Raw genomic sequence first — 57,025 nt, 5'->3', positions numbered from 1 at the left:
ACTAAAAATTTTTATCTAAAATCCCAAAATTTGCAAGTGAGTTTAAGAGGATATAGTGATCCTGTTGTATATAGCATTTATAGCGGCTTTGGATACAATCAAGCGAGGAAATTTAAAACCCTTAAAATAGAATATGGACACGGCATTTATGTAGGTGGGGATTTATCTGTCGTTTTAAGTCCTAAAATTACCTTAGATTTAGGAGCGGAGCAAAGATTTCAAACCGAACAAAAAATTAATGGTTATCAAAATTCTGAGGTGCGTTCTATCCCGACTTTTAGTTTAGGTTCAACTTATAGCATTAATGCAGATACCGCTGTATCGGTTAATGCTAATTTCGGCGGTAGTTCGGCTGCTCCCGATAGCGTATTTGGCTTAAGTTTATGGAAAAAGTTTTAAAAAAATTTATTATTATATTTTTTATACCCTTAGCGTTGTGGGCGGAATTTGTAGTCAAGTCTTATCAAGAGCTTAAAAACGAAAGGGTGATAAGGCAAAATTATGAAGAATCTTGCGGAGCGGCTTCTTTAGCTACCTTGCTTAATCTCATCGATGATAAAAAATTAAGCGAATTAGAGCTTTTGCAAGTGATGAGCAAAAAAGAGCTTTATACGGATATGGTAAGCTTTGCGGATTTAAATGAAGCGGTTGAAAAGCTAGGCTATGAAAGTAAAGCATATAAAATCGATAAGCAAATTTTAGAAAAACTTGTCAATGTCCCTATGCTTGTGAAGATTGAAGATGACCCACGCTTTCCGCATTTTGTGGTGATTATCAATCATAAAGGTAATTATTTACAAGTGCTTGACCCAAGTCATGGAGAATATATAAGCTCCAAAAGAGAATTTTATAGCATTTGGGATAGGTATGATAAGGGCGGATATGCTTTGATGATTGTTCCTAAAAAGACTTTAAAAACTTTTAAGCTTAATTTGCCAAATAAAATAAATTACGAATTTGACTTCAATTTTTTTAAATGATAGAATAAGTCTAAATACATCTTAAATAAAAAGAGTTTAAAATGTTTCAAAAACTATTTAGCATTGTAGCTTTAAGTGCTTTATTAGCAAATTTTGCTTTTGCAAATGATCTTCTTGCTAAGCTAAGTAATGGTGTAGTAAGTGATAACAGCGTAGGAGTAAAAATTCTTAGCCTTGATGAGATGAAAGAGGTTAGGGGTGGTGCGTTTCAATATGTCGGTAACTGTTTAAGTGGGACAAATTCTTGCTTAAGTCTTGCCGTAAGTCAAACTATAACAGGAACTCATTATAGGGATTTTAAAGCTATTCTTACAAATGAAGAGCCTCATAGCACAAATTATCATATAGGGTTTGTCGCTCAAAAAAATTGGTCTATATCTAGCCTTGGAAAACCTTATAGTTTTCTTACATACTCTGCCATCGTTTTCGATAGAGCTTCGGGGACAATGTATAAACAAAGCAATCAAGTATTAAATAATAATGGAATTGTTAGGGAGCTTAGTTATAGATACAAAAATCAATTTGATAGCCATTTAGGCGGATTATCAAGATAAAGATACTCTTTAAAAAGCCGATTTGTAACCAAGATAAATCGGCAAGGAGCAAATTTATGATAAATGCATCTTATATAAATAATCCTTATAAAAACGGCTATTCTATCCAAAAATCAAATCAAAGTCAGGCGATGGATAAAGAGAGCTTTTTTACAAATGATTTTAATGAAGCAGCTAAAATTCCAAAAGATTATAAAATTGACGCAACACAAATGCAAACACTAGTTAAAAATCTTTCTCAAAATAAAAATTTTGACACTATCAATTTGATTAAAACACTTGAAAACACTTACAAAGTGTTTTCTAACTTAATGCAATTTTCTAAAAATGAACTTCCACTAGGTTTTGAAATGGATAAAAATAGTTTTGAAATTTTAAAAATTTATGACAATGCACAAGATTTAGAAAATAATTTTTTAAATGAAAATAATTCTTATAAAGGAAGCAAAGTGGTCATAAATTTGAAAGATTTAAACTCAAAGGATAAATCTTTTATGAATTTTGCAAATGTAGTTTTTAATCAATTTGGTGGTGGTTATCTCATTGAGGGACAAAGCAATATAGGCGGTAAGTTAATGGGATTTGATAAAAATATGGATAAAAATCAAATCCAAGATTTAAATGACTTTATAAAAAATAATTCTTTTATAGCTAACGGCTCAATGGAAAAGCTTATGGAAGCACTCGATTTGTTTAGTAGCAATTTAAGCATAGAAGAATTTAAACAAAAATGGCTAAATTTAACAACAAATTTAGAGCCAAGCAATAAAACCATAGAGCAAATTGCAAGAGAAGATCTTAAGGCTAAAGAGGAGCAAAAACCTCGCACCCCCATACAAAGCGAAAGTCAAAACAAAGAAACCTATAAAGATGACAATGCAAAAAATGAACTTTTAAAAAAATTATTAGAAAATAAATTTGGTAAAAGTGAAGAATTAGAACTTCTTTTTGGGATTAAATTTAGTGATGATAAAACAGGAGAATTTAGCAAAATTCTTTCTAAAACTAAAAAGAGTGTAGATATTAAAGCGTGAAGATAAAAAGGAGTTTAAAATGTTTCAAAAACTATTTAGCATTGTAGCTTTAAGTGCTTTATTAGCAAATTTTGCTTTTGCAAATGATCTTCTTGCTAAGCTAAGTAATGGTGTGGTGAGTGATAACAGCGTAGAAGTAAAAATTCTTAGCCTTGATGAGATGAAAGAGGTTAGGGGAGGGTATTATATATTAAACACTAAATTTAATCAAGATAAATTAAATCTTACTTCCGAATTTTATCTTGTAGCAAATTTTCATCCGGGAGAGGTTGATTATATTAAAAATTATATTTTTAAAGACCCAAATGCTAAAAAAGGTTTATGCGGACTTAATGTAGTAAGTTGCTCAAATCCTAGCGAAAGAAGACTTATAGATTATCTTGACATCACAAATCAATCTTATATTTTTTCTCCTACATTTATAGTAAAAAGACAGATTAAAAGAACTCATTTGGGACAACCCTATGTTCTTTTTTCATATCAAGTTGGCGTAATGGATACAAACGGACAATATTATAAATTTGATCCTACAACTTCTAGTAGATTACTAAAATATAATATGATTATCAAAGAAATGGCTCAAAAATATAAATCTCAAATTGAAAGTGCAATGGGAGGATATAATGCAAATGTTATGTAAATTAATTTTAATAACATTATAAAAGGATATTAGGAACAAAATAGTGATAAATTTTACAAATTCCTATTTAAGCGTTAATTTTACCAATTTAAATTCTCAAGATAGAGTTAATTTAAAAAACATAAGAACAACCGACTTACCCAGCGATAAAACTCAAGCGGTAGATAAAATTTTAGGCTATGGCGTGGATAAAGAGGGTTTTTTTACAAGTGATTTTAATGAAGCAGCTAAAATTCCAAAAGATTATAGAATTAATGCAAATTTTATAAAAGCTCTCAATGAAACTTTAACAACGGCAGAACTTACCACCGAAGCTTTGTATGATTATATCAATTGGGCAAAAGAATTTGGTAATTTTTATAAAGAAAATTTGCAAACCCTTGATAAATTTGGAGAGAATTTTGATAGGGAACAAATTGAAAAAAAATTTAATGTTTCCCTTAAGGATAATTTTACCAAAAGCGATGTTTTGCTTAGTCTTTTTATAAATATCAATACAATCAAATTTAAAGAAGGCAAAAGCACTCTTTTTGGTAAAACTTATGGATTTGATAGTGCTATAAATGAAAAAGAAATGAAAGAATTTTATGCTTTTATGCAAAAAAATCAAATCAAAGACCCAAATAAAATAGAAAAATCCTCTTTTAAAAATATACTTTCTGATGAGTGGATGGGAGTTGATAGGGAAAGAAGCAAATTGCAAACTTATGTTTCTTATGCTATAAATTTTCATTTAGATCATTCTATTGTAAATAAAGCTAAAGATTTTAAAGATGAGTTTGACAAACTCTTACGCAAAAATTTAAATTTGGAAGAATTTAAAGCTCAATATTTAGATTTTAAAAAAAGACACGATGAATTTTTAAAAGATTTTGAAATGGCTATGGGTAATCATTTATTAATTAAACCCATTGAAAAAAATAATTTCGCCCCCATACAAAGCGAAAGTCAAAACAAAGAAACCTATAAAGATGACAATGCAAAAAATGAACTTTTAAAAAAATTATTAGAAAATAAATTTGGTAAAAGTGAAGAATTAGAACTTCTTTTTGGGATTAAATTTAGTGATGATAAAACAGGAGAATTTAGCAAAATTCTTTCTAAAAACACTCCAAAAAGTGTGGATATAAAGGCGTGAGTTTAGTTTTTAATAAGCTCAAGTTCTTTTTGTTTTTTGCTTTCACAAAGAGCGATAATGGCAGCGTTTATGCCCTCATCTTGCAGAGCTTTAAGCAAAGCGTTGGCATTTTTTTCATCAAGGGCTATTAAGAGTCCGCCAGAAGTTTCAGGACTACAAAATAAAAGAGTATTTTCTTGCAAATGCGGATAGCTTTTTTTCATAAATTCATAGTTTTGATAAGCTCCAGCCGGAATCAAGCCCATTTCAAAATACTCCCTCACACCCTTTAATAAAGGCAGAGAATTTTCAAAAATGCGTATGGAAATTTGCGGATTAAGCATTTCTTTTAAGTGTCCTAAAAGCCCAAAACCCGTTACATCACTCATAGCACTAGCCTCAAATTTCACAGCCAAGCGACTCGCCTTTAGATTAAGAGTAAGCATACTTTCAAGCATAGAATTTAAATGCGTTTTTTCTAAAAGTCCTCCTTTTAAAGCCGTGCTTAAAATCCCCACACCTAAAGGCTTGGTTAAAATGATAACATCGCCTATTTGAGCTGTGTTATTAGCGATAAATTTTTTAGGATACACTTTGCCTGTTACACTTAGTCCAAAAAACAGCTCCGCACTTTCTATAGTATGCCCACCAACGATTAAACCGCCAGCTTCTTGCACCTTATCATTTGCCCCGGCTAAAATTTCACCCAAAAGCTCTAAAGTGTGATTTTTATTATCAAAACCCACGATATTTAGGGCGTTTATCACTTCTGCTCCCATAGCAAAAACATCGCTTAAGGCATTTGCCGCCGCAATCGCACCAAAATGATAAGCACTATCGACCACAGGCGTGATAAAATCAAGCGTTTGCACGAGGGCTAAATTTTCATCGATTTGATACACACTTGCATCTTCATTGTTACCGATACCGCTGAGTAAAGCGGGGCTTGTTTGCATAAAGTTTAAAATTGTTTTAAGACCGCACGGGTTTAACTTCGCTGCTCAACCTGCCGCTTTAACAAAGTGGGTTAATTTTTGGTTTTTATAATTCATTTTCTCATAAAGTGATAATTTTTGCTTTTCCAAAAAGCTCATTTAAAATGCCATAAGCATTGCCTATGCTACCGATTTTAAGTTCTTTAGTTTTGCCAAAAAATTCCAAACACGCCCCACAGCTTATAATTTCCACTCCTAATTTTTCAAGTTCAAGCATAGCTTCGTGAGCTTTGTGATTTTTATCCGTGTTGATTAAAACGCTATCATTGACACAGATGATTTTACTAGGGCGATTTTCTAAGCTCTTTAGTGTGGATAAAAAGCCAAGCAATAAATTTTCCCCAAGCTCCCCCTCGCCCACCTTATCGCTTTTTAAAAATAAAATGTTAGCGTTAATTTCCTCATTGGAATTTACCTTACAAGCACTTTTTTGCACCCTTATATAAAATTCCTCGCCCCTTTCTTCGCAAGTGGGATTTAACGCTTTTAGGAATTTTAAAACATTGTCCTTTGCTATGCTAGAATTTAAAATTATTTCTAATTCTTCTCCATTTTTAAGCTTTTCTAAAGCCTTTTTTGTCTCCACCACAGGGGCAGGGCAGTCTAAATTGCGACAATCAATTTTCAAGCTTACTCCTTTCACTTTTTATTATCATTTTCTTTGAAAAATAGCTCTTTAAAGCGTTTATTAGCATATTCTTCAATGTCTTTTTGTAAGGTTGTATAATTTTGCATTAGCTCTAAGGCTCTGGGTGTAAGTTTTGTTCCCGATTTGCTTGAGCGACCCTGTCTTGAACTTACTAGTGTTTCTTGAGAATTAAGTTGTAGAGTTTGCAAATGCGTCCAAGCTTTCTTATAATTTATCCCCATAAGCTTTGAAGCGTGAAGTAAGCTTCCCGTTTGTGCGATGAGTTCTAAAAGCTCGGTTTTTCCTTTACCAAAAAGCAAGTCTCCTTCTGCATTTTCTATCCAAGTCTTGGTTTTAACGACAAATTTTTTACCTCTTTTTTCCTTAAAACAGCCTAGTTTGCAGTATTTTACATCAATTTTATAAGCTTTAAGGCTTGAACGCACATTTTTAAGCCCAAAGCCTTGTTTTGCTACCTCTCTAGCGTCTTTGCAAAAAATGCGTTTTCTCTCGTCCAAAAAAGGCTCAAGAGCTTTTAGAGTTTGAATTTTACCCTTTTCAAAGTCTAAATGTCCAAATTGCCCAAGCTCACAGTTATCAATGCGAATTCCATTTTCATTAGCGATTTTACCGATTTCCTCGACCTCTTTATTAAATTTTTTAGCAATTTTAAAAGCGGTTCCGCAGTCTAATTTTTCATTACTATTTAAAAGTTCTTTCATATAAGCGACAATTTCACACATCGATTCTTTCTTCTCCGCTGTAAATGTTGATTTTATCTCCCCTTGCAAAGCCACAAAGTGTAAGATTAAATTTCCTCGCTATCATTACGCCAAGACAAGTAGGTGCGGTGCGTGAGATGAGGACGGGGATTTTATGCATAACGGCTTTAGCGACCATTTCAGAGCTTAATCTCCCACTAACCATTAAAAAGCAATCTTGCAAATTTACCCCCGCAAGTCTTGCTTTCCCTAGTGCTTTATCTATGGTATTATGCTGGGCGATGTCCTCACCGATGAAAAAGGTATTTTCATCGACAAAAAGCTTTGCCGTATGCACACAGCCTGTTTTTTCGTAAAGTTCGCATTGAGTGTAAAATTCACTCATCTGTTTGAGAATTTGATTTTTGTTAAATTTGATTTTGGAAGTAATTTGACTTGCTTTGATGGCTTCTGGGTCAATGTTTGCTGTGTGTGCTCTACCACAACCGCTTATCACTACGCCCTCAGCATTAAGTTTGGCTAAATTTGCCTCATCGATTTTAGCTTCTATCCTTACACTCATATCATCTTGTTCTATGCTTTTAATGTCCTTTACGCTGGCGATGATATTTTCGCTCATCAAGTAGCCCACAGCCAAAGCTTTCTCATCAATGGGAGTCGCCATTAAAGCACCGATTTTAGTTTCATTGACAAAAATTTCAAGCTTAATTTCACGCACTAAAGTATCTTCGCAAACTAAACGCTCATCGCCCTTAAATTTAACAATTTCTGTCGTAAATAAAGCTTCCATAATTTTTTCTTTCATAATAAATTAATGAGATATTATATTAGTTTTTTTTTAATCAATCTACACCTTACGACAATTTGCCGTGAGGGTAGATTAGTAAGCATAACGCAAACCTAAGCTAAAGATATGAACTTTATTTTGCTTAAGATTTTCTAAAGATAAGTCATATTGTGCGTCAAGTTTAACGCGCGGAGAAAGATGATAAATCGTGCTAAAATTTGCATAAGTTAAATGCTTATTTTGTTTCGCGCCTTTGATGTAAGCCTTAGCGCCGTTTTTCCATGCTGCATCAAAACCAAAATCGCTAGGATTTAAAGCATAGCTATGACGCAACTCGCTCTCAAGCTCTATATTGCTTAACAATAAAGAAGTCCTAAGCCCAGCAATAGCCTTATATAAATGATAATTTTTTTCCTGTGCTTCAAAGCCTAGTGCCGTTTCTTCGCTAAAATTTCCCCTTACAATATTTTCATTAGCAAACGCAACAAAAGGCGTAAAAATCGCACTATGATGAGAGAAATCCTTCCCCGCTTCTAAGTAAAAATTATAAAGTTTATCATTGTGCTGACTATGAGATGGGATATTATTGACAATTCTTTGAGTTTTATTTTTCACAAAGCCAAGTCCCAAAGCACTCGCTAAATAAAAATCATCAAATTCATAACTTCCATAAAGATTAAAATAGTGATTTTTTATCTCGCTTTCTCCTGCTATTTTGTCAAATTTTGCTGTTGTTTTCGCATCGAGGATATTAAAGCCTAGCATCAAATCATCAAAATGATGATCGTGCCCTATCAGCACGGAATTAAGTTTAGCATTACCTCCCGCATAAACATCGCTTGAAATGTCAAATTTACTATGTAAAGCAAGGGCGTAAATTCCGCTGTTATCTTGTCTTCTTAGATAATTGATTCTTTGGGCGGTTTTATAGGCTAAGAGTTCGTTTTGCTTGGCTAGGAAGTGATTATTTGTCGCGTGAATTTCACCTGTGAGCGAGTCGATAATGCGATTTAAAGAATTCACATTAGCATTAAGCACACTCAAAGATGCTTCATAAATAGGGCTTTGTTCCTTGTCATCTTCTAAACTCTTTAAAAGATTTTCAAAATTATCCGCCGTTTTTAAGGTTCTTTCATCATTGTAATTTAGGGCTTTTACCACACTAGTTGCGCTGTTTCTGGTGTAGGATACCTTGAATTCTTTATTATTGTAAAGCGCTTCTTTGATGTTGATGAAAGCATTGCTTTCTGAAGTGATTTGATAATTGCCGTTAAAATTAGCGATTTCATTGGCACTTATAAGCGTGTGATAGCTGTTTTGATATGTGGAGACTATGTTGTTTGTTTGCGTTGCGTTAGTGATGAGGATACTATCTTTCATATCTATTTTATTTGAGGCTTCTAATTTACTTGTTAAATCGATGATGATTTTAGCCTGTGAGCTTCCCTGATAGTTTTCGATTTTAGCACCTTTGCCTGTGATTTCAAAAATTCCGCCTTGATTATCAATGGTTTTTGCGTTTATCATATTGCTTGAACTAGCGGCGGTGAGTGTGCCTTGTGTTTGGATATTGATTTTATTACCTGTAATGCCCCCATTTGTGAGCTTTAAGACACCATTTTCTATTTTTGTCTCTCCTGTGTAGCTATTATTTCCGCTTAAGATAAGCGTCCCTGTGCCTTTTTTATGAAGTCCTGCATCGCCTTTGATGTCATTACTCCAAGTCAGCTTATTTTGATCAGTATAATTTCTGTAATCTAAATGAACCTCTACCATTTCTTTATTATCTAAAAGAAGTTTTTTGTCAAAACGCGCCGGTCCTTTTAAGGCTCGATTAACATTAAGCTTGCCCCAGCCTATGGTAGCGTTTGGTTCTTCGGTAGGGTCGCTTGAGTTTTCTTTATCAGCCGTGCTAAGTATGGTTTGAACGACCAAGTGATTATCCATCCACGGATATTGCTCCCACACTTTAGCCACTGCTGCTGTTACCACCGGAGCGGCAAAGGAGGTTCCAGAGCCATTTCCTTGTTGAAAAGTATGTGTTCCTTGTGCAGCTATACCCCAGTTTTTCGCTCTTTCGCCTATTTTATTTGCATAAGTGTTATCAAATTGATTATTTTGATTAAGACTTGTTACAGCTATCCAGCCTTTCTTAGCTTCATTGTGTTTTATGGGGAGGGAGCTTTGATCACTTGCCATTTCTTGCTTTTCATTTCCTGCTGCCCATACGAAGATATTATCTTGCTCTTTCACTCTTTTAACTAGATTATCATAAAATGTGTAATTAATTTGACTCAAGTTAGAAGTTGGGTTTGTGCCAAAAGAATTATTATAAATTTTTGTTCCTTGCCTTTCAAGAGTAATATAAATTAATTCGCTCACATTAAGGCTAGTGCTATCTGCTTTACCCGCATCATAGCCAAAAAGCTTTGAGGTATTATTATATTTAGCGACTACGGAAGCTACTTTTGAGCCGTGTCCCTCAGCACCTGTGGTATTTGCAATGACTTGATTAGTCATCGTCATATTTTTAGCCTCAGTTTTGTCATACGTGGCAAAAACTCCATCAGCTATACCGATGTGAGAAATTTTATTTTCATCGTTGTAATTGTCTGTTTGTGATGTTTGAACACTGCTAAATTGCGTTGGTTGATGAGCTTTTGAAAAAGCAGTTGGTGCTACTTGGGGAGGGCGAAGTGAAGGTGGCTTTAAGGCTGTGCCTACCGAGCCACCCCCCCCCCCCCCACAACCATAAAATAAAAAAATAATACTTAAAAATAGAGCTTTTATAACTTTTTTCATCGATAAATCCTAAAAATAAAATGCGTTAATTGTATAACAAATAGTATAAAATAAGTCTTAATTAATAGGCGACAGAAGCCGTTGTGAGTGTGTTCTATAATCTTATTATATTTTAAATCAAAGGAGAAAATGTTAAATAAATCTCTAAAAGTTTAAGAGGTAAGATTTAGATATTTAAGTATTAAGTAGCGTGGTGCGGATGAAAGGACTTGAACCTTCACGCATTGCTGCACCAGATCCTAAGTCTGGCGTGTCTGCCAATTTCACCACATCCGCAAAAGTGGTACGCTCAAGAGGATTCGAACCTCTGACCTACGGCTTAGAAGGCCGTTGCTCTATCCAGCTGAGCTATGAACGCATATCTAAGGTGGTGCGCCCGATAGGAATCGAACCCATAACCTACAGATCCGAAGTCTGTCGCTCTATCCAATTGAGCTACGGACGCTGATGGGGTGAGTGATGGGAATCGAACCCACGACCCTCAGGACCACAATCTGATGCTCTAACCGACTGAGCTACACTCACCATTTTTATAAATTATAAAGATGGTCGGGGTGAAAAGATTCGAACTTTCGGCCCCCTGGTCCCAAACCAGGTGCGCTAACCAGACTGCGCTACACCCCGTAAAATTAAAGTCGTTATTCTATCAAAAATTTAACACTATGTCAAGTTTTGGCGGAGGAGAGGCTATTGCACTTTATATTTTGATAATTAAACTCAAATTTATTTTAAAAAGAATATAATACGCTTTCAGTATTTTTTAAGGAGATTTTATGACTTTGGATTCTTTAAAAGATGGAGAAAGTGCTTTGATAATAGGTTTTGAAGCTCCATTAGAGCTTAAAAATAGGCTTTTAAATTTCGGTTTTTTAAAAAATAAAAAAGTCAAAAAACTCAATTCCTCCTTAAAAAAAGCGACAATTTTAGTTGAGCTTGAAAATTCCTGCGTGATATTAAGAGCTAATGAAGCTAAAGTTATAAAAATAGAAAGAATTTAAATGCAAAAAATCAATATCATCTTGGTTGGTCAGCCAAATGTTGGAAAAAGTTCTCTTATAAATGCACTTTGCAAATCAAATTTAAAGGTAGGAAATTTTCCGGGAGTTACGGTGGAGAAGGCAAGTGCGAAAATTGTTTATAAAAATTATATGCTTGAATTTGTTGATTTACCCGGGACTTATGCACTTGATGGCTATTCTGAAGAAGAGAAAATAACTCAAAATTATATCAAGACGCAAAATTACGATCTTATCATTAATATACTTGACTCCACAAATTTGGAACGCAATCTTATCTTAAGCACTCAGCTTTTAGAATGTCAAAAAAAGATGATTCTAGCACTTAATATGAGTGATGAAGCTAAAAAAGAGGGATTTAGTATCGATGTAAAGAAGCTTGAAGATTTGATTAAAACACCTAGCATTAGCGTTTCTTCTAAGACAAAAGAAAATTTAAACACTCTTTTAGACCTCATTATACAAACATATGAAGCTCCTTTCACTCCTTTCATAAGAGTTTATAGTGAGCAGTTGGAAGCGGAAATTGAACAAATTTGCCAACATATAAAACAAATAGATTTAGAAAATCCTTATGAAAATATGAAAATTTATGCCATCTCTTTACTTCAAAATAAAATTCAAAATACTGCCTGTCAAGAATCGGTAAAAAATTCGCAAAATAGGCTTTTTGAGCGTTATCAAAGTCAAAGTATTGATGAAATTTTTAAGGAGGATTTGCTCGCCTTTAGTGCAGGACTTTCTCAGCAAATTTCAAAGCAAGAGCCTACCTCAAGCAACATCACAAAAAGTCTTGATGCTCTTTTGATTAATAAATATTTTGGAGTGCCAATCTTTTTGTTTTTAATGTGGGTGCTTTTTCAGCTTACTTTTACGCTTGGTGCTATTCCTATGGATTATATAGAAATGAGCTTTGGAGCACTTGGAGATTTATGCAAAGAGCATATCTCTAATGAGCTTTTAGCCTCTGTTTTAGCTGATGGGATTATAGGCGGTGTGGGGGCTGTGATTTTATTTTTACCTAATATTTTGATTTTATTTTTCGGCATTGCTCTTTTAGAAACTACGGGCTATATGTCGCGTGTAGCGTTTTTGCTTGATGGAATTTTGTATAAATTTGGCTTACACGGAAAAAGTTTTATCCCACTTATTACCGGTTTTGGTTGCTCTGTTCCTGCTTTTATGGCGACAAGAACGCTTAAAAATAAAAGAGATAGACTTCTTACGCTTTTTGTGATTAATTTTATGAGTTGTGGAGCTAGGTTACCTGTTTATGTGCTTTTTATCGGTGCTTTTTTTGGGGGTGAGCAAGCGGGAAATTATTTATTTGGAATTTATATTTTAGGTGCTTTTTTGGGACTTTTAGCGGCTAAATTTTTAAAAATGACTGCTTTTAGGGGCATTGATGAGCCTTTTGTTATGGAAATGCCAAAATATCGTATGCCAAATTGGAATTTGGTATGGCAAATGTCTTTTAATAAAGCTAAAATGTATCTTAAAAAAGCGGGCACTTTTATATTGTTAGCCTCTATTTTAATATGGTTTGCAAGTAATTTTCCTATTCAAACAAATGCTCCAGAAGATGAGAAAAAAGCCGCAGAATTACAGGTCGAAAATAGCTATTTAGGGCAGTTTGGTAAGACTATTGAACCTATTTTTACGCCTTTGGAGCTTGATTGGAAATTAAGCGTTTCTTTGCTAAGTGGTTTAGCGGCTAAGGAAGTGATGATTTCAACGCTTGGGGTGCTTTATTCTTTGGGTGAGGATTTAGATGAAAATGATGAGAATTTAAGGCAAACTCTCGCTTCTACTATCCCTTTTAGCACAGCTGTTGCGTATATTTTGTTTGTGATGATTTATAATCCTTGCTTTGCAGCAACCATAGTTTTTACAAAAGAAAGCGGCAAACTCAAATACACGCTTTATCTTTTCTTATTTACTTGTATAAGTGCTTATATTGTGGCTTTTATAGGGCTACATCTTAGCAAAATGCTAACTTAGAATTTGATGCAAAAAGGGCTGATTTAAGCTTTCATCTACGCTTAAAATAAGCCTTTTATCTGCATAATTTTTTTGAATTTCTTTTAAACTTTTAGCTAAAGCACTAAGTAAAGAAAAGGCAATTCCCTCAAGCTCAAGCCCCCCACAAAGATAAATCAAACTCATTCTTAAAGATTTATTTAAATCAAGCTTTACGCCATCTTCTTTAACGCTTAACTTAAAATCATAAGGGCTAGCGTGCTTAAAGGCGTAATTTTGTGCCGCTTCAATAAAATGCCTTTTATCCTTTAAAAATTCCCCCTTAGCCAAAATGTAACTTAAACCAAAAAATTCCCAAATATCATTAGAGATTTTTGAATTTTCATCAAAATTTGCTTCGATGAAAGCATATTGCTTAGGAAAGCTTTTTTTGTAATTTTCAAGCAAACTAAGCCCTAGTTTATTTTTAGCCAAATTTGTCAAAGCACATTTTAAATTCGCTTCAAAATTGAAATTTAAAAGCTCTAAAGTCTCTTCTTTTTTGATTAAAATTTGTAAGCTTTCTTTAAGATAAAAAATCAACTCATCTTCATTTATTTCATCTTTTAAGGCACTTAAAGTTAAATTTTTATTTTCTAAAATCAGCTCATTTTCTCTCTTAATTTTTGCGTAGGCAAAAGCATTTGCCATAGGTTTTTCATAAAAGCCAAAATCGTCCCAAAAATTCTCCTCACTACAAGCAATGCAACCATGTCCTGCTGCCACAGGCCAAGAAGTTTTAGCATTAAATTTAACCTTAGGGCAATTATTATAAGTATAGGGTCCTTTACAGCCTACTTTAAACAAACACGCCCCATTTTTAGCTGCTACATCGTCAAAACTTTCAGCAAAAATTCCACTTTCAAATTTCGCCTTTCTCTCGCACATATCGTGCAAACACTTTCCATAAGACCATTTGGGACGATTTTTATCATCAAGTTCTGGTGCTTCACCAAAAAGCGCATAAAAAGCTAAAGTGGCGACGATATTCACATCGCTCGGCGGACAGCCTGGAATTTGAATGACTTTTTGACTTAAAACTTGTGAAATTCCACAAGTTTTTGTAGGATTAGGATAGGCAGCTTGTATCCCACCATAAGAAGAGCAAGTGCCTACGGCGAAAATGATTTGAGCTTTGTCTGCAACGCTTTGTAAAAGTTCATAGCCACTTTTACCCTCCGCACCTATGCTAAGATAAAAGGTATCTATGGGTGCGACCGCCCCCTCAACGATAAGGACAAATTCTTCTTTCATAGCTTTCTCTAGGCACTCTTCAGCCTTAGTGCCATTAGCAAGCATTAAGGTTTCGTGATAATTGAGAGAAAAAAATTCAAAAATAAATTCTGCCAAATCAGGCTTTTCACTTCTTAGCAAACTTTCGCTACAACCTGTGCATTCTGCTAAGTGAAGCCAGATGACATTAAGTTTAGGTGCTAGAGAAAAATACTCGCAAGCAAGGTTTAAAAGCTCACTAGAGATACCAAGATGCTTAAGCATAGTCGCCACACTTGCTTCGTTAATCATCCTTTTTTCTCCGCCTTTTAAATTTGCAAGGCGTTTTTCTAAACACGCTTTAAGGGCGTTATTGTCCATTTTTATCCCAGCAAAGTATGGTTTGACCCTCTTCATTTTTAGTTACATCACCCATACCCATAATGTTATATCCCGCATCGACATAATGAATTTCGCCTGTAACCCCACTTGCTAAATCGCTTAGCAAATACATCGCCGAATTTCCTACATCTTCTATGCTAACATTGCGTTTTAGTGGGGCGTTAATTTCATTATATCTTAAAATCATTCTAAAATCACCTATCCCACTTGCAGCTAGGGTTTTAATGGGACCTGCGGAGATGGCATTGACACGAATTCCACGCTCTCCTAAATCTCTAGCCAAATATCTCACAGAGCTTTCCAAAGCTGCCTTTGCAACGCCCATAACATTATAATGTGGGACATATTTCACCCCACCTAAATAACTTAGAGTCAAAATAGAGCCATTATCCCTTAGCACAGGCAAAACAGCCCTTGTGAGTGAAAGTAGAGAATAAACAGAGGTTTGCATTGCTATATCAAAAGCCTCTTTACTCGTTTGTAAAAAAGAATTTTCTAAAGCTTCTTTAGGAGCGTAAGCCACGGCATGCACGATAAAATCAAGCTCACCTAAATCTTTCTTAATTAAAGAAGTGAGATTTTCTAAATGCGTGGCGTTATTCACATCAAGTTCATAAACAAAATTTGAGTTAAATTCCGCGGCGATAGGTTCAACGCGTTTTTTCAAAGCTTCGTTTAAAAAGGTAAAAGCCAAAGTTGCCCCTTGTGCCGCACAAGCTTTAGCTATGCCGTAAGCTATGGATTTGTTATTTGCTACGCCAACTATCAAGCCTTTTTTACCCTGCATAATCATTTTGACCCCTTTATTAATGTGATGAAATTTTCCACTTTTAAAGCCGCAGAGCCTACTAAAACTCCGCCACAATGATTAATTTTTAAAATTTCCTTAATATTATTTTCATTAACACTTCCTCCATAAAGCAAAGGCGCTTTTGTGAGTGTGTGTAAAAAATCTAAAATTTCCCCTATGTCCTCATTTTTAGCACTTACGCCTGTGCCTATGGAGTAAATCGGCTCATAAGCAATGATGAGTTTTTCATAAGCTAAATCCAAATTTTCAAGCTGTTTTTTTAAAAAATCTTTTGTTTTGCTCTCTTGCTTTGTCTTTAAATCCTCTCCTATGCAAAGAAAAATTTGCCATCCTTGCTTTTTAGCAAAATCAAATTTTGCCTTTATTAACGCTTCATTTTCATAAATTCTTCTCTCGCTATGTCCTATTAAAACGCATTTAATGCCAAATTCATCTAAATGTTCCTTACCTAGCTCTCCTGTGAAAGCTCCATTAATGCAAGGGTAGAAGTTTTGCGTCCCTTGCGTAAAAAAGCTTTCTTTTTGTGAAAAGGCTACACTAGGAGGAAAGACGAAAATATTATTATTGTGTGTGCCTAAAGTCTCATTTAAAGCTTTGAGATAAAGTTCAAAAGAGGCTCTTGTGTGATTACACTTTAAATTTGCAGCAAAAATCATCACTCGCCTCGCAAAGGTTTCACACCCGGAAGTTCTTTGCCCTCGATTAGTTCTAAACTTGCCCCACCTCCTGTGGAGATGAAAGTCATCTCATCAGCCTCGCCACTTCTTGCAACAACATCAGCCGTATCGCCTCCTCCTATGATGGTCGTAGCGTGGCTATCGCCTATGAAATGTGCCATTTTTAAAGAACCTTTAGCAAATTTTTCTATCTCAAAAACGCCCATAGGTCCATTCCACCAAATCGTTTGTGCATCGGCTAAAGCTTCTCTAAAAAGCTTCCCACTAGCAGGTCCTATGTCAAGTCCCATAAAACCACTGGGAATTTCTTGCGTTGGGACATAGGACATAAAAGATTCGCTTGAACAAGTCCTTGCCACAGCTACATCGACAGGGAGGTAAATTTTCACACCTAATTCTCTACCTCTTTTCATAATTGCTCTTGCATCTTCGAGTAATTCTTCTTCTAAAAGCGAATTTCCTATATCATAGCCCAAAGCCTTTAAAAAAGTGAAAGCCATACCTCCACCTATGATGAGTTTATCGACTTTTGGTAAGAGATTGATAAGGGCTTGAAGCTTTCCGCTTACCTTTGAGCCTCCCACGACAGCGACAAAAGGACGAGCGGGGTGGCGTAAAAGATTGTCGGCAAATTTAATCTCTTTTTGAAGTAAAAAACCCGCCGCTTTGACATCAAAAAATCTTGTAATCGCCTCTACACTTGCATGCGCTCTATGACATACTCCAAAGGCATCGTTAATATAAATTTCCGCCATAGAGGCAAGTTCTTTGGCTAAATTTTCATCGTTTTTCGTTTCGCCCTTTTCAAAGCGTAAATTTTCAAGCATCAAAATTTCACTTGCTCCTAAATTTTGTGCCTTTTTTTTCGCGTCTTCACCCACGACATCTTTAGCTAAAAGCACTTCTTTACTCATAAGCCTTGAAAGTCTTTTTGCCACAGGTTCTAGGGAGTATTTTGTGCTGATTTCTTTTGGGCGTCCTAAGTGCGAAGCTAAAATCACACTGCAACCATTATCAAGGCAGTAGCGTATGGTAGGGATAGCTGATCTTATGCGTCTATCATCAGTGATATTTAAAAAATCATCTTGAGGGACATTAAAATCACATCTTATAAAAACCTTTTTTTTAGCTAAATCTATATCTTTAATGGAGATAATTTCACTCTTCATCTTAAGCCCCCATTACATAAACAGCCATATCGACAAGGCGACTAGAATAGCCCCATTCATTATCATACCAAGCGACAATTTTAACAAAATCTTCCCCAATCACTTGAGTTAAATCACTTGCCACAACAGCTCCAAAAGGCGAAGTGATGAAATCACTTGAAACCCTTTCTTCATCATCGACAGCTAAAATTCCTTTTAAATTTGTCTTGCTTGCCTTTCTAAAGGCTTCATTGAGTTCTTCTTTACTTACTTTTTTGCTTAAAAGTGCGGTTAAATCTACGCTAGAGACATCAATCACAGGCACACGCATACTTTGTCCGTGAAGTTTGCCATCAAGTTCTGGCATTACGAGCCTCATAGCCTTTGCCGCTCCTGTTGAGGTTGGGATAATGTTTTGTGCAGCAGCACGGCTACGGCGTTTATCCTTAGCCTTAGCATCAATGATGCTTTGTCCATTTGTATAAGCATGTATGGTTGTCATCAAGCCCTTTTCTATGCCAAAATTATCTTGTAAAACCCTACAAACAGGACCTAAGCAATTAGTTGTGCAAGAAGCGTTAGAGATGATAGCTTCTCCTTTGTAAAGATGAGAATTCACACCCATTACAAAGGTTGGGGTATTATCCTTTGCGGGGGCAGACATTAAGACCTTTTGAACTCCTTTATTTAGGAAGGCTTGACATTTTTCTTGTGTTAAATGTGCGCCCGTGCATTCAAAAACGAGCTCTGCACCGTATTTTGCAAAATCAAGTTCGTTAATATCACGCGTATGAAACATTTTAACTTTTTTGTTATTAATGAGTAAATCGCCATCTTCAAGCTCTACACTAGCATTAAATTCGCCATGCACCGTATCATATTTTAAAAGATATTTTGTCAGCTCAATATCCGTAGTATCATTAATCGCTACAAGCTCTAAATCATCACGCTCTGTGATGATTCTTGCTACACATCTTCCTATACGCCCAAAACCATTAATCGCAACTTTTATCGCCATTTAATTTCCTTTTGCAAAATAAAATGCTAGAATTCTACAAAAAAAAGGTTAAAAAATTTAAATGAAAATCGCACTTTTTGGAGGGAGTTTTGACCCGCCACATCAAGGACACGAAAGCGTTATAAAAGAGGCTTTAAATACACTAGAAATCGACAAACTCATCATTATGCCAGCTTTCATTAGCCCCTTTAAAGAAAGTGTGAGTGTTCCTGCACAAAAAAGGCTAGAATGGGTTAAAAAACTTTGGGGGAAATTCGAAAAAGTCGAAATTTGTGATTTTGAAATCAAGCAAAACCGCCCCGTGCCGAGCATAGAAAGCGTGAATTTTCTCTACCAGCTTTATAAGCCTAGCAAATTTTATCTTTTAGTAGGGGCTGACCACCTACAAACCCTATCTTCTTGGCATTCTTTTGATGAGCTTCAAAAAAAGGTAGAATTTATCATAGCAAAGCGTGATAAAATCGTAATTCCAAAGAATTTTAAAGATTTAAATACACACATTAATATCTCATCATCTTTTATAAGAGAGTATTTAAACTTAGATAAAGTTAGTGGCGAAATTCAAGAAGAGGTAAAAAAATACTACCAAAAATAGCTATAATTTCAAAAACAAAGGAGTAAAATGCAAGAGAGAATCGCCACAATCACACAAATTCTAGACGAAAAAAAAGCTGAAGAAATCGAAGTTTTTGATATGAGAGAGGGGGAGTATTTTGTAAGTTTTGTCATCATTGCTACGACTTTGGGTGAAAAACACGCCCTTTCTTTAATCGATGAGTTAAAAACAAAGCTTAAAGCTAAGGGCGAGGAATTTTTAAATGTAGAAAGTAGCGAAGAGTGGAGTGTGATAGACTTAGGCGACATACTCATACATTTACTTAGCCCACAATACCGCAAAATCTATCAGTTAGAGGAGCTTTTAAAGGGGCTTGTCTAATTTTAAAAGCTCACAAATTTTCTGCCTTATGCCACTAGGACCATCTTTATTAACCACGCACAAATGTGCTTTTTGCCAAAAAATGCTTTTAGGATTTTCAATCTTCCCCCAACGCCAATCAAATCTATCTCCCAAAAGCACCAAAGTAGGAATTCCCAAAGCCAAAGCTAAATGTGCTATCGCACTATCAATACTTACAAGCAAATCCACATCACGCAAAGCCTCACTTGTAGCCAACCAGTCCTTAAGCTCAAAAGATATATCATTAATATGAGTGGGAAGCTCTAATTCCCCCTTTTCATAAAGTGTAAAATTAATAAGCTCCACATCAAGCCCCTCAAAAGCCTGAAGTAAAAAATCTAAATCGATATTGCGGAAAAATATAGCTTGCCTTTCAACTGGGGTTGTAGTGCGAAAGCAAATGCCAATTTTAGCTTTTTGCGTTCGTGTCCTTTTCTCCACGCTGATGAGAGGCGATGATAAATTGGCTATGCTTTTTGGATTATAAAAGCTTAAGAAAAGATAAAGGGAGCAAATCGGCACAGCGTAGTCGCACTCATAGGAAAGGTTGGTAACTATTTTAAGATTATTTTGGATTTTATTTTGCTTTTGAAGGGTTTTAATATGCGTGTCAAAAAGTGTAAATAGGGCAGGTTGAGGACAGAAAATCACCTCCTTAGCAACCTTACAAAGCCTGCGTAAAATGCGTCCAAACATCAAGGTGTCTCCATAGCCTTGCTCACAATAAACAAGAACTTTTTTTCCGTGTAAAAAGTCCTTATCCCCATAAAAAGCCGCATAAGCAGCATCATAATGCCTTTTAGAAAAAGTAAAAGCGGCTTTTGAGCTCAAACGCGTTTCATAGTGTAAAAAGCCCTCCTCAAAACTCCCCAAACGCAAACAAAATTTAGAAAACTCAAAACAATAAAAAGGTTCTGTATGTAAGGTAATAGCTCTTTTGTAGCATTCATAAGCTTTATCATAATGACCTGTATATTCTAAAGCTAAAGCGTAAGAAATGAAAAAATACGGATTTTTCGCATTATAATTTTCTACATTTGCAAATAAATCAAGTGCATTTTCATAACGATAAAGCCTAAAATTCAAATGTGCCAACTCAACCAACACACGCATAGCGATAAAATCATCGATAGAATCTAGCCTCTTTCCCCCTTCTTCGCTTAAGTCCCCCTCATTTTCTAAAATCTCTTGCTTATATGCTGAAAAATGCTCATAAGCCCTCTCTAACAGAGCAATGGCTTTTTCATTATCGACAAACTTATACGCAAGGGCACAATCAAACCATATATTCTCATCATAGGACTTTTGTCCTAAAAGCTTTTCAATTAGAGCATCAGCTTCTTCATAAAAACCATACGACACAAGGATAAAGGCAAAATCAAAAGTAAAATCCTCATCATACTCTTGTCCTAAAAGCTTATTGATAATTTCTCGTATTTTCTCGGGGGGGGGGGGGTGGATTCAATGAAGGTGTAAGTGTAAAGTAATTGAAGTAAAACATAAGGACTTTGCTCCTTTATGCCCTCCAAAATCTCGCGTGCCTTTTCATACTCATTCTTTTCAAAAGCTAATAAAGCCTTAGCATAATTATCACTTGATAAGGCATAAATTTTTTCATAATTCTTGCGTGAGATATAAAATAATTCTTTTTGTGTCATTGATTTTCCTTTACATGGTATTTTTCACTTGTTCAAAAAGATCCATTACAGCCTTCTCAAGCTCCTTAGCTCTTAAAGATGTGTTTGCTTCAAAACGCGTGATGAGATAGGGACTAGTATTTGATGCACGAAGTAAAGCCCAGCCGTCTTCAAAGTCCATTCTCGCTCCGTCAATCTCACAAAGCTCCCTCACTTCCTTTAAAGCTCCCTTTCTAACTGCCTCCTTAAAAGCCTCTACAAGTTTAAATTTTTCCTCCTCACTCACGGGGATTTTAAGCTCCTCAGTGGTATAAAGCTTAGGCAGGGCATTGATTAAACCTTCCAAATCATAACCCTTAAAGATGAGTTCCAAAGTCCTTAAAAACGCATAAATCCCATCATCATAGCCAAAATATCTATGTTTAAAGAAAATATGCCCACTCACTTCAGCGGCTAGGTCGATATTAAGCTCTTTCATCATTTTTTTAATATGAGAATGTCCTGTTTTTCCCATAAAAATCGTCCCAAATTTCTTCACTTCATCAAAAAGATTTTTAGAGCATTTTACCTCGCCTAAAATTCTAGGATTTTCCATATCTTTAGCAAATAAATAGCAAAGCTCATCGCCACAAAAAGTGTGTGTGCTATTTAGTGCGACAACCCTATCTGCGTCCCCATCAAAGGCAAAAGCCATTTGCACATTTTGATTTTGTTTCAAAAATTTTTTAAGAGGGATTAAATTCTCACTTTCTGTGGGGTCTGGGGAGTGGTTGGGAAAAGTGCCATCAGGCTCTTTAAAAAGAAAATGCGCTTTCAAATTTAAAGCTTTCATCAAAGGCTCAAGCACTGCACCCACAGCACCATTTGCACAATCTAGTGCAAATTCATAATCAAAATTTGCCAAGTGTTTAAACTGCTTTTTTATAAATTCTACATATAAACTTAAAATGTCATATTTTTCTACCTTTAAATTTTCAGGAATTTCATCATCTAAATGTTTATAAACCTCCTTAGAAAATGCTTTAAGTTCTGCACCGAAAAAACTCTCCTTGCCTATGGTAATTTTAAAGCCGTTGTAATCTTTGGGATTATGTGAGCCTGTAATCATAATATTTGCGTCAAATTGCAAACCCTCATAAAGTGAAAAATAGCCAAGTGGAGTCGGCACAAGCCCTATATCATAGACCTTAATCCCTGTTTTGTTTAAGCCACTTATAAGATAAGCAAAAAGCTCATCGCCACTATATCTTGCATCTTTTCCTACGCTGACATTTTTACAACCCTTTTTAAGCATTACTTCACCTAAACAAAAACCAATCGCCTTAACACTTTTTTCATTGAGTTCTTTATCATAAAGCCCTCTTATATCATATTCTCTAAAAATCACATCTAGCATAAAATTTTCCTTAAAAATTTAAATTGCATTTAAAAAAAATTGCTACAATTTTACAATAAATTCATTAAAAGGAAGATTTTATGGAAGAAGAAGTAGAAAATACGGAAGAGAAAAAGAAAAAGGGGAGTTCGCTTGTCATTATCATCGTTGTTGTGCTTTTCGTTTTACTTCTTACTATTATGGGCTTTATCGCTTATCTTCTCACCTCTACTTCGAGCGATGAGGGTGCAGTAACCGAAGCACCAAAAGAAGAAGTTAAACCAGCAGCAAAAAGTTCTCAAGCACCAAGTCAAAGGGGAAGTGATTATGCAAATATTGGTCCTATGTATCCGCTTGAGCCTTTTACTTTAAATTTATTAAGCGATAGCGGTTCGCGTTATGTCAAATGCACCATAGAACTAGAGCAAAATAGTGAGCTTTTAAAAACAGAGCTTGACAAAAAGGTCGCCATTGTTCGCGATGTGATTATACGCACTTTGACGGCTAAGACTTTTGAGGAAATTAGCACGAGTAAGGGTAAAGAAAGGCTAAAAGATGAGCTTGTCGGTAAAATTAATGAAATTCTAACGGACGGCTTTATTAAAAATGTCTATTTTACGGACTTTGTCGTCTCTTAATGCGTGTGGGTTGCGATTTAGTCTCCATAGAAAGAGTGGAGAAAATTTATAATAAACACGCCCACGCTTTTTTAGATAAATTCCTAAATCTTGATGAGCAAAAACTCATCAAAAATTCAGCCACTTTAGCTGGCTTTTGGGCGGCGAAAGAAGCGGCGAGTAAGGCTCTTGGGGTTGGGATTTCTAAGCATTGTGGCTTTTTGGATATGACAATTTCAAAAAGCAAAAAAAATGCCCCTAAAATCAAATTTTGTAAAAAAACTAAACGCAAATTTCACATTAAAAAAGCAAGTTTAAGCATTAGCCACGATAAGGGCGTAGCTATGGCAGTCGTGATTATAAAATAATTATTTTCCTATGGTTTGCTCTTCAAGTTTTCTTGAAAGAATGAAATCAACCACAGGCTGTTCTCTGCGATTTGCCCTTTTACAATGATCTTTTTGAAAAAAATCGGTGATTTTGATGACGACTTTCGCCCATTTTTTGCGTTCTCTTTCTCTCCAAGCGTGAGAAGAAACACTCTCCCAAGCATAACCGTTAAATAAACTTGCATTGACGAAATGGTCTAACGCCCTTACACCCTGTCTCACTCTAGCCGTGCTAAAAAAGGTCCCCACAATCACAATAAATAAATATCCGCATACTGCTAAAGGCACGATAGCACAGAGTAAAATCGTCCCCGCTAGTTTTTCCTTAAGGCTTCCTTTGATATTTTTTCGCACTCTTGCACGAATTCTGGGTTCTAATTTTCTCATCGTTTGCTAAATTTAATCCACATTCCATTAAGAGAGCGAATCGTAAGTCGCCCAACAACATCTGGCACAAAGCCCTCTTTAAGCTCAAGCTTATAAGTTTTTAAAATATTTGCTAAAATAAGAATTGCTTCTTGCATAGCAAAGCCTTGTCCTATGCAAATCCTCTCCCCCATACCAAAGGGCAAATATGCCTCTTTTTTATATTCTCTTTCAAAACGCGAAGGGTCAAAGCCGTGAGGATTTTGCCAAAAAAGCTCGTGGCGGTGAATCAGCCAAGGTGCAATCACAACTCCAGAGCCTTGCTTGATGAGCTTGTCTCTTACCTGTGTATCTTTCTTAGCTTCCCTTGCAAAAAAGCCCACAGGTGGGTAAAGCCTTAAAGACTCTTTAAAGACATTAGTGAGGAATTTAAATTGTCTAAGGTGGGTAATTTTTATATCCTTACTATCTTGCAAAAGCTCGCAAATTTCATTATATGCTCTTTCTTGTTCCTTAGGATATAAGCTTAAAAGATAAAGAGTCCAAGTAAGAGAGCTAGCGGTCGTTTCGTGTCCTGCTAAAAACAGCATCGCTACTTGGTCTAAAATTTCTTCAAAAGAAAAACGCTCATTTGTTTTCGCATCGACAACTAAAAGCAATGATGAAAGTATATCTTCAAATTCTTCCTCTTTTACCCCATCATAACGCGGTTTTATGATGTCGCTTAAAGCCTTTCTTATCAGCTCTCCTGCTTTAGCTCTTTTTCTATCTCCTAGTAAGTAAGAAAGCCATTTTGGGAAGTAAAACATTCCTCGCATCGCTGTTCTAACGCTTTCTTCTTGAAAGGTCGCAAAGGCTTCTAAAATTTGCTTACCTTGCACCTCATCAAGTTTGGAGGACATTATCGTTCTAAAAATTACATCAGCCGTTACAAAGGTCATCATTTCATCGACTTCTATATAAGCATTGTTAGGGTATTTTTCAAAACGCTTCATTAAATCAGCCACCGCTTCGCTCATCAAATCAAAAACTTTAGAAATTCGAGTCAGTTCAAAACTAGGTTTTAAAAGCTCTCTTTGCTTATGCCATACTTCGCCATTTGTTGTAAAAATACTCTCTCCTAGCAAGGGGCTTAAAAGTCTATGTAAAAGCTCACTTTTAGGAAATTCTTTTACTTCATCAACCATCATTCTTTTAACTTCTTTTGTATCATTAATGACATAAAGGTCGAAATTTGGCATTTTGACATAGCCTGTTTGCATTTGATAACTTCTTTCATAAAGTCCGTCCAGCCAAGAGCGTCTTTTAAGCAAAAAAGTTAGCAAGGTCGAAGCCTTATTTTTATAAGGCTTCGGGTAAAAAGGACATCTACTCATTTTAATCCTTAATCTTTTCTTCTAAAAATTTGTCCAAAACGATGAAGTTGAAAAAATCATAAGCTCCGTCATTTTCTACGCTCATCAAATATAAAAAATGCGCTTTGTTTTTATCACGCTTGATTTTTTTATAATTTTGCGGCTTATAAAGGGTGTGAAAACGCGGATTTAAAAGCTTAGGTCCAAAATGCTCTTTCGCATAAACTCCGCTTGTTCTTATAAAATCTACCTGCGGAAAACACGCCCCATCAATTACCGAAGTATAATCATACCATTTTAAGTCAAACCCAGCGACAAATTCAAGCTTTTTTCTAAAATCTAGGGCTTTTTTTTGATAGCTTACAAGTGGGATACACTCACCAAGTGTGAGAATTTTAAGCCTAGAAAAATCCACTTCATTTTCTTTACAAAGTGATAAAACTCTAGCCAAAACTTCAATGCAAAGCACACAGCCCACACTATGCGTTAGTAAGATAAGCTCGTAATTTTCTTTTTGATTTTCTTTAAGAGTGTGATAAATTTTTTGAGCAAAAAGCTCCATTCTCTCTTCTAAATCTCCCACCCTTCTTTCTTGCCAGTTTGCACAAAAAGAGCAAATTCTAGCAATCCAAAAAACGGCTAATTTTTTCCCATAATCATACAAAAATTTATTACTATAATAAGTCAGTAAAATTCCAGCCAAAACAGCAAAAAACAAAGGTATATAAAAACTTAAAAAATAAAGGGCTAAAAAACCAAATCCCAAAGAAAATAATAAAGAAAAAAGCACATAAAAAAAGGGATAATATCCTGTGATGAGTTGATAAATGCTTTCCTTGCCAAATTTAATAAAAAGTCCCGTAATGGTATAAATGCGAAAAAAACTATAACAATCATAAAGTGCGTCTTTATAATTTTGCGACCAGTTTTTTTTCACAATATCATTCCACGCTAGGAAGGTGTATTGACACTCTACATCATTCGCATTTACACACCAGAAAGGAAAATCCTTACTCGCATCACTCTTAGAAAGCTCTACTTTAAGCTCAAAGCGTCTTTTATACTCCTCTAAATTTCTTTTAAATAATAAATAATAATACCGATATCCCTTAGGGTCATACCCTGCTATATAAAATACATCTCTTTTTATCATTTTAAAAACTCAAATTTAATTTTTGAAATTATAACGCAAGAAAATGATTTAACAAAAGATTAATTTTATCTCATTAAAGAGGAATTTTTGTAAAAATTGCCATTGATTTGATTAGTTTGAAGGAGATATTTTTTAAACTGCGATACAAGCAAGGAATTTGGCTTATAAGCGTGAGCCTCACGCCAGAAAAAATGAAGTTTCTTAGGATAAGTCAGCCCCTCAAAATCATAAAAAGCTTCCCCGCACACCTTAGTAGGACAGCCCTCCATAATCGCACTAAGTCCTACGGTGGAATTAATCGTAATGCAACCTAGTGCATTTTGTAGTAAAAGTGGCAAATAGCTATCATGCACATATAAAATGCGTCCTTCGACATGGTATTTCTCGCTTAATTTTTCTATCAAAGTGGCGTAATTTCTATAACCTCTATCCATAGGGTGGTGCTTGAAAACAAGATAGGATTTAGCTCTAGCGTGATTTGCAAAAGAAAGGATAGTCTCTTCGATAAAATTCTCGATGTCTTTTTTGTAGTGATGTAAAATTTGTGTATCATTATACACTTGCAAAATGGCTAAAAAATACTTTTTTTCTAAACTATAAATTTTAGCATTGAGCCTTTTTTCGCTGATTTTATACTTGTATTTTAAAAATAAAGCCCTAAACCAAGCAAACATTTCTAAAGGATTTAAAGGGCGGTGATGCAAAGCATTATTAAAAAACGGCGACAAAATAAAGGCAAAAAACCAGTATAAAAAGCTATAAAAGCCCATAAATTTAAATCCGCCCGGTATCATTTTTATCTCAGCACTTATATCTTTTAAATTTAAGTTCAAGTAGAAATTTTTATCGCGTGGCATAGCCGAGTTTGCATTAACCCCATCTTTTTCTAAAGTAATGCAATAAGGTCTTAAATATCCTTCCTCAAAAACCCACACCGCAATGCCTAGCTTTTTTGCGACTTCTAAGCCTGTGTGATTGATGAAGCGACAATCATTATACATCAAAACGACCTCAGTTTGATTTTGCGTGAAAAAGTCTTCATAAAAAGCGGCTAAATTTTCTTTGCTCCCTTTATAAATTCGTCCTTTGGGATAAAAGAAAAAGTCTCCGCCATTAAAATTAATTTTTGTAATTTTCGCGTCCATTTTTTTAAGTTTTTTCGCTAAGCGTAAGAAAAAATTCCCCACAGGACCTTGCAAAAGCACGACATTTTTACCGCTAAATTCTCTTTTTAACAAAAGGTCAAATTGCATACTTTTACCCTCATTTTTTAAAACCTTTCATTGTTTCCCAAGTGCGTCTTAGTTTTCTTAAAGCATAATTTCTAGAATCTATCCCCCATTTAATATAGAATTTTGAAAAATACGCCTTTTGCATTTGCGTGATTATCTCTAAACTTAGCTCAACCTCACATAAATTCCTCGTCTTAGGATGTAAATAAAGCGGATAAAGAATCAAAACCCCAGCTACAAGCTCCTCAATGCTTAGTTTTCTAGTGCGGCGTTTAATTTCGACCTTATCCTCACTTAGTCCCCAGCCCGCATAAAAAGGAGTGCCATAAACAACAACTTTTTTTCCTCTTAAAAGTGCATCAAAACCAGCAGTTGAGGTAATGGTATGCACTTCATCACTTGCTTCTATGGCACTATGAATACTTGAATGACGCAGCATTTCATCACAAATTCGCAAAATGGTTTTTTCATCTTTTAAGCCCTTACGATTTCCACTTAAAACATCGGGGTGAGGTTTAAAAACAAGATGGGCGTTAGGATTTTCCTCTCTTACTTTTTGGATAAATTGCAAGGTATCAAGCCCCCCACTTCCTAAAAGCATAGAGGCATCATCTTCAACTTGTGCGGGGATTAGGATAATTTTTTGCCCCTTTTTAGCCTTAAAATGCAAATTTTCGTGTTTTAAGGTGTTGTATTTTGAAATTTTATAAAGTCTTAATTTGTCGATTAAGTCTTTTGCTCTTTTTAAAAGTCCCTCATCAAAGCTATGATTTTGTAAAAGTTCCTCTAAATCACTAGGAGTTGAAGCGTCGATGTAAAGTCCCTTGCTATCCACTACTAAAGAAAAAGGACGTGTCAAGTCAGACCCTAAAGAAACAGAGCGGATAAAGCCGTCTTCTACAAAGCAAATTTTTGGTTTTAAATTTGCGTTTTGTTTCGCAATTTGTGTTTTTAAGTCTTCTTTTTCTAGGCGTTTGCCCCAGATCAAAAACACATCATCATCGCTTAATTTAAATTTCTCAAGCTCCCTTAAGGAATTTAAAAAGTGCATACTCTTAGCCTTAAAAAACGCCTTTACAAAAGAACGCTTCCATAAAGTAAAACCAAGAAAAAAAAGACGATGATTACTAAAATTCTCTCGCACCCACACCCTTTTAACAAATTCTTTGTATTATAACTTTTAAAACTATCTATTTAGTAAATTTAAGTTTTGTTATAATTTCGCCCAAAAGGAAAAGTATGAAATATAGCATTATTATCCCTGTGGATTTAAAACTCCGCCCCTTTGATATACTCAAAAAAGTAAAACTCATTTTACAAAGAGCAGATGAAAGCACGGAGCTTATTTTCGGGCATAATGATAGGGGTAGTTTGTATGATAAAAAACTTAAAAAACTCATTGCACCGCACAAAAATGCCAAACTAGCCTCTAAGCCCTTTTATAAAGAGCTTATTTGTCAAGCCTTGCTAAGAAATGAGGCTTTTAAACTTAGCTCTTGTGAATATATTTATTTAATGGATGTGGATTGTTTGCTTGATGAGGAGGTAAATTTAAGCTGCGTGAAAGAACTTGCAAATGGTCAAAGTGAATTTATGTTTTTACCCTGCCTTTATCTTTCACCTAAGGGTTCAAGAGCTGTTTTAAAAAAGAGTCGTCAGGAGCTTTTTGATGCTTTTGTGAGCTACAAAAAAGACTTATTTATAAGCCTTGCCGTGCCTAGTGCTTGCATTTTTATGAAAAGGGCTGATTATATTGCTATTAAGGGCTTTGATGAGAATTTTAGGGGGCGTGGGGGGGAGGATTTTGACTTTATGCTACGCCTTGCTTTATTTAAAAAAGCTTTGACACCAAGCAAGGATTTAATGGACAATGTCTTTTATAAAGCCCCTATGCTTTCAAGTGGTTTTCGTAAATATCTTGCACATTTTTGCTTGCCGTATTTTTTTGAAAAAAGAGTGATTTTTCACATTCATCACGGCAGAAACAGACTGCGTTCTTATTTTAGACGCTACAAACAAAACGCCCAAATTTTAGAGCAAAAATGCTATTTTAAAGACGAAAATTTAAGCCCTTATGGAAAGTCTTTGCTTGAGCTTTATGAAAGCTTATGCCACAAATATGAGATAAATCTTGACACTTACTCCATTTTATTTAACGATTATCGCCCAAAACTCTTTAGCTTAGAGCGATTTTTACTTTTTTTAAAAAGGCTTTAAATGGAAGAATTTTATATGAATTTAGCCTTAAAAGAGGCGTGGAAATATCAGTTTTTAACCTACCCTAATCCCGCAGTTGGTTGTGTTATTCTTGATAAAAATGGTAAAATTTTAAGCATAAAAGCCCACGAAAAGCAAGGACAACCTCACGCCGAATTAAACGCCATTAAAGAGGCTTTAAGGCTTTTAAAGCCTGAATTTAGCTTTCCTAAAGAGCCAAATGCCCTGCACGAATTTATTCTTAAAAATCATCAAAACTTACTTCAAAACGCCACTGCTTTTGTTACCTTAGAGCCTTGCGCACATCAGGGCAAAACCCCACCTTGTGCGAAGCTTTTTAGCACACTTAAATTTAAAAAAGTTTTTGTAAGCGTGAAAGATGAAAATAAAATCGCAAGCGGTGGGGCAGAGCTTTTAAAACAAAATGGCATTTTAGTCGAAATGGGAATTTTAGAAAAAGAGGGCAGGGAGCTTTTAAAGCCCTTTTTAAAATGGCAAAAAGGCACTTTCAAGCTTTTTAAACTTGCTTTAAGTCTTAATGGCAGTGCTTTGGGTAAATTTGTCAGTAACGAAACAAGCCACACCTATGCGCATCAAATTCGCTCAATCATCGATTTCTTAGTCGTTGGAGGAGAAACGCTAAGAAAAGATCGCCCCATTTTAGATTCAAGACTTTGTGGAGGGAAAGCGCCAAATCTTTGCATTTTAAGTCGCCAAAATTTAGAAAGCTTTGATAAAACTATCCCCGCTTTTAAGGTCGAAAATCGCCAAATTTTTACCCAAATCCCACAAAATGCGAAATTTTTAATGTATGAGGGCGGGGCGGAGTTTTTAAAAAGCCTTAAGGAGCAAATGGATATGTTTTTAATCTTTCATAATGCGAAGTTTAATAAAGAAGAAAATGTTAAGCTTGATTTGGAGCTAAAGCCCCTTTTTAGAGGAGATTTTAAGGAGGATAGTTATGGAATTTACGAACTTTTATAATTATGCAAGGAGTGATTTAAGATTTATCACGCTTAAAAGCGTTGAGATAAATCACCCCCTTTATACGCTAAATTCTAAGCAAGATACCTTAAATCCAAACGCTGAAAGCTTTAATTATACAAGCAAAAAAAGCTATCATTTTAAAGAAAATGACAAAATTTTACTTTGTAATTTAGGGAGTAAAATCACGCTTTTTCGCAATCTCACTCAAAAAGAAGATAATTTTAAAGAGGCTAAAATAAAACATTATATTTTTTTATGTTTTTTAGGAATTTTTGCCTTGCTTTTTGTCTTTTTTGCCGCTTTTAATTCCTTTGCTTTGCTTTATCTTATCTTACTCAGCGCAAATTTAATTTTACTTGTTTTAGGCTTGATTAATCTTGGCTTACTTTTTAAGCAAATTCGCATTTTAAAAACAAGTAAGCAAAATGAAATTGAGGATTTTTTAAAACAAAATTTAAGCAAAAATTCGGCATAATTTGCGTTTTTTGTGGGGCATTAGCTCAGCTGGGAGAGCACGACGCTGGCAGCGTCGGGGTCAGCGGTTCGAGCCCGCTATGCTCCACCAGTGGTTCCGTAGCTCAGTTGGTAGAGCACTACCTTGACATGGTAGTGGTCGTTGGTTCGAGTCCAATCGGAGCCACCATTTTAAAGGCTTCATTTGCAAGGCTTCATTTTACATACACAAAGGGTTAGAGACGAGGATTTGATCGTCTATATTTTAAGCTCTAAGGCACTTTTAAAGACTTATAGATTTTATGGATTAAGACACTCAAGCATACTAAATGGCTATAAAATCGACTTTGCTCTAGAAGAAAACTCCACCTTTCTTCCGCGTCTTAAAGATGTGCTTCATTTAGGTTTTTCGTGGATTTTAGATAGGGAAAAAATGCTTTTTTGGCAGGAATTTATCCGCCTTTTATATGGGCATTTAAAGGAGGTAAATGAGCTTGATAGCTTTTATTTTGACCTACTTGATGAGTGTGCTAAACGCTTTTCAAAGCAAAATCCAAAAAGAGTTATCCTTGATGCCTATGTGAGAATTTTAGAATTTGAGGGGAGGCTGCATAAAGACTTCATTTGCTTTGCGTGTGATGAAAAAATTAAAGGCAATATCACGCTTTTAAGAGCCTTTTTACCTTCGCACGATTTTTGTGCTTTTTCTTATGAATTTTCACACCAAAAACTTGAAATTTTTTATGAGAAGAAAAATTGCTCCATTTTTGATGATGAAGAAATTTCTAAAATTTATAAACTAATTAAACAGGGTTTATGAATTTTCTTCTTCTAAAAATTCCAAAAAAGGTGCTTTAAGCATTTCTATTTCATTTTCATCATATTCTATTTGACGCTTGATTTTATCTTCGCAAAAATTATAAAGCCCTGTTTGGTTAAGCTCTAAATAAAAACTTTTTGAATTTGAAACAAATTCTAAGATATTATCCACTTCTTTTGGCTGACTTTGGATATAAATTTTTGCTTCAAAGACCATATTTGAAAGACTTTTAAGCTTTCTTTTAATCTCGTGTTTTAATTTTACGAGCTGTTGATATTCTAAGGTGCTTCTTTCATATTTCTTTAAAATATCATCATAAATCGCCATAAGTTTTATTTCGATTTCTTGGGGGTCTTTTGATTTTTTGATTTTAATAATCTTAGTTTGATTTTGCACGAGATAAAGATATAAATTTTGTTTTTGTTTTATTAAATTTGTCAATTTAGTATCAAGTTTATGAAGTAAGGCTCTAAGTTCTTCCATTTCGTCCTTATATTCATTATTGATTAAGGTTTCTGGAGAAACCTTAATGCGGTTATTTGACTTCATATTTTTAAGAATAATTAAATTTTTCTTAGGATAGAGCTTACTATCTGTAAATAAATCTTCAATAAAAATATTATCCGCTTCTATTTTAGATGCGATGCAGTGTTTTACATAGACATTTTTTGCCTTGATTTTACCACGCTCTAAATTTTTAATAAAAACAACATCGCCCTCAAAAAAACCCTTGTGATTAGCTATAAAGGCACTTTGTACGTAAATTTTTGACTTTGCGTGTGTCGCACCTGAAATTTGAATTTTAGTGGCTTTTAGTTCTGTTGCTCCCACATGTCCCTCGATATTAACATTAGCGACTTTTATACTAACTATGCCCGATTTTACCGCATCATCATTGAAATTTTTATTTGAAACTTCTACATTAATCTCCTTATCTAAATCTGTTTTAATTGATCCTGTATTTTTTAAATCCACTCTTGAAACCTTTAAAGAATTACTCACACTAAAGCCCTCAATGTCCTTAGTCAAAAAACCATACTTTGCACTAAAATACTGCGTTTTATCTGGCAAATTTGTAGCATAAATGCTCTCATCTTTTAAAATAATGCTATTTGCTATCTTCTTCAAAGGCTCGAGTGTAAGAAGTTCTCCTTTTAAATTTCTTCCCTCTTTTCCTATCTTTTTATGAATAAATTCAAATAAAAGCTCATCTTTCTCCACGGGCTGAGTATAATCTCTTTCATCATAGCCTCTATCTTCGCTTGCGGTTTCTCCTACATTACGATAAAAGATGAGTTGTGCTTTTTGATGTTCGATTTTATCAACACCTTGTGCCACTACAAATTCAAAACCCTTAGCCTTGTTTTCTTTCAGCAAAGAAACGCACTGGTCTAAATGTGCTTCCAATTCTTTATCCAAGCGAAGAAGAAGAAATTGATTTTTAATCAAAATTTTATACAAAGCCTGTCTTAAATTCTCTTTTAAATCTAAAGTCGGGTCAAATTTCTCATAGTCCAAACACGCTTTTAAAAGGGTTAAATTTGCATTAGTCTTTAAGGAAAATTTGAAAGGATTTTCTTCTGCTTTAGTAAAAATTTCTATTTTAAATTTTTGATAAAATTCATCATAATTTTTTACAAAAAAATCATTAGAATAAAACACTTCAAGCTCATTTTGCGTATAACTTTTACTTCTTTCAGGGTTTCTTTTGATACAAAAAGTGTTAAAGTCTAAAATGCGAAAATCCAACTTAAAATCATAATTTTCTTGTTCAAATTTTAAAGTTTCAAAGGGGTTTGCTACTTGCAAAATTTTATTTTCAAACATTGCTTTTTCCTATCATTTCAAATTCTTGTTCTAAATCCTTAAGGCTTTTAAGCTCCTCCTCTTCTTTTTCTAAATAAACCAAAATTTGCCCACAAGTTTCGCATTTTAAAAAGCCTTTTTCTGTCATAAGTTCTTCGTGTATGCTTCTTGGCATTTGGTGAATTTTATCCTCACACGCACAAAGATATTTAAAGCATTCTTCTTGTTCTAAGGCAGGATTTCTTAAAGTGTGTAAAGTTTTGTAGGTTTCTAGGCTAAAATGCACTTCATTAAGATGAAGTGCTTTGTATTTGTAAGTATCAATCCACTTATCATCAACGCAAAAATGCTTTGCAATCCAGTCTTTTGTCAAAATGGCAAGCTCTTTTGCGAAATTTTGAGGATCTTTAGAATAATTTAAAATTTCTTTCGTTTTTTCCACTAAAAATCTATGAGAAGCCTTATGTTCCTCTAATAATGGAAAATCAATCTCTTTCATATAATTTTCTTCATCTTTAAAATGAATTTTAATATAGTCAAAAAGCTTTATAATCGTCTTTTTAAGTTCCTCTTGCAAGGAGTCATCATAATGCTCTAAAACCTCTTTAGCAAGTTCATTGGCACGAATTGTGATGTCAAATATAAGCTCGTGTTGCTTATCAAGCGTGTAATTGTTAATGCTAAATTCCTTAGTCCAATCAATCTTTTTGTTCATTATTAATCCTTTATTCAATCTAATCGATTTTATATATTATTTAATATATTTTATCAAAAAAAAAAAAAAAACAAAATTAAATTTTTAATAACTCAACGCTTTTTAAGGCAAAATCATTATAATTTGATCGCCTTTTCTCAGACCTGTGCAATGTTTTCTTTAGGCAAAGCTTCAGGGTGGGAACACAGCAGAGCACTTAAATTTAATGTGTGCCGCAGTCATCTGGGGAGAGGTTTTGATACTTTATCCTATCTTTCACACCCGCTTTTTCAAAGCCCTTTAGCCTTAATAAACAGCTATCACAAGCCCCACAAGCCTCATTTTCACTCTCATAACAAGACCAAGTCAGCTCCAAAGGCACATTTTCTTTTAAAGCAAGACTTACAATTTCAGCTTTATTTAAATGCACCAAAGGGGTTTTAATGCTTAGTTTAAATCCCCCGCTCGTTCCCTCATTGATAAAACTTTCCGCCTTTTTGATAAAATCTTCACTACAATCAGGATAACCGCTACTATCCTCCTCCACCACGCCGATATAAAGAGCCTCACAGCCCTCTTTCTCCGCTAAAGAAGCCGCTATGCTTAAAAACACCCCATTTCTAAAAGGCACATAAGTGATAGGCAAAGTGCTTTCGTGTAAGGAATTTTTAGGCACGGCAAAATTTTCATCAACCAAAGCATTTCCGCCTATGTCTTTAAGAAAACTCGCATTTAAAACATAGCGTTTTAAAACGCCTAAATGCTCACAAATTTGATGAAAACATTTTCTTTCTTTATTTTCTGTGCGTTGATGATAGTCAAAATGCAAAGCGATGATTTCATAACCCTCTTTCTTCGCCAAATACGCGCATAAAGTGCTATCCATACCTCCGCTTATTACACATAAAGCTTTTTTCATTTTTTACCTTTTCATTTTAGTGCATATCGTCAAATCATTCTAAAATTTGACATCTTGCAAAAAAAATCATAAAAATTTATAATAATGCCTTAAATTATAAGGATAAAAAATGATTGATATTAAATTAATAGAGCATATATTCAAAGCTGCTTCGATTAGCCGTTGGAATGACTATCCTAGAATGGCAAATTTAGTCGAGCTTGACAAACAAGCGCATAAATTTATTATTGCTTATTTTATCGCTAAAATGGAAAAAGATGTCGATATGAGAGTAATTATCGAGGGAGGAATTTTTGAGTTTTTAAGTCGCGTTGCGGTTACTGACATACGCCCTGATGTCTATCATCAAATCGTGCGTCAAAAAAAAGATGAGGTTAATCACTGGGTTTTTAGCGTATTAGAGCCTATGATAGAAAAGATTGAAAATGGCGAATTTCTTAAACGCTTTGAAAATTATATTAAAGGTAGTGATTATCCAAAAGAAAGATTGATTTTAAAGGCGGCATCTTATTTTGCCACGCGTTGGGAATTTAATATCATCTATCAAACTTCTTCTTTTTTAAGTGATATTGAAGAAATTAAAAATAAGGTTGAAGAGGAGTTGGAAGATTATTATGAGCTTATCGGTGCTAGGAAAATCGCCCTCAATCAAAAAATCGCAAAACTTGTAGATTTAAGTGGGCGTCTTCGCTTTCAAAAGCGGTGGGCACAAACACCTCGCATACCAGAAACTGCAGTGCTAGGACATATGCTTGTTGTGGCGATTTTGGGCTATTTTTACTCTCTTAGCATTAAAGCCTGTGATAAAAGGCTAGAAAATAATTTTTATTGTGCCTTGTTTCACGACCTACCAGAAAGCTTAACGCGTGATATTATAAGCCCTGTAAAATACGGTATAAGCGGACTTCACACTATTATAAATGATTATGAAATGCAACTCATTAATGATAAAATTCTACCCTTTGTCCCCGAACACTTAAGGGCTGAATTTGCCTATATTTTAGGCATTAGAGAGGGTAGGGGTGAAGAGGAAAAATGGGTGAAAAATGAATTTGAAAATCGCACCTTTAAAAATGGTAAAACCCAGCTTTGTAGTGGAAGTTTAAGCATTTGTAATAGTGATGAATTTGGGGCAATCGATGGCAAGGCACTTAAATATTGCGATAAATTAGCCGCTTTCATTGAGGCTGGACTTTCTATAAGTTACGGGGTGAAATCTAAAGAGCTTTTAAGTGGTTTTAATGAAATGTTTAAATTTTTCTCTCAAAATAAAAGCATAGATGGAGTGAATTTTTTCACTCTTTGCGAAGAATTAAAAGAGGAATTTAATATCATTTAAAGAGTGAAACAAGCATTAGCTTAAAACTCACAAAAAGATTAGGCTAATTTTCCTAGCCTAAAATTAATGCAAATTTTCGATATAAGATAAAGCTGAAAGTGCTGCCACAGCTCCGTCTCCAGCCGCACAAATGACTTGTTTAGGAGCGTCCTTTCTTAAATCCCCTGCGGCAAAAAGTCCTGCAATATTTGTTTGCATTTTAAGATTAACGCTTACTTGCCCCCCTGCTTCCATTTCACACAAAAATGAGCCGTCATCTTGCTTTAAAATCTCATTTCTTACATTAAGTCCTACAAAGGTAAAAATTCCCGGCACCTTTAAATCTCTCTCGCCATTTTGAAGTTTAAGTTTTACGCCCAAAACCCCACTTGCATCGCCATAAACCTCATCAACACTTGCATTTGTGATGAGTTCGATTTTCTCATTTTTCTTAACCTTTTCTACCGTGCTAGGAGCGGCTCTAAATGTATCACGGCGATGAATGAGGTAAATTTTAGAACAAATATTTGCAAGGTATAAAGCCTCTTCAAGTGCTGTATCACCCCCACCTAAAACGGCGACTTCTTTATTTTTATAAAAAAAGCCATCGCAAGTTGCACAAGTGCTAACCCCACGCCCAAAAAATTCCTCTTCACCCTTAAAACCAGCTTTCTTAGGTGCTGAACCTGTGCAAACAATCACCGCTTTTGCCATTTCACTCTTACCCCCCTCAAGCTTGATTGTAAAAGTGCCGTCTGCATTTTTACTCACTTGCTCAACGCCGACCATTTCGTGCTTTAAGCCAAAACGCATACATTGCTCACTCCAAGGTGTCATAAAAGAAATTCCGTCCATTACCTGTGCAACTCCGGGGTAATTTTCAATTTCAGAGCTTGAAGTGATTTGCCCTCCTGGCATACCCTTTTCAAACATTACAACATTTTTAAGACCGCCTCTTGTCGCATAAAGTCCCGCACTAAGTCCTGCGGGACCACCACCTATAATTGCCAAATCTAACATTATTTTTCCTTTAAATTTTATTTTTGCTTAATGATACAAAAATTTTCTTAAAGCTAGTTAATAAAAATTATTATTTAAAAAATTTATATTTTATAAAATCACTGGGCGAACTTGATTTTTTGATAGCATTTTTCACATTTTAAATTAAAGCAGAAAATGGCAATTACCCTAGCAGTAAAAAAGGGAAGTTTTATACATACCTATGATGAAAAAGGGCGACAAATATCATCAACACCGGTCTAAAAACTATGCCTTTTTTAAGGCATAAAAATCACTTCAACCAAGCTTTCATTTTCTAAAATTTCACTTTCTTTTGGCACTATCATCAAGGTGGCTTTGTGGTTAAGATTATTGATAATTGCACTAGAACCCTCTTTTTTACCCTTTAGATTAGCCACTATGCGTCCATTTTGAAATTCCACATTACAAGCGACAAATTCCAAATGGGGCGACTTTCTCTTATAAACGCCCTGTAAAAAGGCTTTACAGACATAATCTTTAGGCTGAAGTAACCAAGCGTTTAAAAGCTCTCTTGCATATAAATTAAACATCACCATAGCAGAGTATGGAAAGCCCGGTAAGGCAAGGATAAATTTCTCTTCAAATTGTGCGATTTTGATATGGCGACCGGGCTTTATATCAACCTTATCAATGATGACTTCATACTCTCTAACTGCTTTTTTTAAAAAATCAAAATCTCCCATAGAAACGCCCCCTGTTGTGATTAAAATATCGCAAGTTTTAAGGGCATTTTCTAAGGTGCTTTGTGTAAGCTTTTCTTCATCTTTTAAAAGGGGGAAGACTCTAGCCTCACAGCCTAATTTTTGTGCTAAATTTGCTAAGGCGATGTGATTTGACGAGCGAATTTGTGCAGGATTTTCCAAAATCTCGCCTAAATCTTTAATCTCACTTCCACTACTTAAAACCCCCACCACAGGACGCACAAAAACGCTAATGTGAAAAAAGCCAAGTTCAGCTAAAAGGGCGATTTCACTATAATCAAGCTTTGTTCCTTTTGCTAGTAAAAGCTCACCCTTTTGGTAACTTTCCCCCACTTTTCTCACCGCAAAACTTTTTTTAACCGCCTCTTTAATGTAAATTTGCCCCTCTTTAAGCTCGACATTTTCCACAGGCACCAAAGTATCACTACCCTCACTCATTAATGAACCTGTGAAAGTTTTCACGCAAGTGCCACTTTCGACCTTAAATTCAGGCATTTTTCCTGCTGGAGTTGTGCCTAAAACTCTCAAAGGCTTATCTTGCTCGTCAAATTTGAGTGCATAGCCGTCCATAGCAGAAATGGGGAATTCTGGCTGGTTTTGAGGTGCTTTTATATTTTGAGCTAAAATGCGTCCTAGACACTGCGTTAGGGCGATTTTCTCCACCTTTTCATAGGGCTTAATATGTGCTTTTAAAAGCTCTAAACTTGTTTCATAAGACATTAACATTGTTTATCCTTAAGCTAAAATTCCAGCGCCCTTAAGTTTATAAGAGCGTTTTTTCGCGTAAATTTTTTCACCCTTTATCACATCATATTTCCAAATGGGCGCACTTTTTTTAAAATCTTCCACAAAATCATTTAAAAGCTTTAAGCCAAGCTTTCTATTTTTACTCAAAACCCCTGCTAAATAAGAGCTTTGATGAATTTTTACCTCTCCTAAAGAATGCGCGAAAAAAAACTTCACTCCCTCATTTTTGTAATTTTCTTCCCAGCCTTTAAACCATGCCTTTAAAAGCGGCTCATAAATTTCAAAGCTAAGAGCCTCTACAATGCCTTTTTTTTCATCACTTTCCTCTTCTCTCACTATGCCGCAAAAGCTCAAAAATGCCCCGCAATTTTTGTCCTTAAGGCTTTCATACCATTTTGCATAAATGAGGCTTATCTTTAAAGCACCTTTGTGAATTTCAAACATCTAGCCTCCACAAACAGGTGGTAAAAGGGCGATTTTATCCCCTGCTTTTAAACTGACATTTTCATCAAAAACCATAACGCCATTTAAACAAACCGCACAAAGCTCAAGCCACTCTTTTAGGCTCTCATCTTGTTTTAAAATTTCCTTAAGCTCTTTTAAAGAGGAGATTTCAAGCTCTAAATTTGCTTTATTGATAGGTCCTAAAAATTCAATCGTTACCATTATCTTCAACCTCCAAATTTCCCATCATACCTAAATCCTCGTGTTCTAAAATATGACAATGATACATTCTAAGCCCCTTAAAATCTTGTTTCATTCTAAGCCTTAATTCTTCATTGGGACGGACATTAATCGTATCTCTTAAGGCTCTAAATTCGGCTTTTTTAATCTTGCCATTTAATTTTGATGAAATGAGTTCAAACTGCGTCCCGTGTATGTGAAAAGGATGATCCATATGAGATTTGTTAATAATAATCCAATCTTCAACAACCCCCACCTTAGATCTTAAATCAATGCGTTTTAAATCATAAATTTTATTATTGAGTAAAAACATCGAAGCTAAAGCCTTTTTTAAGTCCTCTTCGCCTTTTTTCATCAAGCCGTGCATTTGCGTATGATCTTCACTCATAATCACTTCTTTAAATTCCTTAGGCTCTTCTAAAGGCTTGAATTGTTTTAAAGCTTTTGGAAGTTCTATATTTTCTTTTTTTATACTAATATCAGCTAGAAAAAGTGTGCTAGGCTCTTCTTTTACCATCATTTTATCCCTATCATAATAAAGACTTTCTAGCTTAAATTCGCCACCCTCTGGCACAGAGATTAAAAATTCCGCCCTTGAAGCGGGGCCTAAAAAAAGCTCATCTTTAAAAAGTGGTTTTTCTATCAAGCCCCCATCAGTGCCGACAAGGATAAATTTAGCCCCTTGTATGCGTAAATTTAAATACCTTGCCGCGGTGGCGTTGTAAATGCGGATGCGTTCCTTTGTGCTAAGGGTAATTTTAGGCTTAAACTGCCCATTAATAAGCACAAATTCCCCCTCCCTGCCATTAAGCCAATCAACAAGGTGATTATTTGAAATTTGAGCGTTTTCATCAAGTCGTAAATCGCTTATCATCAAATCTTTTTCTTTAAGATGACTTAAAGCATCTTTTTTAGCCCTCACTACAAAAGCCCCAGCCAAACCCATAGAAACTTGCTTAGAGCTAATAAAATGCGGATGCGGATGATACCAGTAAGTCCCTGCACTGTCTTTAGGGATTGTAAAACGATATAGTCTTTCTTCTCCAGCTAAAATGGGATCGTGAGGATTTCCATCTTGCTCAGGTGGAACTAAAACTCCGTGCCAATGTATGGTTGTAGGCTCTTTGAGTTTATTTTTAACGATGATTTCAACGACATCTTCTTCAAAAACTTCTATTTTTGGAGCTGGAATTGAGCCATTGTAAGTATAAAATTTAGTTTTTTTACCTTTAATGAGTTCCATTTCGCTTTCTTCAATGTCAATTTTTGCACGGAAAAAATTTCTCTTTTTGCTTTCATTTTGAAGTAGAGGTAAGGCTTTTAGCATTTCTCCTTGCGGAAAAATATTAGGATCTAAAAGCTTTAAATTTTTGGGAGCAAAATTGATAAAAGAAGTATTTAAATTCGTATGATTAACGCTATGATGCATGTGGTGGCTTTGCATAGGATTAGCGTAGGCTATGCCTAAACTTGCCAGGCTTAGTGCGTTAAATTTTAAAAAATTTCTTCTATTCATAAATTTTCCTTATGTCTATTAATTTTTGATAATTGTAACCATTTTTTTAAAATTTTTTGTAAATGTTTATTGTGAATTATTGTGTTAATTTTGTTATGATTTGGCAATTTAATTAAGGAAAAATAATGTTTTATGAAACAATTCAAACACCAGCTTACATTTTAGAAGAAGATAAATTAAGAAGAAATTGCGAACTTTTAGCTAAAGTGAGTGAGGAAAGTGGAGCAAAGGTGCTTTTAGCCTTAAAGGGCTTTGCCTTTTCTGGAGCGATGAAAATCGTAGGGGAATACCTGCACGGCTGCACTTGTAGCGGACTTTGGGAAGCGAAATTTGCTAAAGAATTTATGGATAAAGAAATTCATACTTTTTCGCCCGCTTTTAAAGATGAGGAATTTGATGAAGTTGCAGAGCTTTCTCATCATATCGTTTTTAATTCTTTACATCAATTTCATCATTTTAAAGAAAAGGCTAAGGCTAAATCTTTAGGGCTGCGTTGTAATCCCGAGTATTCCTTAGCGCCAAAAGAGCTTTATAATCCTTGTGGGCGATATTCTAGACTTGGAATTTTAAGCAAAAATTTAGAAAATGCAGATTTAAGTGAGGTAAGTGGGCTACATTTTCACGCCTTATGTGAGGAAAGTGCGGAGGCTTTAGAGGCAGTTTTAAAAGCTTTTGAGGCTAAATTTGGTAAGTGGCTTACACAGATGAAATGGGTGAATTTTGGTGGAGGACATCACATCACAAAAAAGGGCTATGATGTGGAGAAACTCATCGCTCTTTGTAAGAAATTTAGCGATAAATTTGGGGTGCAAGTGTATTTAGAGCCGGGTGAGGCTGTGGGCTGGCAAACAGGCGTTTTGGTCGCTTCTGTTATCGACATAGTTGAAAATGAAAAGCACATAGCTATTTTAGACACTTCAAGCGAGGCACATATGCCTGATACTATCATCATGCCTTATACGAGCGAGGTTTTAAATGCTAGGATTTTAAGCACGAGGGAAGGAGAGCAAATTTCAAGTTTAAAAGAAGATGAAATGGCATATTTGTTAGCGGGAAATACTTGTTTAGCAGGTGATGTAATGGGGGAATATGCCTTTAAAAGTCCGCTTAAAAGGGGCGATAAAATCGTCTTTTTGGATCAAATTCATTATTCTATCGTCAAAAACACGACTTTTAATGGCGTTATTTTGCCAAATTTAATGCTTTATACCAAGGAAAAAAAGCTTGAGATGATTAGAAAATTTTCTTATGAAGATTATGCAAAAAGAAATTGATTTATTATGTCAATAAAACATAAAATAATTTTCACATCTTTGTCAAATTTTCTTTAAAAAATGTAAAAATTTTATATTCAAATAATTTTTCAAAAATGATTTAAAATACTAAATTTTGGTATTTTTAATATCATTTATCATATAATGAAAGTGTAAAAATTTTTATAAATTTCAGTTTTTTTTAAATCAAATAGTATTATGATACAAGCAAGTTTTAAAGAGGCTTAGAGTGCGTAATAGGCAATTTTTGCATAATATTATCTGCCCTAAAAACAAGTCTTAAAAAAGTTGGGGAAAAGTGTGAATTTAGAGAATTTAAGATCTGCTAGGAGTCTTTATTATCAATGCTTTGGTGAGGTTTTTTCTTTTTCTTTTTCTAAAAATAGATTAGCAAATTTGACTCAGTATCTCAATGCGATGAATGAGTGCATTTTTGATGATACTTTAAAGACAAATTTTGCTTTTTTGCTTGAAAATTTGAAAACTCCACAAGATATGCAAAAGCTCATTAAAGAGTATGACCTTTTATTTTTAGCTTTAAAAAGTGCTATTCCTACGACTTTTTCTTACATAGAAGAGGGATTTGAAAATTCAAATGCCTTGCTTTTAGTGCGTCAAATTCTTATCAAAAGTAAGCTAAGAAGAAATGAAGCTTTTTTTAAAGAAGGCGAAGATAGTGTCGGCTTTTGTTTTCTTTTAATGAGTGAATTTTTAAGAGAAAAAAATGATGATTTAGCAAAAGAGCTTTTTGAAAGGCTTATTAATCCTAACATCGATGAATTTTTTAATCTTATCTTGGTCAATGAGGCTGCTTTATTATTTAAAGAAGTGGCTTTAATAGGTGTGGCTTTTATGGAATTTGAAAGATTTTGTTTTGAGCTTGAAAAGCCTATAAAAACACAAAGTAAAAAGGTGCAAAATGACCTTTCTAGATCTGAATTTTTAAGGAGAGAAACTAACAAACAAAGGAGAAAGCTTGGAAAAACGCAGGAAATTTCTTAAAAACTCTGCCCTAGCCTTAGCTGGAGTAGGCGTTTTAGGTGCGACAAGTGTGGCTTTTGGCGAAGAAAAAGCCGAAAATAAACTTGTTCGCGGAAAGAGTAAAAAAAAGGAAGTGCTTTATCAAAGAAGTGCTAACTGGGAAAAATACTACATAAAGGCTGAATAATGAAATTAAATCGTCGTTCATTTTTGAAAATGGCAGCACTTTCAAGCCTTGCGACTCCGCTTTTAGGGCGTAGTGAGGTCTTAAGAGAGGCTAGGGAAAGTGAGCTAAGTGAGGCTTTTGAAGGAAGCAAAAAGATAAGAAGTGTTTGCACTGCTTGTTCTGTGGGCTGTGGAGTTATCGCTGAAGTGCAAAATGGCGTTTGGCTTAGGCAAGAAATCGCCCAAGATCACCCTGTGAGCTTTGGGGGACATTGCTGTAAGGGTTCTGATATGATTGATATGGTGCGTTCTCATGTGCGTTTAAAATACCCTATGAAAAAAGAAAATGGCGAATGGAAACGCATAAGTTACGAGCAAGCTTTAAGCGAAATAGGAGAAAAATTAGCCGCTTATCGTAAGGAAAATCCTGAAAGCGTGATGTTTATAGGTTCTGCGAAATTAAGCAATGAACAAGCCTATTATATCCGTAAATTTGCTGCCTTTTTTGGAACAAATAATATAGACCATCAAGCTAGAATTTGACATAGTGCAACAGTCGCCGGTGTGGCGAATACATTTGGTTATGGCGCGATGACAAATCATCTTGGCGATATACAAAGGTCAAAATGTATTTTCATTATAGGAGCAAATCCAGCTGTAAATCATCCTGTGGGTTTTAGACATTTCTTAAAAGCTAAGGAAAAGGGTGCAAAACTTATCGTTGTTGATCCTCGTTTTACAAAAAGTGCAGCAAAGGCGGACATTTACGCACAAATTCGTCCGGGCACTGATATAGCCTTTATGTATGGTATGCTTAAAATTATCTTTGATGAAGGTTTAGAGGATACAAAATACCTTGATGAAAGGGTTTTTGGCATTGATAAAATTAGAGAAGAAGCGGCAAAATGGGACGCTAAAGAGGTTGAAAATGTTACAGGCATACCAGAGACTAAATTAAGAGAAATTGCTCTTGAAGTCGCTAAAAATAAGCCTACAACGCTCATTTGGGCTATGGGACTTACCCAACACACCGTAGGCACTTCTAATACACGTTTAGCACCTATTGTGCAAATGGTGCTTGGTAATATCGGTAAATTTGGCGGTGGAGTGAATATTTTAAGAGGACACGACAATGTGCAAGGTGCGTCCGATGTGGCTTGTTTGAGTGAAAATTTACCCGGCTATTATCCTTTAAATGAAGCAAGTTGGAGATATTACGCACAGATTTGGGGTGTGGATTATGAGTGGCTTTTAGGAAATTTCGTCAGCAAAGAGTGGATGCATAAAACGGGCTTAAGCCTTGCTAGATGGTGGGCTGCGGCTTTAAATGGCAAGGACGGAAATGATAAAATCGACAATGCAGGCACAGCTCTTAAAGCCCTAGTTGTATTAGGTAATGGTATCACTTCAACTGCCCAACAAGCTAAGGTTAAAGAGGGCTTGGAGGCTTTAGAGCTTTTGGTTTTGGCTGATCCTTTTGTCAATGAAGCGGGCATCATAGCCGAGCGTAAAGACGGAGTTTATCTCCTCCCTGCGGCAACGCAGTTTGAAACAAGCGGAAGCGTTACAGCAACAAATCGTAGCGGGCAGTGGAGATTTAAAGTTGTAGAGCCGCTTTATGAAAGTAAGGAAGATCAAGAAATTTTATTTGAACTTGCAAAAAAACTAGGTTTTTATGAAGACTTTACTAAAACCTTACGCGATGAAAATGGACAAATTGTTTGGCCTGAAAATGCTACAAGAGAATTTACTGGGGCGATTCGTAGCATTGGGCTTAATGGCTGGAGTCCTGAAAGGCTTAAAAAACACGCACTAAACTGGGATAAATTTGATGAAATCACACTTGAGGGTAAAGAAGGTGAGGTAAAGGGAGAGTATTTTGGACTTCCTTGGCCTTGTTGGAGTGAAAAGCATCCAGGCTCTCCTGTGCTTTACAATACCGACATCGAAGTGGCTAAGGGTGGTATGGGCTTTAGAAATAATTTTGGGCTTGAGTATGAAGGTGAAAGCCTTTTAGCTAAAAATGCTCCACTAAATTCGCCGATAAATACAGGGTATCCGCAAATCACTAAGGATAATATAGAAAAGGTTTTAGGCATCACATTAAGTGAAGAAGAAAAGGCTAAAATGGGTCCAACTTGGGCTTTAGATGCGAGTAATATCATCGCTACAAAATGTATGGAAAAAGGCATAGTGCCTTATGGTAACGCTAAGGCTAGAGCTGTGGTATGGACCTTTAAAGATCAAATTCCGCTTCACAGAGAGCCACTTCACTCTCCAAGAAATGATTTGGTGCAAAAATATCCTAGCTTTGAAGACCAAAAAGCTCTTTATAGAGTGGATACGAAATTTATTTCCGTGCAGCAGGCTAAGGATTATTCTAAGGAATTTCCTCTTAATCTTGTTACTGCGCGTCTTGTCAATATGAACGGTGCAGGTATGGAAAATAGGGCTTCTATGTATCTTACTCGCCTGACGCCTGAGATGTTTTGTGAGATTAATGAAAAATTAGCTCAACAAGAAAATATTAAAAAAGGCGATATGATATGGGTGCATTCGCCTGAGGGCACGAAGATTAAAGTGCGTGTGAAAATCAACAACGGCGTAGCTGAAGATATGATTTTCCTTCCTTTCCACTTTACAGGCGTAATGCAAGGCGTGGATTTAACGCATAATTTTCCTGAAGGTACAAAGCCTTATGCAAGTGGAGAAAGTGCAAATACGGTAACAAATTATGGTTATGACATTATGTGTCAAATTCCAGAAACTAAGGGTGGCTTGTGCCGAATTTCAAAAGACGGAGTATAAGATGAGTAAGATTAATTTTGCAAATTTAGAAAAAGAACGCTTGAAATTCTTTTGCGACAATGAAAGATGTATTGATTGCAATGGTTGCTCTGTCGCTTGTGATGAAGCACACGAATTACCTATAAATATACGCCGCCGCCGTGTCATTACACTTAATGAGGGTGAGGAGGGGAGAGAAGTTTCGACTTCTATCTCTTGTATGCATTGCGATGATGCACCTTGTGCGATTGTGTGTCCTGTGGATTGCTTTTATATTAGAGGCGATGGAGTGGTTTTGCACGATAAAGAAATTTGCATAGGGTGCGGATACTGCCTTTATGCTTGTCCTTTTGGCGCACCACAATTTCCACAAAGTAGTGTCTTTGGAGATAAGGGCATTATGGATAAATGCACTATGTGTGCAGGAGGTCCTGAAGCGACAAATTCGCAAAAAGAAAGAGAGCTTTACGGACAAAATAGAATCGCCGAGGGTAAAGTGCCTGTATGTGCAGCGATGTGTTCAACTAAGGCTTTATTGGTAGGTGAGTCCTCTAAAATAGAGGAAATTTACCAGCATAGATTGGAAAGTAGAAAATACGGCATTAAAGCTCCAAGCGAAAGTATGGAGTGGAAAATAGCCTACACAGGAAAGGAGCGTTTATGAAAAAGCTTTTTTTACTTGTTCTTTGTTTTGTCAATTTATTTGCCTATGGTGAAGAAAGAATGGGGCAAGATACGCAAATTTGGGATTATAATCGTATTACAAATATTGCAAATTATGACATTTTTGGTAAGCTTTGGACAACTTTACAAGGCGAATATATTGCTACCTTAGCTTTGCTTAGTGTGATTGCCGTTTTAGCAGCTTTTGCTTTGCATTATATGGTCATAGGTCCTAAGCAATTCTCTCACGCAGGAAAGAAAATTTACGCTTTCTCACTTTTTGAACGACTTTTTCATTTTATCGCTGCACTTTCGTGGGTGATTTTAGTGCCGACAGGTTTTATTATGATGTTTGGAACGACTTTTGGTGGCGGACTTTTTGTAAGGGTGTGTAAGAATTTGCACGCCATTGCGACTATTTTATTTATCATTTCTATTATTCCTATGTTTTTTTGGTGGATTAAGAGAATGCTTCCAGCAAGTTATGATATTAAATGGCTGATGATAGTGGGAGGCTATTTAAGCAAGGAAAAAAAGCCCGTGCCAGCTGGGAAATTTAATTTCGGGCAGAAATCGTGGTATTACATAGCTGTTTTTGGAGGCTTTTTAATGATACTCACAGGCGGATTTATGTATTTCTTAGACTTTAATTCTGCTCCTGTGCAAAGTATTTTTGGGCTTAGTCATATTGAACTTTTAAGGCTCAGTGCGATTATACATAATCTTTTAGGCATAGTGTGTGCGGTGTTTTTTGGTGTGCATATTTATATGGCTGTGTTTGCGATTAAAGGCAGTATTCATTCTATGGTAAGTGGCTATAAAGAAGAAGAAGAAGTGTATATTTTGCATAGCTACTGGTATAAAGAGCTTTCTAAAAAGAAACAAATCGAGCCTAGCTTTTCTTATGATCATTAAAAAAAGAGAGGAGTAAGCTCCTCTCTTTCATACATTTCAAAACATCTCTTAATTTTTTCTTTTGCAGTAATTGATAAAAAGCTGATTAAAAAATATTTGCTTAAAATCTTAAGTTTGGAGGTGGTGACCCATACGAGACTCGAACTCGTGTTACCGCCGTGAAAGGGCGATGTCCTAACCGCTAGACGAATGGGCCAACACAAAATAAAGAAATGTAATTATATATAAAAATACTTAATTAAACTTTAAATTTCAGTTTTTTTAAGTTCTTTCAAAAGTGGAACTATTTTTGCTTATTTGTGATTTAAGTTGAAGATTAAAGGAGTAATCTATGAAATTCTTATTAAGCCTTTGTGCTTTGAGTGTGGTGCTTTTTGCAGTGCCAATTAAGGAAGTAGCCAACACGGTGGGCGTTAGAGACAATCAGCTCATAGGCTATGGTCTTGTTGTAGGACTTAATGGCAGTGGCGATGGCACAAGTTCTAAATTTACCTTACAATCTGTTTCAAATCTCTTGCAAGGTATGAACATCAAGGTCGATCCAGCCGACATCAAGTCTAAAAATACCGCCGCAGTTATGGTTACCGCAAAGCTTCCAGCCTTTGCAAAAAGTGGCGACAAGCTTGACATCACGGTTTCATCTTTAGGCGATGCGAAATCTTTACAGGGTGGCACACTTTTACTCACAGCTTTAAGAGGTATTGATGGCGAAATTTATGCCATAGCACAAGGCTCACTTTCTACTGGAGGATTAACAGCTAGACCGGGCGGAGCAGGCTCACACTCCACAGCGGCAAGTGTGATGGGTGGGGCAAATGTTGAAAGAGAAATTCCGCAAAATTTTAATGAAAATACCGACTTAACTCTAAGCCTTAAAACGGCGGATTTTAAAACCGCTCACGATATAGAAAGAGTTTTAAATAGTGTTTTTGATGAAAGTGTGGCTAAGGCTATTGATTCACGCACGATAAAGCTTAATAAACCAGAAGAATTTAGTGCTGTGGAATTTATGGCAAGAGTTTTAGAGCAAGATATAGCCTATACTCCGCAAAGTAAAGTTATCATCGATGAAAGAACAGGCACTGTGATAGCGGGTGTTGATGTGGAGGTTGAGCCTGTGCTTATTACGCATAAGGATATTACGATAAAAATCGACCCAAATAACCAAAATGCCATAGCGCAAAATGAGATTGATATGAAGGACGGCGGTGCGATTGACCCGACTTCAAATACCCTTAGGATTTCAAATCCTAAAACAACGGTGGCTAATATTGCAAGAATGTTAAACAAGTTAGGTGCAACGCCAAATGACATTATAGCCATAATGGAAAATTTAAAGCGTGCAGGTGCTATTAATGCAGACTTAGAGGTGATATGATGAAAGTAGATCATTTTTTAAGCACTTATAGTATGGGATCTAGTGTGCTTTTGGAAAAAGTGGCTAAAGGCTCAAATTCGCAAAAAGCGGACGCAAATTTTGCGGCATATTTTAAGGAGCAAGATAATGAGGTTATTGCTAAAACAGATGAAGAAAAGGCTTTAAAGGAGCAAACAGACGCTTTTGAAGCTTTTTTGATTAAGTCTGTTTTAGATATCTCTTTGAAAAACCAAAATTCACTTTTTGGTAAAGATGCGAGTAGTGAAATTTATTCTTCTATGTATAACGATACGATGAGTAAGGCTTTAAGTGGAGGAATGGGCTTTTCAAAATTATTATTTGATTTTTTGAAAGAGAGGGGTTAAGTTTTTGTAATTTTAGTCGATATAGTTTGTAGAGGATTATAAATCAAGGAGGCAGAAATGATAAATCCTATACAACAAAGTTATGTCGCTAGTGCTTCTTTAAATAACACCGGCAAGGTTGAGAGAGAGGCAAAAACAGAGCAAAGTCAAAAAGTGGAAAACGATAGAGTTTCTAAAATAGCTGAGCAAATTAAAAATGGCACATATCAAGTTGATTTAAAAGCCACAGCAGCGGCGGTAGCAGACTCTTTAATCTAAATTTTTTCTCCTTTTTGACTAGGAAAGGAGAAAAAATGCTAAAAAAATGCTTAGATGAGGTTAATGCTATCTTAACAGAAATGATAGAATTAACCGAAGAAGATATTAAAGATATACAGGTTGCCAAACACGACAAGGTTGCTCCTAGTGTCGAGGTTAAAAACGAACTCATCGCTAAATTTGTAACAGCTAAAAAAGAGCTTGACGCTGCTTTAGTGGCTTTAAATAACAGCTCTGCAAAAGGACTTAGCGAAATGCTTGATGAGGAGGATAAGCAAAAGCTTGACTTACTCAAGCAAAATCTTCAAACCCTACACACCAAAAATAAAGAATACGCCAAATATGTCTTCATTGTAAAAGATTTTTTAGACGGCTTAGTCAATACAATGTTTGACATTAATGGTGGAACAAATAATGCTTATGGAGATAAAGAACATATCCCAGAAATTTTTAAAATGAAAGTGTAAAGGAGTGAGAAATGGGTATCTTTGCAACCTTACATACAGGAGTTACAGGCTTAAAAGCTAGCGAAGTGCAAATCGCTACTACAGGTAATAATATCTCAAATGCAAACGCCACTTTTTACACACGCCAAAGAGTTGTACAAACGACAAATGGCTATATTACCACAGGTGGAGTGCAAGTTGGCACAGGAACGGCAATAGAAAGCATAGTGAGACTTCACGATGAACACGCCTATTTTAAGCTTAAAAATGCTAGCACACAGCAAGAATACACAGGCTATTTAGGTCAGGTTTTAGAAGAAATTTCGCAACGCTTCCCAGACCTTAAAAATACAGGGATTTTAAATAATTTAGAAAATTATAATAAAGCTTGGAACGACTTTGCGTCTAATCCTAACGAAAACGCTACTAAAATCGCCCTTGTTAATGCGACTAAAACTTTAGCAGAAAGCGTTAATGAAGCACATAGCACACTTAAAAAAATTCAACAAAAAGTGAATGATGATATTAAATCAACCGTTGAAGAGATTAATAGAATCGGCGAAGAAATTGCGTATTTAAATAAGCAAATTTATGGCGAGGAGGCTTTACCGACTGACCATGCGAACGAATTGAGAGATAGGCGTGATGAGCTTGAACTTACACTTTCTAAACTTGTAAGTGCGGTAGCAAGTAAAAATGAAATTGTGCAAGATAATCGCTTTGAGCAAACTATAACCGACCCCGGACATCATTACAATCTTAGCGTTGAGGGCTTTACCATCGTTGATGGGGTGAATTTTCACCCTTTAAAGCTTGATTATGATGATAAAAATAAATCTTATAGTATTTATTATCAAACTCCAGATGAAAAAATTCACGACCTTACTGCGAAACTTAAAGGCGGTCAGCTCGGGGCACAGCTTGATTTAAGGGGGCGTGATTATGATAAGCTTGAGGGAACTTATGATAATGGAATTATTCAAAATTATATAGATTCTTTAAATACCTTTTCTAAAACTTTGATTAATGAAACAAATAATCTTTACGCCGCTTCAGCGAAAAATTCGGCGACTTCTGATTATTTGGAGGGCTTAACGGGTGATGTGCCTTTGATGAACTACGATAGGACGATACAGGCTGGAACTTTTGACATTGTCATTTATGATGAAAAAGGTAATGAAAAGGTTAGAAAGAGTATTACAATCGATGTATCGACAACGATGGACGATTTAATGCGTCAAATCAATGCTAACACAGATGATAATGGTGATAAAAACGCTGGGAACGATGTCGATGATTTCATCAATGCAAGTTTTTCTTACGATTCTAAAAGTAATAGCGGACTTTTTCAAATCAATGCCAAAAGTGGCTTTAAGGTCTCTTTAGAGGATAAAGGCACAAATTTTGCTGGTGCTTTTAGTGTGGGGGGTTTTTTCAGTGGAAGCGATGCGAGTGATATTAGAATTAAAGATAGTCTTTTAAATGACCCTAGCACGGTAAGAGCGAGTAAAAACGGCGTAGATAGTGGTAATGATATGGCAAATCAAATCATACAACTTCAGTATAAAAAGGTTAGTTTTTACAATAAAGACGGCACAATAGATGAGCTAACTATGGAGGAGTATTACCGCAAATTTACAGGAAAAATTGCAAGTGATGGGGAAAATAATAATGTGATTCATAAAAGTAATATGACTCTTTATAATTCTGTTTATGCCGAGTATCAAAGTAAAAGTGGGGTAAATACTAATGAGGAATTAGCCGCACTTATCCAGTGGCAGTCAAGCTACGGTGCAGCGGCTAAAATCGTAACAACGGTTGATCAAATGCTTGATACTTTACTAGGGCTTAAATCTTAATTTAAAAAAGTGTATTATAATCTTTTCAAATTTCTTTGATAAGGATTATAATGAAAAAAAATGAAAAATTGAGAGAGAGGCTTTGCTAAAAACTAAACTTGATGCCCTTGTAAGCGAGAAAAACACTGAAAGAGGCTTAAAAGAATTTGCCGACCCCTTGCAGGTGGCTAAACGATTTAGCGATCCTTATATCGCCTTAATGTGTGCTTTATTTTCTTATGGAAGTGCTAAAAATATTATGAAATTTTTAGAAAGCCTTGATTTTACTCTCATCGATAAAGAGGAAAAAAAGATTATAGAGGGCGTTAAAGACCTTAAATACCGCTTTCAAACAAGTGAGGACATTAAGCAAATTTTCATCACTTTTGCTAGACTTAAAAAAGCCTATGATTTAGAGGAAATTTTTACAAAACCTTATAAAAAAAGCGGCAAGCTTGTTGATGGAATTAAAAATTTCATTAATTTAGTTTATCAAATTAATAATTATACAAGTAAAGGTTACACGCACTTTTTTGGCACAGCTTGGCAAAACGAGCCAAAATCCCCTTTAAAGCGTTATAATATGTTTTTGCGTTGGATGGTGCGTAAAGACGAGCTTGATATGGGGCTTTGGAAACAAATTTCAACGAAAGATTTATTAATCCCTCTTGACACACACACGCAGAAAATGGCGTTAAATTTGGGACTTTTAAAGCGTAAAAGCTATGATTTTAAGGCGGTTTTAGAACTCACGCAAAAATTAAAAGAATATGATTTTAATGACCCTATTAAATACGACTTCGCCCTTTATAGATTAGGGCAGGGGGGAGCTAGTGGAGCTTGAGTTAAGCGTTTATGCGATTCTTTTTTGTGTGGCTATTTTTGCGGGCTTTATCGATTCTATCGTAGGTGGAGGTGGGCTTATCACTATCCCAGCTCTTATGGCAAGTGGTATCCCGCCACACCTTGCTTTAGCGACCAATAAGCTTCAAAGCGTTTTTGGCTCTTTCACAGCAGCAGCGACTTATTTTCGCTCTACCACTCTCCAGCATCTTGCTTGGGGCGTGTTTTTTACAGCACTTGGGGCGGCTTTTGGAACTTGGAGCGTTTTGCTTATTAAAGATGAGCATTTAAAGCTTATTATTTTAATCTTTTTAAGTCTTACCTTTCTTTACACAGTCTTTAAGCCTAGCCTTGGCAAAAGAGAAAGTGAGCCTAAAATTCGCAATATTAAAATTTTTCATCTCATTTTTGGGCTAATTTTAGGTTTTTATGATGGCTTTTTGGGTCCGGGGACAGGGTCTTTTTGGATTTTTGCCTGTGTGTTATTTTTGGGTTTCAATATGAAAAAGGCTAGTATTAATACAAAAATTCTTAATTTTTCAAGTAATATTATCGCTCTTTTTATCTTTCTTTGGCTTTATGATGTGCTTTGGCTTGTGGGACTTTTAATGGGTGTGGGGCAGGTTTTAGGGGCGTTTTTAGGCTCAAAGCTTGTGCTAAAAACAAATGGGAAATTTATTAAAGTGTTATTTTTAGTTGTTGTGGGAGCGACTATCATTAAAGTAGCGTGGGATTATTTTGGTGTCAAGGGGGAGACTTGAACTCCCGACCTCCGGCTTATGAGACCAGCGCTCTAACCAGCTGAGCTACCCTGACTTGTGAAAGTGTAATTATATCTTTTTTTACTAAAATTTGGCTGATTTTATAAAATTTTTAGCTATAATTTTCTTTCTTATCATAGAAAGGTGTCCGAGCGGTTGAAGGAGCACGCCTGGAACGCGTGTAAAGTGCAAGCTTTCGAGGGTTCGAATCCCTTCCTTTCTGCCATTTCTTTATTAATTTGGATTCCTTTATCGTTTTTATAGCATCTTGCCATTTGCAGGTTTTAGTTATATGTTAGCTTAGAACTAAAATTCTTCCATTCATTAAATTTGTTACCATCACTTCTTGTATTAATCTAAAAGTTTTTTATTTTTCTTTAAGCATGAATCATATAGTCTTACACCAAATATAATGTTCATTCTCAAAACATTTTTGAGTAACCTTTCTCCAAATTATATTTTCCTTTCTTTTATCTATAATAATAATTTCAACTTCTTTGACTTTACATATGAAAATACAGGCTCTTCTTACCCGTCTTTGCATATTGTAATTAACATTTGAATTGTTTTTTAAGAAATAAATTAAAAGCTTTGTTAAGTTTTTTATAATTAGAACCTAAATCTTGAATTGTTTCATGGTTAAAAGTCCTGTTTGGAGCAATGCAACTCTAAAATTTAAACTTTATTATATCTATACTTTTATCATAAGTAAACTCGTTGGGATTTGATAAGCTTTTTCTATCTAAAATTTTAAGTGTTTGTTGGCGACACTACAATAAGAATTTCTTAATATTTATGGTATTTTACAAATTATTATAAAATTTATTTATCAGTGTCAAATCACTACAAGTGAAATAATAGCAACTAGTGCCATTTTAGATAGAATTTTCATTTTTAATCCTTGTAGTAAAGTGATTTGCTTTTTTATAAAAAATTTGCATAATTTTAGCATAGTTTTTTTGATAACCATTTTCTAGAGAAAATTTTTCACATTTCCCTCCATAGCTTCCGCCACTAAACCTATAAAAAGTATGTTTTGGGATAAAAATGAGGCTTGGAATTTGTAAAATATCACAAAGATGCACTATGCCAGTATCCACAGAGATAAGCCCATCAAGTCTGTTGCAAAAAGCTACAAGAGAGGCTATGCTATCACTATTAACAAAGACTTTTAAATTTTCTTTTTCTTTAATGTTAAATTGTAAGGTATTGTGTGTGAAATTAACTTATAAAAATGGTGAAAAATCGATTTTATTTAATAAATTTCTTAGATTAATTATTGAAATAAAATCTGAAATTATTAGCATGGAAAATAGATATAATTTGGAAAAATATTCAATATTTAAAAATTTTTTATTAATATTTTAAAAAGCATCTAATTAGGAGAATTGAATAATCAATACAATTGAATTTTTATAGTAAATAAATTTATAATTATTTGGGAAAAAACTATATAGTAGTAATCTTTCGACAATAGTAAAACCAACAATAAACTTTTATGATACTTACATAATACAAACAGATAAGTTTCTTAACAATATTTTTTGCGGTAGTTGATGATGGAAAGGATTTAATGTTAATGAATTGTAAATTGGATACTTTTGCTTAGGTGGTATGTGTATACCGTATAGACGAGATTAATAAATTATTTTCTAATGTAGATACATCTCAAAATTTTTGTAATAAAAATCAAGATGTTAAATAACTTCAAAGAAAAAGGTAAAAGGATAGATATGAGAGGTGTTGTGAATCTTAAAAATCAAACTAAAATCTTTGATTTTAATATAACATAATTATTTTTGTTAATAAAAAAATGTTAATATAAAGATTGATAATCAATATTCAGTAAGAAAAGTTTATGTAGATTGTTTTTATTTTGAAAATGATTATTCAATTACATTAAGTAGACAAAATTTTAAAATTTCTAATGAACATAATAAGTAAATTTATTGATAACTTATAAATGATGCGAAAAATATTTTTGTAACAAAATGACTTAAACATTATACATGAGAAAAAGTAAAAATTTCACATCTATGATTTAAAGAACTAAAAACAAGAAAAAAGACTAAAGAGGTCTATATTTTAAAGTTTTATAAAATAAATGTAAATTTAGGTGAAAATAAAATTCTCAAGCTTTACTACAGATGAAAAACTATTTAAGTTTTTTGAAATAAAGAGTTGCTTGTAAAAGATAATTTCATTTGTGTGATTAATACTATAAAAATGGATTTTTGTTAATTGATGTTGCAATTGAAGAGCTTTCTAATGCTAAAAGACTTGATATGAATGAAGATAAAAGTTCTATACAAATTCTTTTATAAATTAAAAGGCACCTTTTATGAATTTTAAAAGAAAAGATAGTAATGTTTCAAAAAAGAGGGGTAAAAAATGTCTTTTTGGACTGGTGTTAGAGTTATTTGGTTAGCTTTTTTTGTTAAAATTGCAAAAATATAAAGGAAAACAATGGCGACTATACGCTCACAAACTCCCCTTCGCTTAGGACTTGCTGGCGGGGGGACGGACATTAATTTATACTGCGATACCTACACAGGTTATGTTTTAAATGCGACTATTTCGCTTTTTGTGCATTGCACTCTCATAGAAAGAGAGGATAATAAAATCATCTTTGACTCCCCAGATACGGGTGGGTATTGCGAATATGAAAGTCGTTTAAGCTTAGAAAATGACGGCAAACTTGATATTTTCAAAGCTGTTTATAACCGTATTGTGAAAGATTATGCTAAAAAACCTTTAAACTTTTCTTTACATACTTATAGTGATGTGCCTAGTGGCTCGGGGCT

General features: G+C 34.9%; 56 protein-coding genes, 10 tRNA genes, 1 other RNA gene and 2 pseudogenes (2 of these 69 only partly in view). 35 read left to right on the top strand and 34 right to left on the bottom strand.

The genetic code is table 11. The features are described from left to right. The 6 genes in view from CVULP_RS08040 to CVULP_RS08015 are tightly spaced (at most 56 nt apart) and all read left to right on the top strand, a layout consistent with a single transcriptional unit that may run on beyond the window. Positions 1 to 399: the end of a hypothetical protein gene (locus tag CVULP_RS08040; RefSeq protein WP_099506871.1), read on the top strand. Its footprint begins 456 nt before the window's first position; 399 of the gene's 855 nt are visible here — the last part of the coding sequence; its start codon lies beyond the left edge, outside the window; the stop codon is at positions 397 to 399. After that, on the top strand, positions 384 to 980 hold the full coding sequence (locus CVULP_RS08035) for a C39 family peptidase (RefSeq protein WP_099506870.1): 597 nt from the start codon (positions 384 to 386) through the stop codon (positions 978 to 980). Before CVULP_RS08040 ends, CVULP_RS08035 begins: the two co-directional genes overlap by 16 nt. Before the next feature lie 41 nt (positions 981 to 1,021). Beyond that, positions 1,022 to 1,534, top strand: coding sequence for a hypothetical protein (locus CVULP_RS08030; protein ID WP_180753005.1), 513 nt, complete (start codon positions 1,022 to 1,024; stop codon positions 1,532 to 1,534). Between the two features lie 56 nt (positions 1,535 to 1,590). Continuing rightward, positions 1,591 to 2,568, top strand: coding sequence for a hypothetical protein (locus CVULP_RS08025; RefSeq protein WP_099506869.1), 978 nt, complete (start codon positions 1,591 to 1,593; stop codon positions 2,566 to 2,568). 19 nt (positions 2,569 to 2,587) lie between these two features. Next, positions 2,588 to 3,208 carry a bacteriocin gene (locus CVULP_RS08020; RefSeq protein WP_099506868.1) on the top strand — a complete coding sequence of 207 codons (621 nt, stop codon included), beginning with the start codon at positions 2,588 to 2,590 and terminating at the stop codon, positions 3,206 to 3,208. A gap of 43 nt (positions 3,209 to 3,251) precedes the next feature. Further along, a complete protein-coding gene (locus tag CVULP_RS08015; RefSeq protein WP_099506867.1) occupies positions 3,252 to 4,346 on the top strand; it encodes a hypothetical protein in 1,095 nt (364 codons plus the stop codon). A 2-nt stretch (positions 4,347 to 4,348) separates the two neighbouring features. Here CVULP_RS08015 and selD read toward each other — a convergent pair whose 3' ends face one another. The 10 genes from selD to CVULP_RS07965 form a co-directional block, all read right to left on the bottom strand. Then, a complete protein-coding gene (gene selD, locus CVULP_RS08010) occupies positions 4,349 to 5,377 on the bottom strand; it encodes a selenide, water dikinase SelD (RefSeq protein WP_099506874.1) in 1,029 nt (342 codons plus the stop codon). A gap of 4 nt (positions 5,378 to 5,381) precedes the next feature. After that, complete coding sequence (yedF, locus tag CVULP_RS08005; protein WP_099506866.1) at positions 5,382 to 5,948, bottom strand: sulfurtransferase-like selenium metabolism protein YedF; 567 nt, start codon at positions 5,946 to 5,948, stop codon at positions 5,382 to 5,384. Between the two features lie 11 nt (positions 5,949 to 5,959). After that, positions 5,960 to 6,691, bottom strand: coding sequence for a winged helix-turn-helix domain-containing protein (locus tag CVULP_RS08000; RefSeq protein WP_099461905.1), 732 nt, complete (start codon positions 6,689 to 6,691; stop codon positions 5,960 to 5,962). After that, positions 6,684 to 7,460 (bottom strand): formate dehydrogenase accessory sulfurtransferase FdhD, encoded by a 777-nt coding sequence (gene fdhD / locus CVULP_RS07995; protein WP_099506865.1) that lies wholly within the window; start codon positions 7,458 to 7,460, stop codon positions 6,684 to 6,686. The genes CVULP_RS08000 and fdhD overlap by 8 nt, the downstream gene beginning before the upstream one ends. Before the next feature lie 90 nt (positions 7,461 to 7,550). After that, positions 7,551 to 10,259, bottom strand: coding sequence for a S8 family serine peptidase (locus CVULP_RS07990; protein ID WP_213356942.1), 2,709 nt, complete (start codon positions 10,257 to 10,259; stop codon positions 7,551 to 7,553). A 191-nt stretch (positions 10,260 to 10,450) separates the two neighbouring features. Beyond that, positions 10,451 to 10,535: transfer RNA gene (locus tag CVULP_RS07985), tRNA-Leu, on the bottom strand. Between the two features lie 5 nt (positions 10,536 to 10,540). After that, positions 10,541 to 10,617 (bottom strand) — tRNA-Arg (locus tag CVULP_RS07980). Between the two features lie 10 nt (positions 10,618 to 10,627). Continuing rightward, positions 10,628 to 10,704: transfer RNA gene (locus CVULP_RS07975), tRNA-Arg, on the bottom strand. 3 nt (positions 10,705 to 10,707) lie between these two features. Next, positions 10,708 to 10,784, bottom strand: a tRNA-His gene (locus CVULP_RS07970). 21 nt (positions 10,785 to 10,805) lie between these two features. Further along, positions 10,806 to 10,883: transfer RNA gene (locus CVULP_RS07965), tRNA-Pro, on the bottom strand. A gap of 149 nt (positions 10,884 to 11,032) precedes the next feature. Between CVULP_RS07965 and CVULP_RS07960 the strand changes: the two genes are divergently transcribed. After that, positions 11,033 to 11,257 (top strand): FeoA family protein, encoded by a 225-nt coding sequence (locus CVULP_RS07960; protein WP_099507692.1) that lies wholly within the window; start codon positions 11,033 to 11,035, stop codon positions 11,255 to 11,257. Next, on the top strand, positions 11,258 to 13,276 hold the full coding sequence (gene feoB, locus CVULP_RS07955; protein ID WP_099507691.1) for a ferrous iron transport protein B: 2,019 nt from the start codon (positions 11,258 to 11,260) through the stop codon (positions 13,274 to 13,276). Here feoB and CVULP_RS07950 read toward each other — a convergent pair. Genes CVULP_RS07950 through gap form a run of 5 tightly spaced genes read right to left on the bottom strand, consistent with a single transcriptional unit; the run spans position 13,268 to position 18,562 of the window. After that, positions 13,268 to 14,887 (bottom strand): hydrogenase small subunit, encoded by a 1,620-nt coding sequence (locus CVULP_RS07950; RefSeq protein ID WP_099507690.1) that lies wholly within the window; start codon positions 14,885 to 14,887, stop codon positions 13,268 to 13,270. The two genes, feoB and CVULP_RS07950, sit on opposite strands and share 9 nt — an antisense overlap. Next, positions 14,877 to 15,701 carry an enoyl-ACP reductase FabI gene (gene fabI / locus CVULP_RS07945; RefSeq protein WP_099462261.1) on the bottom strand — a complete coding sequence of 275 codons (825 nt, stop codon included), beginning with the start codon at positions 15,699 to 15,701 and terminating at the stop codon, positions 14,877 to 14,879. The genes CVULP_RS07950 and fabI overlap by 11 nt, the downstream gene beginning before the upstream one ends. Further along, entirely contained in the window at positions 15,698 to 16,375 is a 678-nt protein-coding gene (locus tag CVULP_RS07940; protein ID WP_099507689.1) for a triose-phosphate isomerase, read from the bottom strand. Before CVULP_RS07940 ends, fabI begins: the two co-directional genes overlap by 4 nt. Beyond that, on the bottom strand, positions 16,375 to 17,565 hold the full coding sequence (locus CVULP_RS07935) for a phosphoglycerate kinase (RefSeq protein ID WP_099462265.1): 1,191 nt from the start codon (positions 17,563 to 17,565) through the stop codon (positions 16,375 to 16,377). Before CVULP_RS07935 ends, CVULP_RS07940 begins: the two co-directional genes overlap by 1 nt. 1 nt (position 17,566) lies before the next feature. Next, positions 17,567 to 18,562: a type I glyceraldehyde-3-phosphate dehydrogenase gene (gene gap / locus CVULP_RS07930; RefSeq protein ID WP_099507688.1), complete on the bottom strand. Its 996-nt coding sequence runs from the start codon at positions 18,560 to 18,562 to the stop codon at positions 17,567 to 17,569. 61 nt (positions 18,563 to 18,623) lie between these two features. Here gap and nadD point away from each other — a divergent pair, with 61 nt between their 5' ends. Beyond that, positions 18,624 to 19,157 (top strand): nicotinate (nicotinamide) nucleotide adenylyltransferase, encoded by a 534-nt coding sequence (gene nadD / locus CVULP_RS07925; protein WP_099462270.1) that lies wholly within the window; start codon positions 18,624 to 18,626, stop codon positions 19,155 to 19,157. Positions 19,158 to 19,184: 27 nt separating this feature from the next. Next, on the top strand, positions 19,185 to 19,499 hold the full coding sequence (gene rsfS / locus CVULP_RS07920; protein ID WP_099462273.1) for a ribosome silencing factor: 315 nt from the start codon (positions 19,185 to 19,187) through the stop codon (positions 19,497 to 19,499). Here rsfS and CVULP_RS07915 read toward each other — a convergent pair. The 3 genes from CVULP_RS07915 to CVULP_RS07905 are packed head-to-tail and all read right to left on the bottom strand — an operon-like array spanning position 19,482 to position 22,553. Continuing rightward, a complete protein-coding gene (locus CVULP_RS07915; protein WP_141085328.1) occupies positions 19,482 to 20,882 on the bottom strand; it encodes a glycosyltransferase family protein in 1,401 nt (466 codons plus the stop codon). The two genes, rsfS and CVULP_RS07915, sit on opposite strands and share 18 nt — an antisense overlap. A 47-nt stretch (positions 20,883 to 20,929) precedes the next feature. Further along, complete coding sequence (locus CVULP_RS07910; RefSeq protein WP_213272934.1) at positions 20,930 to 21,178, bottom strand: hypothetical protein; 249 nt, start codon at positions 21,176 to 21,178, stop codon at positions 20,930 to 20,932. A gap of 10 nt (positions 21,179 to 21,188) precedes the next feature. Then, positions 21,189 to 22,553 (bottom strand): phosphomannomutase/phosphoglucomutase, encoded by a 1,365-nt coding sequence (locus tag CVULP_RS07905; protein ID WP_099507686.1) that lies wholly within the window; start codon positions 22,551 to 22,553, stop codon positions 21,189 to 21,191. Positions 22,554 to 22,633: 80 nt separating this feature from the next. Between CVULP_RS07905 and fliL the strand changes: the two genes are divergently transcribed. Together fliL and acpS are read left to right on the top strand one after the other, a co-directional pair. After that, a complete protein-coding gene (gene fliL, locus CVULP_RS07900) occupies positions 22,634 to 23,170 on the top strand; it encodes a flagellar basal body-associated protein FliL (protein ID WP_099462278.1) in 537 nt (178 codons plus the stop codon). Further along, positions 23,170 to 23,517, top strand: a complete 348-nt coding sequence (gene acpS / locus CVULP_RS07895; RefSeq protein WP_099462281.1) for a holo-ACP synthase — start codon at positions 23,170 to 23,172, stop codon at positions 23,515 to 23,517. The genes fliL and acpS overlap by 1 nt, the downstream gene beginning before the upstream one ends. Here the strand turns inward: acpS and CVULP_RS07890 are convergent, their stop codons facing one another. The 5 genes and pseudogenes from CVULP_RS07890 to CVULP_RS07870 form a co-directional block, all read right to left on the bottom strand. Further along, positions 23,518 to 23,925, bottom strand: a complete 408-nt coding sequence (locus tag CVULP_RS07890) for a hypothetical protein (RefSeq protein WP_099462283.1) — start codon at positions 23,923 to 23,925, stop codon at positions 23,518 to 23,520. Beyond that, on the bottom strand, positions 23,922 to 25,280 hold the full coding sequence (locus CVULP_RS07885) for a cytochrome P450 (protein WP_099507685.1): 1,359 nt from the start codon (positions 25,278 to 25,280) through the stop codon (positions 23,922 to 23,924). Before CVULP_RS07885 ends, CVULP_RS07890 begins: the two co-directional genes overlap by 4 nt. A gap of 1 nt (position 25,281) precedes the next feature. Beyond that, positions 25,282 to 26,409 (bottom strand): DUF829 domain-containing protein, encoded by a 1,128-nt coding sequence (locus tag CVULP_RS07880; protein ID WP_257874407.1) that lies wholly within the window; start codon positions 26,407 to 26,409, stop codon positions 25,282 to 25,284. A 68-nt stretch (positions 26,410 to 26,477) separates the two neighbouring features. Then, positions 26,478 to 27,665 (bottom strand): capsule polysaccharide modification protein KpsS, encoded by a 1,188-nt coding sequence (gene kpsS / locus CVULP_RS07875; protein ID WP_099507683.1) that lies wholly within the window; start codon positions 27,663 to 27,665, stop codon positions 26,478 to 26,480. Positions 27,666 to 27,675: 10 nt separating this feature from the next. Continuing rightward, positions 27,676 to 28,782 (bottom strand): annotated as a pseudogene (locus CVULP_RS07870) (capsular polysaccharide export protein, LipB/KpsS family); the annotation flags it as partial. A 101-nt stretch (positions 28,783 to 28,883) separates the two neighbouring features. Here CVULP_RS07870 and CVULP_RS07865 point away from each other — a divergent pair. From CVULP_RS07865 to recO, 6 genes are all read left to right on the top strand, one after another. After that, positions 28,884 to 29,861 (top strand): galactosyltransferase-related protein, encoded by a 978-nt coding sequence (locus CVULP_RS07865; protein WP_099507681.1) that lies wholly within the window; start codon positions 28,884 to 28,886, stop codon positions 29,859 to 29,861. After that, positions 29,862 to 30,845 (top strand): bifunctional diaminohydroxyphosphoribosylaminopyrimidine deaminase/5-amino-6-(5-phosphoribosylamino)uracil reductase RibD, encoded by a 984-nt coding sequence (gene ribD / locus CVULP_RS07860; RefSeq protein ID WP_099507680.1) that lies wholly within the window; start codon positions 29,862 to 29,864, stop codon positions 30,843 to 30,845. It begins immediately after the preceding gene. Further along, positions 30,823 to 31,323, top strand: coding sequence for a hypothetical protein (locus CVULP_RS07855; protein WP_099462297.1), 501 nt, complete (start codon positions 30,823 to 30,825; stop codon positions 31,321 to 31,323). The genes ribD and CVULP_RS07855 overlap by 23 nt, the downstream gene beginning before the upstream one ends. 14 nt (positions 31,324 to 31,337) lie before the next feature. Further along, positions 31,338 to 31,413, top strand: a tRNA-Ala gene (locus CVULP_RS07850). A 2-nt stretch (positions 31,414 to 31,415) separates the two neighbouring features. Beyond that, a tRNA-Val gene (locus tag CVULP_RS07845) sits at positions 31,416 to 31,491 on the top strand. 15 nt (positions 31,492 to 31,506) lie between these two features. Continuing rightward, a complete protein-coding gene (recO, locus tag CVULP_RS07840; RefSeq protein WP_099507679.1) occupies positions 31,507 to 32,121 on the top strand; it encodes a recombination protein RecO in 615 nt (204 codons plus the stop codon). Here recO and CVULP_RS07835 read toward each other — a convergent pair. Together CVULP_RS07835 and CVULP_RS07830 are read right to left on the bottom strand one after the other, a co-directional pair. Then, complete coding sequence (locus CVULP_RS07835) at positions 32,116 to 33,948, bottom strand: flagellar assembly protein A (RefSeq protein ID WP_099507678.1); 1,833 nt, start codon at positions 33,946 to 33,948, stop codon at positions 32,116 to 32,118. The genes recO and CVULP_RS07835 overlap by 6 nt on opposite strands. Then, positions 33,941 to 34,642 carry a hemerythrin family protein gene (locus CVULP_RS07830; RefSeq protein WP_099507677.1) on the bottom strand — a complete coding sequence of 234 codons (702 nt, stop codon included), beginning with the start codon at positions 34,640 to 34,642 and terminating at the stop codon, positions 33,941 to 33,943. The genes CVULP_RS07835 and CVULP_RS07830 overlap by 8 nt, the downstream gene beginning before the upstream one ends. A gap of 134 nt (positions 34,643 to 34,776) precedes the next feature. Between CVULP_RS07830 and ffs the strand changes: the two genes are divergently transcribed. After that, positions 34,777 to 34,874: signal recognition particle sRNA small type (ffs, locus tag CVULP_RS07825), an RNA gene on the top strand. On the opposite strand, the pseudogene queC reads toward ffs, so the two are convergent. Continuing rightward, positions 34,875 to 35,540, bottom strand: a pseudogene (gene queC / locus CVULP_RS07820) (7-cyano-7-deazaguanine synthase QueC); the annotation flags it as partial. Between the two features lie 109 nt (positions 35,541 to 35,649). Here queC and CVULP_RS07815 point away from each other — a divergent pair. Beyond that, positions 35,650 to 36,879, top strand: a complete 1,230-nt coding sequence (locus CVULP_RS07815) for an HD domain-containing protein (RefSeq protein WP_099462306.1) — start codon at positions 35,650 to 35,652, stop codon at positions 36,877 to 36,879. Between the two features lie 63 nt (positions 36,880 to 36,942). On the opposite strand, the gene trxB is transcribed toward CVULP_RS07815, so the two are convergent. The 5 genes from trxB to cueO form a co-directional block, all read right to left on the bottom strand. Then, entirely contained in the window at positions 36,943 to 37,878 is a 936-nt protein-coding gene (gene trxB, locus CVULP_RS07810; protein ID WP_099462308.1) for a thioredoxin-disulfide reductase, read from the bottom strand. A 257-nt stretch (positions 37,879 to 38,135) separates the two neighbouring features. Next, a complete protein-coding gene (locus CVULP_RS07805; RefSeq protein ID WP_099507604.1) occupies positions 38,136 to 39,326 on the bottom strand; it encodes a molybdopterin molybdotransferase MoeA in 1,191 nt (396 codons plus the stop codon). A gap of 9 nt (positions 39,327 to 39,335) precedes the next feature. After that, positions 39,336 to 39,791 (bottom strand): molybdopterin synthase catalytic subunit, encoded by a 456-nt coding sequence (locus CVULP_RS07800; protein ID WP_099507605.1) that lies wholly within the window; start codon positions 39,789 to 39,791, stop codon positions 39,336 to 39,338. Then, on the bottom strand, positions 39,792 to 40,013 hold the full coding sequence (locus CVULP_RS07795) for a MoaD/ThiS family protein (protein WP_099507606.1): 222 nt from the start codon (positions 40,011 to 40,013) through the stop codon (positions 39,792 to 39,794). Next, positions 40,000 to 41,547, bottom strand: coding sequence for a multicopper oxidase CueO (gene cueO, locus CVULP_RS07790; RefSeq protein ID WP_099507607.1), 1,548 nt, complete (start codon positions 41,545 to 41,547; stop codon positions 40,000 to 40,002). The genes CVULP_RS07795 and cueO overlap by 14 nt, the downstream gene beginning before the upstream one ends. A gap of 125 nt (positions 41,548 to 41,672) precedes the next feature. Here cueO and nspC point away from each other — a divergent pair, with 125 nt between their 5' ends. The 6 genes from nspC to CVULP_RS07760 all read left to right on the top strand — a co-directional run bounded on the left by nspC (position 41,673) and on the right by CVULP_RS07760 (position 48,332). Continuing rightward, complete coding sequence (nspC, locus tag CVULP_RS07785; RefSeq protein ID WP_099507608.1) at positions 41,673 to 42,821, top strand: carboxynorspermidine decarboxylase; 1,149 nt, start codon at positions 41,673 to 41,675, stop codon at positions 42,819 to 42,821. 300 nt (positions 42,822 to 43,121) lie between these two features. Then, positions 43,122 to 43,823, top strand: coding sequence for a TorD/DmsD family molecular chaperone (locus CVULP_RS07780; RefSeq protein ID WP_099462320.1), 702 nt, complete (start codon positions 43,122 to 43,124; stop codon positions 43,821 to 43,823). Further along, complete coding sequence (locus CVULP_RS07775; RefSeq protein WP_099462323.1) at positions 43,798 to 43,989, top strand: twin-arginine translocation signal domain-containing protein; 192 nt, start codon at positions 43,798 to 43,800, stop codon at positions 43,987 to 43,989. The genes CVULP_RS07780 and CVULP_RS07775 overlap by 26 nt, the downstream gene beginning before the upstream one ends. Then, positions 43,989 to 46,775, top strand: a complete 2,787-nt coding sequence (locus tag CVULP_RS07770) for a molybdopterin-dependent oxidoreductase (RefSeq protein ID WP_213355809.1) — start codon at positions 43,989 to 43,991, stop codon at positions 46,773 to 46,775. The genes CVULP_RS07775 and CVULP_RS07770 overlap by 1 nt, the downstream gene beginning before the upstream one ends. Position 46,776: 1 nt before the next feature. Then, positions 46,777 to 47,418, top strand: coding sequence for a formate dehydrogenase FDH3 subunit beta (gene fdh3B / locus CVULP_RS07765; protein WP_099507610.1), 642 nt, complete (start codon positions 46,777 to 46,779; stop codon positions 47,416 to 47,418). Beyond that, positions 47,415 to 48,332, top strand: coding sequence for a formate dehydrogenase subunit gamma (locus CVULP_RS07760; RefSeq protein WP_099507611.1), 918 nt, complete (start codon positions 47,415 to 47,417; stop codon positions 48,330 to 48,332). The genes fdh3B and CVULP_RS07760 overlap by 4 nt, the downstream gene beginning before the upstream one ends. A 121-nt stretch (positions 48,333 to 48,453) precedes the next feature. On the opposite strand, the gene CVULP_RS07755 is transcribed toward CVULP_RS07760, so the two are convergent. Then, positions 48,454 to 48,528, bottom strand: a tRNA-Glu gene (locus CVULP_RS07755). 135 nt (positions 48,529 to 48,663) lie between these two features. On the opposite strand from CVULP_RS07755, the gene CVULP_RS07750 reads away from it, so the two are divergent. From CVULP_RS07750 to CVULP_RS07720, 7 genes are all read left to right on the top strand, one after another. Then, positions 48,664 to 49,710: a flagellar basal body P-ring protein FlgI gene (locus CVULP_RS07750; RefSeq protein ID WP_099462334.1), complete on the top strand. Its 1,047-nt coding sequence runs from the start codon at positions 48,664 to 48,666 to the stop codon at positions 49,708 to 49,710. Next, positions 49,710 to 50,075, top strand: a complete 366-nt coding sequence (locus tag CVULP_RS07745) for a hypothetical protein (RefSeq protein WP_099462336.1) — start codon at positions 49,710 to 49,712, stop codon at positions 50,073 to 50,075. Before CVULP_RS07750 ends, CVULP_RS07745 begins: the two co-directional genes overlap by 1 nt. 57 nt (positions 50,076 to 50,132) lie before the next feature. Continuing rightward, entirely contained in the window at positions 50,133 to 50,333 is a 201-nt protein-coding gene (locus tag CVULP_RS07740) for a flagellar biosynthesis anti-sigma factor FlgM (RefSeq protein WP_099462339.1), read from the top strand. 35 nt (positions 50,334 to 50,368) lie between these two features. Then, complete coding sequence (locus CVULP_RS07735) at positions 50,369 to 50,800, top strand: flagellar protein FlgN (protein WP_099507612.1); 432 nt, start codon at positions 50,369 to 50,371, stop codon at positions 50,798 to 50,800. A gap of 11 nt (positions 50,801 to 50,811) precedes the next feature. Further along, entirely contained in the window at positions 50,812 to 52,638 is a 1,827-nt protein-coding gene (gene flgK / locus CVULP_RS07730) for a flagellar hook-associated protein FlgK (RefSeq protein ID WP_099507613.1), read from the top strand. 82 nt (positions 52,639 to 52,720) lie between these two features. Next, positions 52,721 to 53,461 (top strand): TIGR02757 family protein, encoded by a 741-nt coding sequence (locus tag CVULP_RS07725; protein ID WP_099507614.1) that lies wholly within the window; start codon positions 52,721 to 52,723, stop codon positions 53,459 to 53,461. Then, positions 53,451 to 54,221: a TSUP family transporter gene (locus CVULP_RS07720; RefSeq protein WP_099507615.1), complete on the top strand. Its 771-nt coding sequence runs from the start codon at positions 53,451 to 53,453 to the stop codon at positions 54,219 to 54,221. Before CVULP_RS07725 ends, CVULP_RS07720 begins: the two co-directional genes overlap by 11 nt. Here CVULP_RS07720 and CVULP_RS07715 read toward each other — a convergent pair. Beyond that, a tRNA-Met gene (locus tag CVULP_RS07715) sits at positions 54,200 to 54,276 on the bottom strand. The two genes, CVULP_RS07720 and CVULP_RS07715, sit on opposite strands and share 22 nt — an antisense overlap. An 83-nt stretch (positions 54,277 to 54,359) precedes the next feature. On the opposite strand from CVULP_RS07715, the gene CVULP_RS07710 reads away from it, so the two are divergent. Then, a tRNA-Ser gene (locus tag CVULP_RS07710) sits at positions 54,360 to 54,447 on the top strand. A gap of 649 nt (positions 54,448 to 55,096) precedes the next feature. Here CVULP_RS07710 and CVULP_RS07705 read toward each other — a convergent pair. Continuing rightward, on the bottom strand, positions 55,097 to 55,321 hold the full coding sequence (locus CVULP_RS07705) for a hypothetical protein (RefSeq protein ID WP_265415664.1): 225 nt from the start codon (positions 55,319 to 55,321) through the stop codon (positions 55,097 to 55,099). A 1,366-nt stretch (positions 55,322 to 56,687) separates the two neighbouring features. On the opposite strand from CVULP_RS07705, the gene hddA reads away from it, so the two are divergent. Continuing rightward, positions 56,688 to 57,025 carry the 5' portion of a D-glycero-D-manno-heptose 7-phosphate kinase gene (hddA, locus tag CVULP_RS07700; RefSeq protein WP_099507494.1) on the top strand. The gene runs 682 nt beyond the window's last position, so only the first 338 of its 1,020 coding nucleotides appear in the window; it begins with the start codon at positions 56,688 to 56,690; its stop codon lies beyond the right edge, outside the window.

The organism is Campylobacter vulpis (genome assembly GCF_014217995.1).
Classification (GTDB): domain Bacteria; phylum Campylobacterota; class Campylobacteria; order Campylobacterales; family Campylobacteraceae; genus Campylobacter_D; species Campylobacter_D vulpis.
The sequence above is the reverse complement of the archived record's forward strand: the minus strand, read 5'-3'. Positions and strand labels throughout refer to the sequence as shown.

Excerpts from the sequence above, each read along its gene's own strand:
- rsfS (WP_099462273.1), top strand. The coding sequence starts at position 19,185 with ATGCAAGAGAGAATCGCCACAATCACACAAATTCTAGACGAAAAAAAA.
- CVULP_RS07905 (WP_099507686.1), bottom strand. The coding sequence starts at position 22,553 with ATGCTAGATGTGATTTTTAGAGAATATGATATAAGAGGGCTTTATGAT.
- ribD (WP_099507680.1), top strand. The coding sequence starts at position 29,862 with ATGGAAGAATTTTATATGAATTTAGCCTTAAAAGAGGCGTGGAAATAT.
- fliL (WP_099462278.1), top strand. The coding sequence starts at position 22,634 with ATGGAAGAAGAAGTAGAAAATACGGAAGAGAAAAAGAAAAAGGGGAGT.
- gap (WP_099507688.1), bottom strand. The coding sequence starts at position 18,562 with ATGGCGATAAAAGTTGCGATTAATGGTTTTGGGCGTATAGGAAGATGT.
- CVULP_RS07855 (WP_099462297.1), top strand. The coding sequence starts at position 30,823 with ATGGAATTTACGAACTTTTATAATTATGCAAGGAGTGATTTAAGATTT.
- fabI (WP_099462261.1), bottom strand. The coding sequence starts at position 15,701 with ATGATTATGCAGGGTAAAAAAGGCTTGATAGTTGGCGTAGCAAATAAC.
- CVULP_RS08035 (WP_099506870.1), top strand. The coding sequence starts at position 384 with ATGGAAAAAGTTTTAAAAAAATTTATTATTATATTTTTTATACCCTTA.
- kpsS (WP_099507683.1), bottom strand. The coding sequence starts at position 27,665 with ATGCAATTTGACCTTTTGTTAAAAAGAGAATTTAGCGGTAAAAATGTC.
- CVULP_RS07815 (WP_099462306.1), top strand. The coding sequence starts at position 35,650 with ATGATTGATATTAAATTAATAGAGCATATATTCAAAGCTGCTTCGATT.
- CVULP_RS07940 (WP_099507689.1), bottom strand. The coding sequence starts at position 16,375 with ATGATTTTTGCTGCAAATTTAAAGTGTAATCACACAAGAGCCTCTTTT.
- CVULP_RS07950 (WP_099507690.1), bottom strand. The coding sequence starts at position 14,887 with ATGGACAATAACGCCCTTAAAGCGTGTTTAGAAAAACGCCTTGCAAAT.
- feoB (WP_099507691.1), top strand. The coding sequence starts at position 11,258 with ATGCAAAAAATCAATATCATCTTGGTTGGTCAGCCAAATGTTGGAAAA.
- CVULP_RS07935 (WP_099462265.1), bottom strand. The coding sequence starts at position 17,565 with ATGAAGAGTGAAATTATCTCCATTAAAGATATAGATTTAGCTAAAAAA.
- nspC (WP_099507608.1), top strand. The coding sequence starts at position 41,673 with ATGTTTTATGAAACAATTCAAACACCAGCTTACATTTTAGAAGAAGAT.
- flgK (WP_099507613.1), top strand. The coding sequence starts at position 50,812 with ATGGGTATCTTTGCAACCTTACATACAGGAGTTACAGGCTTAAAAGCT.
- CVULP_RS07830 (WP_099507677.1), bottom strand. The coding sequence starts at position 34,642 with ATGAACAAAAAGATTGATTGGACTAAGGAATTTAGCATTAACAATTAC.
- CVULP_RS07960 (WP_099507692.1), top strand. The coding sequence starts at position 11,033 with ATGACTTTGGATTCTTTAAAAGATGGAGAAAGTGCTTTGATAATAGGT.
- CVULP_RS08025 (WP_099506869.1), top strand. The coding sequence starts at position 1,591 with ATGATAAATGCATCTTATATAAATAATCCTTATAAAAACGGCTATTCT.
- CVULP_RS07835 (WP_099507678.1), bottom strand. The coding sequence starts at position 33,948 with ATGTTTGAAAATAAAATTTTGCAAGTAGCAAACCCCTTTGAAACTTTA.
- CVULP_RS07750 (WP_099462334.1), top strand. The coding sequence starts at position 48,664 with ATGAAATTCTTATTAAGCCTTTGTGCTTTGAGTGTGGTGCTTTTTGCA.
- CVULP_RS07745 (WP_099462336.1), top strand. The coding sequence starts at position 49,710 with ATGAAAGTAGATCATTTTTTAAGCACTTATAGTATGGGATCTAGTGTG.
- acpS (WP_099462281.1), top strand. The coding sequence starts at position 23,170 with ATGCGTGTGGGTTGCGATTTAGTCTCCATAGAAAGAGTGGAGAAAATT.
- CVULP_RS07735 (WP_099507612.1), top strand. The coding sequence starts at position 50,369 with ATGCTAAAAAAATGCTTAGATGAGGTTAATGCTATCTTAACAGAAATG.
- CVULP_RS07740 (WP_099462339.1), top strand. The coding sequence starts at position 50,133 with ATGATAAATCCTATACAACAAAGTTATGTCGCTAGTGCTTCTTTAAAT.
- fdhD (WP_099506865.1), bottom strand. The coding sequence starts at position 7,460 with ATGGAAGCTTTATTTACGACAGAAATTGTTAAATTTAAGGGCGATGAG.
- CVULP_RS07865 (WP_099507681.1), top strand. The coding sequence starts at position 28,884 with ATGAAATATAGCATTATTATCCCTGTGGATTTAAAACTCCGCCCCTTT.
- CVULP_RS07910 (WP_213272934.1), bottom strand. The coding sequence starts at position 21,178 with ATGACACAAAAAGAATTATTTTATATCTCACGCAAGAATTATGAAAAA.
- CVULP_RS08000 (WP_099461905.1), bottom strand. The coding sequence starts at position 6,691 with ATGTGTGAAATTGTCGCTTATATGAAAGAACTTTTAAATAGTAATGAA.
- CVULP_RS07805 (WP_099507604.1), bottom strand. The coding sequence starts at position 39,326 with ATGTTAATGTCTTATGAAACAAGTTTAGAGCTTTTAAAAGCACATATT.
- CVULP_RS07990 (WP_213356942.1), bottom strand. The coding sequence starts at position 10,259 with ATGAAAAAAGTTATAAAAGCTCTATTTTTAAGTATTATTTTTTTATTT.
- CVULP_RS07885 (WP_099507685.1), bottom strand. The coding sequence starts at position 25,280 with ATGAGTAGATGTCCTTTTTACCCGAAGCCTTATAAAAATAAGGCTTCG.
- nadD (WP_099462270.1), top strand. The coding sequence starts at position 18,624 with ATGAAAATCGCACTTTTTGGAGGGAGTTTTGACCCGCCACATCAAGGA.
- cueO (WP_099507607.1), bottom strand. The coding sequence starts at position 41,547 with ATGAATAGAAGAAATTTTTTAAAATTTAACGCACTAAGCCTGGCAAGT.
- CVULP_RS08020 (WP_099506868.1), top strand. The coding sequence starts at position 2,588 with ATGTTTCAAAAACTATTTAGCATTGTAGCTTTAAGTGCTTTATTAGCA.
- trxB (WP_099462308.1), bottom strand. The coding sequence starts at position 37,878 with ATGTTAGATTTGGCAATTATAGGTGGTGGTCCCGCAGGACTTAGTGCG.
- CVULP_RS08030 (WP_180753005.1), top strand. The coding sequence starts at position 1,022 with ATGTTTCAAAAACTATTTAGCATTGTAGCTTTAAGTGCTTTATTAGCA.
- CVULP_RS07760 (WP_099507611.1), top strand. The coding sequence starts at position 47,415 with ATGAAAAAGCTTTTTTTACTTGTTCTTTGTTTTGTCAATTTATTTGCC.
- CVULP_RS07795 (WP_099507606.1), bottom strand. The coding sequence starts at position 40,013 with ATGGTAACGATTGAATTTTTAGGACCTATCAATAAAGCAAATTTAGAG.
- CVULP_RS07890 (WP_099462283.1), bottom strand. The coding sequence starts at position 23,925 with ATGAGAAAATTAGAACCCAGAATTCGTGCAAGAGTGCGAAAAAATATC.
- CVULP_RS07800 (WP_099507605.1), bottom strand. The coding sequence starts at position 39,791 with ATGTTTGAAATTCACAAAGGTGCTTTAAAGATAAGCCTCATTTATGCA.
- fdh3B (WP_099507610.1), top strand. The coding sequence starts at position 46,777 with ATGAGTAAGATTAATTTTGCAAATTTAGAAAAAGAACGCTTGAAATTC.